This window comes from Asanoa sp. WMMD1127, assembly GCF_029626225.1.
Taxonomy (GTDB): domain Bacteria; phylum Actinomycetota; class Actinomycetes; order Mycobacteriales; family Micromonosporaceae; genus Asanoa.
Map to the genome: position 1 here is coordinate 7,322,492 of NZ_JARUBP010000001.1, position 57,671 is coordinate 7,380,162.

At 73.8% G+C, this 57,671-nt stretch carries 48 protein-coding genes and 1 pseudogene (2 of these 49 running past the window's edge); 21 read left to right on the forward strand and 28 right to left on the reverse strand.

What is annotated here, in order from left to right; all coding sequences use genetic code 11:
* The 6 genes from O7635_RS34970 to O7635_RS34995 all read right to left on the reverse strand — a co-directional run.
* Positions 1–1,057 carry the 5' portion of a UDP-N-acetylmuramoyl-L-alanyl-D-glutamate--2,6-diaminopimelate ligase gene (locus O7635_RS34970; protein ID WP_278085649.1) on the reverse strand. It extends 509 nt beyond the left edge of the window, so only the first 1,057 of its 1,566 coding nucleotides appear in the window; its start codon is at positions 1,055–1,057; its stop codon lies off the left edge, out of view.
* A gap of 12 nt (positions 1,058–1,069) precedes the next feature.
* Positions 1,070–3,430 carry a penicillin-binding transpeptidase domain-containing protein gene (locus O7635_RS34975; protein ID WP_278084771.1) on the reverse strand — a complete coding sequence of 787 codons (2,361 nt, stop codon included), beginning with the start codon at positions 3,428–3,430 and terminating at the stop codon, positions 1,070–1,072.
* 2 nt (positions 3,431–3,432) lie between these two features.
* Positions 3,433–3,984 carry a hypothetical protein gene (locus O7635_RS34980; protein WP_278084772.1) on the reverse strand — a complete coding sequence of 184 codons (552 nt, stop codon included), beginning with the start codon at positions 3,982–3,984 and terminating at the stop codon, positions 3,433–3,435.
* Positions 3,981–5,087 carry a 16S rRNA (cytosine(1402)-N(4))-methyltransferase RsmH gene (rsmH, locus tag O7635_RS34985; protein WP_347405323.1) on the reverse strand — a complete coding sequence of 369 codons (1,107 nt, stop codon included), beginning with the start codon at positions 5,085–5,087 and terminating at the stop codon, positions 3,981–3,983. Before rsmH ends, O7635_RS34980 begins: the two co-directional genes overlap by 4 nt.
* A gap of 197 nt (positions 5,088–5,284) precedes the next feature.
* On the reverse strand, positions 5,285–5,716 hold the full coding sequence (mraZ, locus tag O7635_RS34990) for a division/cell wall cluster transcriptional repressor MraZ (protein ID WP_089251465.1): 432 nt from the start codon (positions 5,714–5,716) through the stop codon (positions 5,285–5,287).
* A gap of 368 nt (positions 5,717–6,084) precedes the next feature.
* The gene (locus tag O7635_RS34995) at positions 6,085–6,882 is read right to left on the reverse strand and encodes an NlpC/P60 family protein (RefSeq protein ID WP_278084773.1); all 798 of its coding nucleotides are present in this window, start codon (positions 6,880–6,882) and stop codon (positions 6,085–6,087) included.
* A 528-nt stretch (positions 6,883–7,410) separates the two neighbouring features.
* Here O7635_RS34995 and O7635_RS35000 point away from each other — a divergent pair.
* The 3 genes from O7635_RS35000 (at position 7,411) to O7635_RS35010 (ending at position 10,101) form a co-directional block, all read left to right on the forward strand.
* Positions 7,411–8,634, forward strand: a complete 1,224-nt coding sequence (locus tag O7635_RS35000) for a MurT ligase domain-containing protein (protein ID WP_278085650.1) — start codon at positions 7,411–7,413, stop codon at positions 8,632–8,634.
* Positions 8,624–9,334, forward strand: coding sequence for a glutamine amidotransferase (locus O7635_RS35005; protein ID WP_278084774.1), 711 nt, complete (start codon positions 8,624–8,626; stop codon positions 9,332–9,334). Before O7635_RS35000 ends, O7635_RS35005 begins: the two co-directional genes overlap by 11 nt.
* A gap of 74 nt (positions 9,335–9,408) precedes the next feature.
* Positions 9,409–10,101 carry a VTT domain-containing protein gene (locus O7635_RS35010; RefSeq protein ID WP_278085651.1) on the forward strand — a complete coding sequence of 231 codons (693 nt, stop codon included), beginning with the start codon at positions 9,409–9,411 and terminating at the stop codon, positions 10,099–10,101.
* Here O7635_RS35010 and O7635_RS35015 read toward each other — a convergent pair.
* The 5 genes from O7635_RS35015 to O7635_RS35035 all read right to left on the reverse strand — a co-directional run bounded on the left by O7635_RS35015 (position 10,040) and on the right by O7635_RS35035 (position 16,891).
* A complete protein-coding gene (locus O7635_RS35015) occupies positions 10,040–10,666 on the reverse strand; it encodes a glyoxalase (RefSeq protein ID WP_278084775.1) in 627 nt (208 codons plus the stop codon). The two genes, O7635_RS35010 and O7635_RS35015, sit on opposite strands and share 62 nt — an antisense overlap.
* 129 nt (positions 10,667–10,795) lie before the next feature.
* Positions 10,796–13,657, reverse strand: coding sequence for a leucine--tRNA ligase (leuS, locus tag O7635_RS35020; protein WP_278084776.1), 2,862 nt, complete (start codon positions 13,655–13,657; stop codon positions 10,796–10,798).
* 182 nt (positions 13,658–13,839) lie between these two features.
* Positions 13,840–14,466 carry a GPP34 family phosphoprotein gene (locus O7635_RS35025; RefSeq protein ID WP_278084777.1) on the reverse strand — a complete coding sequence of 209 codons (627 nt, stop codon included), beginning with the start codon at positions 14,464–14,466 and terminating at the stop codon, positions 13,840–13,842.
* A 28-nt stretch (positions 14,467–14,494) separates the two neighbouring features.
* On the reverse strand, positions 14,495–15,499 hold the full coding sequence (locus O7635_RS35030; protein ID WP_278084778.1) for an acetamidase/formamidase family protein: 1,005 nt from the start codon (positions 15,497–15,499) through the stop codon (positions 14,495–14,497).
* A gap of 36 nt (positions 15,500–15,535) precedes the next feature.
* Positions 15,536–16,891 (reverse strand): APC family permease, encoded by a 1,356-nt coding sequence (locus O7635_RS35035; protein WP_278085652.1) that lies wholly within the window; start codon positions 16,889–16,891, stop codon positions 15,536–15,538.
* Positions 16,892–17,250: 359 nt separating this feature from the next.
* On the opposite strand from O7635_RS35035, the gene O7635_RS35040 reads away from it, so the two are divergent.
* Genes O7635_RS35040 through O7635_RS35050 form a run of 3 tightly spaced genes read left to right on the forward strand, consistent with a single transcriptional unit; the run spans position 17,251 to position 22,044 of the window.
* The gene (locus O7635_RS35040; protein ID WP_278084779.1) at positions 17,251–18,297 is read left to right on the forward strand and encodes a MoxR family ATPase; all 1,047 of its coding nucleotides are present in this window, start codon (positions 17,251–17,253) and stop codon (positions 18,295–18,297) included.
* Position 18,298: 1 nt separating this feature from the next.
* A complete protein-coding gene (locus O7635_RS35045; RefSeq protein WP_278084780.1) occupies positions 18,299–19,606 on the forward strand; it encodes a DUF58 domain-containing protein in 1,308 nt (435 codons plus the stop codon).
* On the forward strand, positions 19,603–22,044 hold the full coding sequence (locus O7635_RS35050) for a DUF3488 and transglutaminase-like domain-containing protein (protein ID WP_278084781.1): 2,442 nt from the start codon (positions 19,603–19,605) through the stop codon (positions 22,042–22,044). The genes O7635_RS35045 and O7635_RS35050 overlap by 4 nt, the downstream gene beginning before the upstream one ends.
* Before the next feature lie 155 nt (positions 22,045–22,199).
* Here O7635_RS35050 and O7635_RS35055 read toward each other — a convergent pair whose 3' ends face one another.
* The 6 genes from O7635_RS35055 to O7635_RS35080 form a co-directional block, all read right to left on the reverse strand.
* Positions 22,200–22,814, reverse strand: a complete 615-nt coding sequence (locus tag O7635_RS35055) for a GNAT family N-acetyltransferase (RefSeq protein WP_278084782.1) — start codon at positions 22,812–22,814, stop codon at positions 22,200–22,202.
* A gap of 103 nt (positions 22,815–22,917) precedes the next feature.
* Positions 22,918–23,301, reverse strand: coding sequence for a DUF3040 domain-containing protein (locus O7635_RS35060; protein ID WP_278084783.1), 384 nt, complete (start codon positions 23,299–23,301; stop codon positions 22,918–22,920).
* A gap of 78 nt (positions 23,302–23,379) precedes the next feature.
* The gene (dinB, locus tag O7635_RS35065) at positions 23,380–24,666 is read right to left on the reverse strand and encodes a DNA polymerase IV (protein WP_278084784.1); all 1,287 of its coding nucleotides are present in this window, start codon (positions 24,664–24,666) and stop codon (positions 23,380–23,382) included.
* A gap of 182 nt (positions 24,667–24,848) precedes the next feature.
* Positions 24,849–25,847, reverse strand: coding sequence for an IS481 family transposase (locus O7635_RS35070; RefSeq protein ID WP_278085578.1), 999 nt, complete (start codon positions 25,845–25,847; stop codon positions 24,849–24,851).
* 769 nt (positions 25,848–26,616) lie between these two features.
* Positions 26,617–27,768: a nucleotide pyrophosphatase/phosphodiesterase family protein gene (locus O7635_RS35075; RefSeq protein ID WP_278084785.1), complete on the reverse strand. Its 1,152-nt coding sequence runs from the start codon at positions 27,766–27,768 to the stop codon at positions 26,617–26,619.
* Positions 27,765–28,499, reverse strand: a complete 735-nt coding sequence (locus O7635_RS35080) for a methyltransferase domain-containing protein (protein ID WP_278084786.1) — start codon at positions 28,497–28,499, stop codon at positions 27,765–27,767. Before O7635_RS35080 ends, O7635_RS35075 begins: the two co-directional genes overlap by 4 nt.
* Before the next feature lie 157 nt (positions 28,500–28,656).
* Between O7635_RS35080 and O7635_RS35085 the strand changes: the two genes are divergently transcribed.
* Both O7635_RS35085 and O7635_RS35090 read left to right on the forward strand, forming a co-directional pair.
* A complete protein-coding gene (locus tag O7635_RS35085) occupies positions 28,657–29,304 on the forward strand; it encodes an ester cyclase (protein WP_278084787.1) in 648 nt (215 codons plus the stop codon).
* Between the two features lie 4 nt (positions 29,305–29,308).
* Positions 29,309–29,953 carry a TetR/AcrR family transcriptional regulator gene (locus O7635_RS35090; RefSeq protein WP_278084788.1) on the forward strand — a complete coding sequence of 215 codons (645 nt, stop codon included), beginning with the start codon at positions 29,309–29,311 and terminating at the stop codon, positions 29,951–29,953.
* Positions 29,954–31,144: 1,191 nt separating this feature from the next.
* Here the strand turns inward: O7635_RS35090 and O7635_RS35095 are convergent.
* From O7635_RS35095 to O7635_RS35110, 4 genes and pseudogenes are all read right to left on the reverse strand, one after another.
* Positions 31,145–34,507: an error-prone DNA polymerase gene (locus O7635_RS35095; RefSeq protein ID WP_278084789.1), complete on the reverse strand. Its 3,363-nt coding sequence runs from the start codon at positions 34,505–34,507 to the stop codon at positions 31,145–31,147.
* A 59-nt stretch (positions 34,508–34,566) separates the two neighbouring features.
* The gene (locus O7635_RS35100; protein ID WP_278084790.1) at positions 34,567–36,297 is read right to left on the reverse strand and encodes a DNA polymerase Y family protein; all 1,731 of its coding nucleotides are present in this window, start codon (positions 36,295–36,297) and stop codon (positions 34,567–34,569) included.
* A 422-nt stretch (positions 36,298–36,719) separates the two neighbouring features.
* Positions 36,720–37,361, reverse strand: a pseudogene (locus O7635_RS35105) (hypothetical protein); the annotation flags it as partial.
* Between the two features lie 54 nt (positions 37,362–37,415).
* Positions 37,416–37,859 (reverse strand): SAV_6107 family HEPN domain-containing protein, encoded by a 444-nt coding sequence (locus tag O7635_RS35110; RefSeq protein WP_278084791.1) that lies wholly within the window; start codon positions 37,857–37,859, stop codon positions 37,416–37,418.
* A gap of 447 nt (positions 37,860–38,306) precedes the next feature.
* On the opposite strand from O7635_RS35110, the gene O7635_RS35115 reads away from it, so the two are divergent.
* The 6 genes from O7635_RS35115 to crtI all read left to right on the forward strand — a co-directional run bounded on the left by O7635_RS35115 (position 38,307) and on the right by crtI (position 43,565).
* Entirely contained in the window at positions 38,307–38,798 is a 492-nt protein-coding gene (locus O7635_RS35115; protein ID WP_278084792.1) for a YbaK/EbsC family protein, read from the forward strand.
* A 159-nt stretch (positions 38,799–38,957) separates the two neighbouring features.
* The gene (locus O7635_RS35120; RefSeq protein ID WP_278084793.1) at positions 38,958–39,653 is read left to right on the forward strand and encodes a monooxygenase; all 696 of its coding nucleotides are present in this window, start codon (positions 38,958–38,960) and stop codon (positions 39,651–39,653) included.
* Positions 39,650–40,204: a GNAT family N-acetyltransferase gene (locus O7635_RS35125; protein WP_278084794.1), complete on the forward strand. Its 555-nt coding sequence runs from the start codon at positions 39,650–39,652 to the stop codon at positions 40,202–40,204. The genes O7635_RS35120 and O7635_RS35125 overlap by 4 nt, the downstream gene beginning before the upstream one ends.
* Positions 40,201–40,971, forward strand: coding sequence for a carotenoid biosynthesis protein (locus O7635_RS35130; RefSeq protein ID WP_278084795.1), 771 nt, complete (start codon positions 40,201–40,203; stop codon positions 40,969–40,971). Before O7635_RS35125 ends, O7635_RS35130 begins: the two co-directional genes overlap by 4 nt.
* On the forward strand, positions 40,968–42,095 hold the full coding sequence (locus tag O7635_RS35135) for a glycosyltransferase family 2 protein (RefSeq protein ID WP_278084796.1): 1,128 nt from the start codon (positions 40,968–40,970) through the stop codon (positions 42,093–42,095). The genes O7635_RS35130 and O7635_RS35135 overlap by 4 nt, the downstream gene beginning before the upstream one ends.
* Before the next feature lie 21 nt (positions 42,096–42,116).
* Positions 42,117–43,565, forward strand: a complete 1,449-nt coding sequence (gene crtI / locus O7635_RS35140) for a phytoene desaturase family protein (protein ID WP_278084797.1) — start codon at positions 42,117–42,119, stop codon at positions 43,563–43,565.
* A 239-nt stretch (positions 43,566–43,804) separates the two neighbouring features.
* Here crtI and O7635_RS35145 read toward each other — a convergent pair whose 3' ends face one another.
* The gene (locus O7635_RS35145; RefSeq protein ID WP_278084798.1) at positions 43,805–44,482 is read right to left on the reverse strand and encodes a CDP-alcohol phosphatidyltransferase family protein; all 678 of its coding nucleotides are present in this window, start codon (positions 44,480–44,482) and stop codon (positions 43,805–43,807) included.
* A 29-nt stretch (positions 44,483–44,511) separates the two neighbouring features.
* On the reverse strand, positions 44,512–45,429 hold the full coding sequence (metF, locus tag O7635_RS35150; RefSeq protein WP_278084799.1) for a methylenetetrahydrofolate reductase [NAD(P)H]: 918 nt from the start codon (positions 45,427–45,429) through the stop codon (positions 44,512–44,514).
* A gap of 243 nt (positions 45,430–45,672) precedes the next feature.
* On the opposite strand from metF, the gene O7635_RS35155 reads away from it, so the two are divergent.
* The 3 genes from O7635_RS35155 to mptB all read left to right on the forward strand — a co-directional run bounded on the left by O7635_RS35155 (position 45,673) and on the right by mptB (position 50,173).
* Entirely contained in the window at positions 45,673–47,058 is a 1,386-nt protein-coding gene (locus O7635_RS35155) for a helix-turn-helix domain-containing protein (protein WP_278084800.1), read from the forward strand.
* A gap of 338 nt (positions 47,059–47,396) precedes the next feature.
* Positions 47,397–48,380 (forward strand): polyprenyl synthetase family protein, encoded by a 984-nt coding sequence (locus tag O7635_RS35160; RefSeq protein ID WP_278085653.1) that lies wholly within the window; start codon positions 47,397–47,399, stop codon positions 48,378–48,380.
* Positions 48,381–48,589: 209 nt separating this feature from the next.
* Positions 48,590–50,173 carry a polyprenol phosphomannose-dependent alpha 1,6 mannosyltransferase MptB gene (gene mptB, locus O7635_RS35165; protein ID WP_278084801.1) on the forward strand — a complete coding sequence of 528 codons (1,584 nt, stop codon included), beginning with the start codon at positions 48,590–48,592 and terminating at the stop codon, positions 50,171–50,173.
* Positions 50,174–50,383: 210 nt separating this feature from the next.
* Here the strand turns inward: mptB and O7635_RS35170 are convergent, their stop codons facing one another.
* The 3 genes from O7635_RS35170 to O7635_RS35180 are packed head-to-tail and all read right to left on the reverse strand — an operon-like array spanning position 50,384 to position 51,404.
* Positions 50,384–50,740, reverse strand: a complete 357-nt coding sequence (locus O7635_RS35170; RefSeq protein WP_278084802.1) for a lycopene cyclase domain-containing protein — start codon at positions 50,738–50,740, stop codon at positions 50,384–50,386.
* On the reverse strand, positions 50,737–51,060 hold the full coding sequence (locus O7635_RS35175) for a lycopene cyclase domain-containing protein (protein ID WP_278084803.1): 324 nt from the start codon (positions 51,058–51,060) through the stop codon (positions 50,737–50,739). The genes O7635_RS35170 and O7635_RS35175 overlap by 4 nt, the downstream gene beginning before the upstream one ends.
* Before the next feature lie 2 nt (positions 51,061–51,062).
* Positions 51,063–51,404: an Rv2175c family DNA-binding protein gene (locus tag O7635_RS35180; RefSeq protein ID WP_278084804.1), complete on the reverse strand. Its 342-nt coding sequence runs from the start codon at positions 51,402–51,404 to the stop codon at positions 51,063–51,065.
* A 92-nt stretch (positions 51,405–51,496) separates the two neighbouring features.
* On the opposite strand from O7635_RS35180, the gene O7635_RS35185 reads away from it, so the two are divergent.
* The 3 genes from O7635_RS35185 (at position 51,497) to O7635_RS35195 (ending at position 55,084) form a co-directional block, all read left to right on the forward strand.
* Positions 51,497–52,180 (forward strand): hypothetical protein, encoded by a 684-nt coding sequence (locus O7635_RS35185; RefSeq protein WP_278084805.1) that lies wholly within the window; start codon positions 51,497–51,499, stop codon positions 52,178–52,180.
* Positions 52,181–52,253: 73 nt separating this feature from the next.
* Entirely contained in the window at positions 52,254–54,236 is a 1,983-nt protein-coding gene (pknB, locus tag O7635_RS35190; RefSeq protein ID WP_278084806.1) for a Stk1 family PASTA domain-containing Ser/Thr kinase, read from the forward strand.
* Entirely contained in the window at positions 54,227–55,084 is an 858-nt protein-coding gene (locus O7635_RS35195; protein ID WP_278085654.1) for a deoxyribonuclease IV, read from the forward strand. Before pknB ends, O7635_RS35195 begins: the two co-directional genes overlap by 10 nt.
* A 55-nt stretch (positions 55,085–55,139) precedes the next feature.
* Here the strand turns inward: O7635_RS35195 and O7635_RS35200 are convergent, their stop codons facing one another.
* Positions 55,140–56,360, reverse strand: coding sequence for an MFS transporter (locus tag O7635_RS35200; protein ID WP_278084807.1), 1,221 nt, complete (start codon positions 56,358–56,360; stop codon positions 55,140–55,142).
* Between the two features lie 59 nt (positions 56,361–56,419).
* On the opposite strand from O7635_RS35200, the gene O7635_RS35205 reads away from it, so the two are divergent.
* Positions 56,420–57,400 carry a helix-turn-helix domain-containing protein gene (locus O7635_RS35205; protein ID WP_278084808.1) on the forward strand — a complete coding sequence of 327 codons (981 nt, stop codon included), beginning with the start codon at positions 56,420–56,422 and terminating at the stop codon, positions 57,398–57,400.
* Here the strand turns inward: O7635_RS35205 and O7635_RS35210 are convergent.
* Positions 57,387–57,671, reverse strand: partial view of a GGDEF domain-containing protein gene (locus O7635_RS35210; protein WP_278084809.1) — the 3' portion only. It continues 1,260 nt past the right edge of the window; only the last 285 of its 1,545 coding nucleotides appear in the window; the start codon falls outside the window, past its right edge; its stop codon occupies positions 57,387–57,389. The two genes, O7635_RS35205 and O7635_RS35210, sit on opposite strands and share 14 nt — an antisense overlap.

Genomic DNA, 57,671 nt, shown 5'->3' on the forward strand with positions numbered 1-57,671 from the left:
GCACGCCCGGGCAGGCGGCCACGCCGGCCGCCGCGGTGGCCGGGTCGACGCCGACCGCGGCCAGCGAGGCGATCGCGAGCAGCGCGTTGGCCACGTTGTGCAGGCCGGGCAGGGCGACGCCGGCGTCGACGGCGCCGGCCGGGCCGTGCGCCGTGAAGGCCTGGCCGTAGCCGGCGTCGGCGACCCCGTCGGCCCACCAGGTCGCGGCGCGGTCGCCGGCGGCCGAGTAGGTGACGGTGGCGGGCTTGCGCAGCGGCGTCAGGGCCGGGTCGTCGAAGTTGAGGATCTCGACCCGGCAGCGCCCGTCGAAGAGCCGGGCCTTGGCGGCGAAGTAGTCGTCGCGGTCGGCGTGGAAGTCGAGGTGGTCCTGGCCGAAGTTGGTGTAGCCGCCGACCGCGAAGCGCACGCCGCCGACGCGGCCCATCGCCAGGGCGTGGCTCGACACCTCCATGACGACCGCGGTGACACCCTGCTCGCGGGCGACCGCCAGCAGGGCGTGCAGGTCGGTGGCCTCCGGGGTGGTGCGCACGCTGTCGACGACGAGGTCGCCGAGGCGCGTCTCGACGGTGCCGATCAGCCCGGTCACGTGGCCGGCCGCGCGCAGCCCGGACTCGACCAGGTAGGCGGTCGACGTCTTGCCTGCGGTGCCGGTGAGGCCGATGACGGCCAGGTCCGCCGTGGGGTCGCCGTAGACGCGGGCGGCGACCGCGCCGAGCGCCTCGCGCGGGTCGTCGACCACGATCGCCGGCAGGCCCGCCGCCGCCGCGGCGGGGGCGCCGGCCGGGTCGGTCAGCACCGCGACCGCGCCGGCCGCGGCCACCGCCGGGACGAACTCGGCGCCGTGCCGGCGGGCGCCGGGCAGCGCGGCGTAGAGGTCGCCGGGGCGCACCTCGCCGCTGGCATGGGTGATCCCGGTCACCGCGACGTCGGTCGCGGCATCGATGCCGGCCCCGACCAGGGCCGCCAGGTCGGCGAGCCGGACGGGAGCGACGGCGCGGGGGCGCGGATTGCCGGGCACGGCGTCAGACCCTACCCGGTCCGTGCCCGGCTTCCGCATACCCACGCTGATCTACGGAAAGGCCGTGTACTTCGGCGCGGCCTTGGTGCTCGGCGGCACGCGGTAGTGCTGCAGCGTGTACTGCATCATCTCGCGGAACGCCGGCCCCGCGACGTCGCCGCCACCCCCGCCCGGGGTGTAGGCGAACACCGCGACCACGTAGCGGGGCGCCTCGGCCGGCGCCATGCCGATGAACGACGCCACGTCGCCAGGCGCGTACTGTCCGTCGACCACGCGCTTGCCGGTGCCCGTCTTGCCGGCCACCCGGTAACCCTTGATCCGGCCGGACACACCGGTCGCGTCCGGGATCGTGGTCACCGCCTCCATCAGCGTGCGGAGCTCGGCCGCGTGCTTGGGGCTGAGCACCTGCCGGGTCTCCGGGGCCGTCGGGGCCACGTGCCGCCCGTCCCCCGTGACGGTCTCCTTGATCAGGTGCGGCTGGATCCAGGCGCCGTCGTTGGCGATCGCGGCGTAGACGGCCGCCATCTGCAGCGGGGTCACGTCGACGCTGTGCCCGATCGGGATCGAGCCCGGCGAGGAGCCGTTCCACTCGTCCGGCGGCAGCACGCGCCCGCTCGCCTCACCCGGCATCCCCTCTCCCGTCGGCTTACCGAGGCCGAACTTGAGCTGGTAGTCGTAGACCTTCTGCGCACCGAGCTGGTCCGCGATCTTGATGGTCGTGACGTTCGACGAGTACGCCAGCGCGCCGGCCATCGACATCTTCGCGTTGTTGGCCGGGTGCGTGTCGGCGTAGGTCACGTCGGCCTTGCGGATCGTCGAGGGGATCCGCCAGACCGTCTTCGGCGTGATCACCCCTTCCTCGAGGCCCGCGCCGAAGATGATCGCCTTGTGCACCGAGCCCGGGTCGACGACGAACGAGGTCGCCGCGTCCTCCCGGTCGGTGGCCTTGAAGCCCTCCCAGTCGGCCGCGTTGTAGGTCGGCTGGCTCGCCTGGGCCAGCACCTCGCCGGTCTTGACGTCGAGCACCACGGCCGCGCCGACGGTGCCCTTCCGGGCGCGGATGTTCTCGCTGAGCGACCGCTGGATCTCGTACTGCAGGTCTCGGTCGATGGTCAGGGTCAGCGAGCTGCCGGGCTTGGCCGGTACGACCTCGTTGTAGCCGCCGGGGATCGGGGTGTCGAGGTTGCCGTTGCCGGCCTCGAACCGGTGCTTGCCGTTGGTGCCGCGCAGCACGTCGTCGTAGCGCATCTCCAGCCCTTCCAGGCCGGTCATGTCCTCGCCGGTGAAGCCGATCAGGTTGGCGGCCAGGTCGGCGCCCGGGATCTCCCGGCGCTCGTCGCGGCCGATGCCGATGCCGGCGATGTTGAGCGCCATCACCTGCTGGGCCTGCTCGATCGGCACACCGCGGGCCAGCCACGAGAAGTTCGACCAGACGCCGGTGGGCAGCTTGCGCTTGGCCATCCGCTTCTCGAGGTCGGAGCGGGCCACCCCGAGCAGCGGCGAGAGCTTCGTGGCGGCCTCGGCCGGGTTCTTGACCATCTCCGGGTCGGCGTAGATGTAGCGGGCCTCGACGCTGTGCGTCAGGGGCACGCCCGAGCGGTCGTAGATGCCGCCCCGGGAGGCGAACAGGGTCACGCTGCGCAGGCGGTCCTCGATGCCGCCGTCGGCGTACGCGGGGGTCGGCATGATCTGCAGGGTGACCAGCCGGATGCCGATGCAGGCGAACATGGCCAGCGCGAGGAACGCGCCCAGGCGCAGGCGCCGGTTGGGGTCGGCCAGCTTGGGTCGCGCCCGCGGCTTGCGGCGCAGGGGCGGCCGGGGCGCGGTCGCCCCGCCCTTCGCCGGACCGCCGGTGCGGCCGGTCGTCGTCCGGGTCGCCTTCTTCGCCGGGCCGCCGGCCGAGCCGGCCCGCCCGGCGCCCGTCGTGCCACGGCCCGCGGCCCCGGTGCGGCCCCCCGCCGCGGTGCCGGCGCCACGGCCCGTCGCCTTCGCCGGACGCCCGCCGGCCGCGGTCCCGGTCCGGGCGGCCGCACCGGCGGTCCGGCCCGCCGCGCCACCGGCCCGGCCCGCCGCGCCACCGGTCCGGCCCGCCGCCCCGCCGGTCCGGTCCGATGGCGCGGCCGTCCGGGCCGCCGGTGGGCGCGTGGTGGTGCGTGGCTCGTCGGCCCGGCCACCGTCCACGACCCGCAGCGTCGGCGGCTCCGCCGGCGCTTCCGGCGTGGCCCGGGGCGTCCGCGTCCGCGCCTGCTCGCGCACGGACCGCCCGCGCGGCGTGTAGGCCTGCGCCTCGAAGATCCCGCCCCGGCCGCTGCGGGCCGGGGCGGGACCGTCGTCGTCGGGCCGGCCGCCCCGTGGCGGGTTCCGGCGCGCCGCGGGCGGGTCGCGCCGGGGGTCCGGCGTCCGCGGCGGCACGCCTACCGCCCCGCGGTCTGGTCGCTCGTCACCGACGGCGCGCCGGCGCCCGGCTTCGGGATCCCGATGACCTTGCCGTCCTGCAGCCGGATGTAGGCCGGGTCGCCCCCGCCGACCATGCCGAGCTTGCGGGCCTGCGCGGTCAGGTTGCCCGGCGCCTTCGCCTGGGCGATCTCCCGCTGCAGCTCCTGCTGCTGGAGGTCGAGCGCGGCGCCCGACTCCTTCAGCCGCTCGATCCGGAACGCGTTCTCGGCGATCTTCGTGTTGACCACCAGGATGCCGAGCACGCCACCGACCACCAGCACCAGGATCAGCGCCACGAACGGCACGCGCGGCCCGGTCACCGGCGGCGGCGGAGCGACCTTGAGCCGTGGCCCCGCGGCCGCGGGCTGCTTCGGCTGCTCCTTCGGACGCAGGGCGGCACTGCCCTCCGTCGGGAACCGCCGCGCGGCGTCCCGGCCCCGCGGGTCCATCCGGTGTGCGCGGATGCCCCGCCCCACCTGGCGCTCCGTGGTCCGGCCCCCCGACCGCGGCGTGCGCGTCTGCTCTGTCATGTTCCCTCCCCCTCGTGCTCGTCGTCCTCGTGGGACTCCACGGCCGGCTGGCGGCGGTCGCCGCCTCCGGTCCGGCCCGCCGTTCGCGCGGCGGGTTGGTGCAGTGCCTTCACCCGGCGCGGCCGGTCGCGTGCGACCGCGTCGGGGTCGATCCGTTCCGCCGCCCGCAGCCGCACCGACGCGGCCCGCGGGTTCTGCGCCACCTCGTCGTCGGTGGCGGGTTCGCCCCGGGCGACCAGGCGCAGGGTCGGCCCGGTGCCGGGCAGCTCGACCGGCAGGTCGATCGGCGCGGACGAACGGGCCCGTTCCGCCATGGCCCGCTTCGTGATCCGGTCCTCCAGCGAGTGGTAGGACAGCACCACGATCCGGCCGCCCAGGGCGAGCGAGTCCAGCGCCGCCGGCACCGCCCGCTCGAGCGTCTCGAGCTCCCCGTTGACCTCGATCCGCAGTGCCTGGAAGGTACGCTTGGCCGGGTTGCCGCCGGTGCGCCGCGCGGGCGCCGGGATGCTGTCCCGGACCAGCTCGGCCAGCCGCGCCGACGAGGTGATCGGCTGCCGGGCCCGTTCCCGCACGATCGCCGCCGCGATCCGGCTCGCGAACCGCTCCTCGCCGTAGACCCGCAGCACCCGCGTGAGGTCCCCGGCGCTGTAGGTGTTGACGACGGACTCGGCCGTGGCGCCCCGCGTCTGGTCCATCCGCATGTCCAGCGGCGCGTCCTGGGCGTACGAGAAGCCCCGGTCCGGCACGTCGAGCTGCAGGGAGGAGACGCCGAGGTCCATCAGCACGCCGTCGACCGCCGGGATGCCCAGGTCGTCGAGGACCGCGGGCAGCTCGTCGTAGACGGCGTGGACCAGGCGGACGCGGTCGTCGAACCGGGCCAGCCGCTGCCGGGACGCCGCCAGCGCCTCGGTGTCACGGTCGAGCCCGACCAGCACGACGTCGGGATGCGCGGTGAGGATCGCCTCGGCGTGACCACCGAGACCGAGGGTGGCGTCGACGTGGACGCGCGGGCCCTGCCGGGCGGGACGGCGCAAAGCCGGAGCGAGCAGCTCGAGCGTCCGCTCGAGCAGCACCGGCACGTGGGTGCCGCGTGGCTCCTGCATCGGTTGTCCCCCCACTGACCCGCCGTCTTCCGCCAGGCCAGACGGCTGCAGCGCTCGCCGTGCCGCCAGATCCCCATCCGCCGCCATGCCTGGCACCGGGGAAGGGACGCCAGGGACGGGACGGGTGGAGATCTAGCGGTACGGCAGGCGTTCGGCGGCGGAACCCGGGTCTTCGCGGGACCCGGTGCCACGTCGCCCTACAGTCCGCCCGGCAGCACCCCCTCTTCGATGTCGGCGAAGTCGTCTTCGCTTTCCGCGAGGTAGGTGTCCCAGGCCTGCTTGTCCCAGATCTCCACCCGGGTGCTGGCGCCGATCACGACCAGCTCTCGGGACAGACCCGCGTATTCCCGCAGGTGTGCCGGGATGGTGACCCGACCTTGCTTGTCGGGCACCTCGTCGTGCGCGCTGGCGAAGAAGACCCGGCTGTAGGCCCGTGCGGCCTTGTGGGTCATCGGCTGCTCGCGCAACTGACCCGCGATCCGCTGGAACTCGGGCGTCGGGAAGACGTAGAGACAGCGCTCCTGCCCTTTGGTGATCACGACACCTCCCGCCAGCTCGTCCCGGAACTTCGCCGGCAGGATCAACCGGCCCTTTTCGTCCAGGCGGGGGGTATGCGTGCCGAGAAACATTCGGCCCACCCCCTCGCGCGGCGGGCGGATTCGCGGTCCACCCGAGGCCGGCGGACCCTCCCGGCCCCGCCATTGATCCCCACTCTACTCCACTTCCCTCCACCCGCAACCAGAATCCGGCTTCACATCCGGCCCGCTCCCGCGCAAAACCGCACGTCAAAGGGGGTGGGGCGCAGTGGAGGGCCGCGCCGTCCCACCCCTTGTCCAAATACCGACAAGCTCGGTGAGACGCGTAACGCTGTGCCCAATGGCCTCGTTAACACCGCCTGTTACGCGAAATCGGTGGTTCGCGGGGAAGCCGGGGAGAGAAGTGGAGGGCGCCGCGGCATGACCGCGACGCCCTCCGACACAGAGAGAGAAGGAGACCCTCAGACGATCCGGCGCACCACGTAGCTGCGCGTCCAGATCTTGTGCTTGCCGACCCGGGTGCCCGGATGCGGCGCGTCGTACATGTAGCCGCCGCCGGCGTAGACACCGGCGTGCGTGCCGTACGAGCCGCTGCGGACGATGATCAGGTCGCCCGGGCGGGCGGCCGACTTCGACACCGACCGGCCGTACCGCTGCTGGCTGTTCGCCTTGTGCGGCAGCTTCTTGCCGGCGGCCTTGCGGTAGACGTACATCGTGTAGCCGGAGCAGTCGAACGCCGACGGCCCCGAGGCGCCGTAGCGGTACGGCCGCCCGACGTGCCGCTTCGCCTCGGCGAGCACCTTGGCGCCGCTGGGCTTGACGGTGACGCGCATGGTCGGCGTCCAGTAGCGGGCGTAGCCGCCACCACCCTTGAAGACGATGCGGTACGAGGTGGTGGACAGCGGCTTGACGGAGAACCAGTTGTAGCCGTTGCCGTACAACCGCTTGGTGCCCCGAGCCTTCCAGGTCCGCGAGGAGGCGGACCACTGCTCGAGTGCCACCACCGTCCCCGCGCCGGCCGGTTTCCCGGTCTTCGGATTCTTGATTGTGATCCGCAACGTGGCGCTGCTGCCCCACGGAAGCGACGGCCGGCTGTTGCTTGCGGAGATCGCCGGCCGGGGAGCGGCCGCGCCGGCGGCCGAAGCCGGCGGCGTCGCGATCAGTTGGCCGGCGCACAGGCAGGCGGCGGCGGTGGTCGCGGCGATCCTGCCGGCCCGGGCGGCGGACCGCCCCGACCGGCGTGAACGAAGTTCGAGCACGAACGAGTTCCCTCCGGCACGCCTGCGAAGGGAGCCGCCGCGCGCACGGGCACGGCCGCTGCCGTGCCTGTCCGGCGCCCGGCGTCCGCCCCGGCCGCTGGCGGCGGCGTGGCGACGCGGGATCCCCCCTCCCCCGCTCTGGCTCGCCGTGGGTGAGGTGTCAGTGAGACGTCGCGGGGATGAGCGGGGTTCGGCGTGTCCCGACGCGGCGCGGCCGGTCGCGCAGCGCTGCGTGACCGGCCATCAGTTTGTAACCGATCGCGACGTATACGCAGGGATACGACTTGATTACCCACTGAAGTTGGCACGCTCCGTCTCGCCCTTCTCGACAATGTGTGTCCGATTCATCACCGACAGTGGGTTACTGTCCGATCCGCAGTCCGTAATAACGATCAGTGACGATGGGCACACAACTCGTTCGAGGCTGCTCGGACAAAACGGGCTATATTTCCTCGGCCCGTGGTCTGCGCGCGACCGGCCGCGTGCTATGTCCTGTCCGGTAACCTCGCTCGCGTGACGGACGCGAAAATGCCCCTGCGGGCAAAGGTGGCCAGCTCGGTGTCGCGCACCGCGGCGGCGCTGTCCCGCGCCGCCGGCCGCGGCGACGGGTCGGTGATCGGCGGCTGGATCGGCCTCAAGATCGACCCGGAACTGCTCGCCCATCTGGCCGCCGGCCGCAAGGTCGCGCTGGTGTCGGGCACCAACGGCAAGACCACGACCACCAAGCTCACCGTGGCCGCCCTCGAAGGGCTCGGCCGGGTCGCCACCAACGCGTTCGGCGCCAACATGCCGACCGGGCACACCTCCGCCCTGGCCAAGGCCGGCGCCACGCCGTTCGCGGTGCTCGAGGTCGACGAGCACTACCTGGCCCGCGTCCTGGACGAGACCCAGCCGCGCGCGGTGGCCCTGCTCAACCTCTCCCGCGACCAGCTCGACCGGGCGAAGGAGGTGGCGATGATGGCGCAGATGTGGCGGACGGCGCTGGCCGCGCACCCCGGCGTCCACATCATCGCCAACGCCGACGACCCCATGGTCACCTGGGCCGCGCTCGGCTCACCGGCGGTGACCTGGTTCAGCGCGGGCCAGCGCTGGCACGACGACTCCTGGGTGTGCCCCGAGTGCGGCGGCGCCATCGAGCGGGCCCACGGCGACTGGCGCTGCAGCAACTGCCCGCTGCGCCGGCCCAAGCCCGACTGGGTGGTCGAGGACGACGGCGTGGTCGACCCGACCGGCGCCTGGCACCAGGTGCGGCTCCAGCTGCCCGGCACGGTCAACATCGGCAACGCGGCCACCGCGCTCGCCGTCGCCGCCCAGTTCGGCGTGCGGCCCGCCGACGCGGTCAAGCGGCTCGGCGCGGTCACCTCGGTCGCCGGCCGCTACGCCCAGGTCGAGCGCGACGGCCGGCTGATCCGGCTGCTGCTGGCCAAGAACCCGGCCAGCTGGCTCGAGGCGTTCGACATGGCCGAGGCCGCGCCGACGCTGCTCTCGATCAACGCGCGGGACCCCGACGGGCTCGACACGTCGTGGCTGTTCGACGTCGACTTCTCGCCGCTGCGCGACGGGCGCCAGGTGCTGATCACCGGCGACCGGGCGTACGACCTGGCGGTCCGCCTCCAGGTCAACGGCGTGCCGTTCGCGCACGTCACCTCGTTCGCCGACGCCATCGCCGCCGTGCCGCCCGGCCGGCTCGAAGTGATCGCCAACTACACCGCCTTCCAGGACATCCGAGCGGAGCTGGACCGTGTCAACTGAAGCCCTGCGCATCGTCTGGATCTACCCCGACCTGCTGTCGACGTACGGCGACCGGGGCAACATGCTGATCCTCGCCCACCGCGCGCAGGCCCGCCGCATCCCCGTCGAGACCATCGAGGTCCGCTCCGACCAGCGGATGCCAGACTCCGCCGACCTCTACCTGATCGGCGGCGGCGAGGACGGCCCGCAGGCCCTGGCGGCCCAGCGCCTCAACGCCGACGGCGGCCTGCACCGCGCGGTCGCCCGGGGCTCGGTGGTGTTCGCGGTCTGCGCCGGCTACCAGCTGCTCGGCACGTCGTTCTTCGCCAAGGGCGCCTCGTACCCCGGGCTGTCGCTGATGGACCTGCAGTCCGACCGCGGCCCGACCCGCGCGGTCGGCGAGCTGCACGGCGTGATCGACCCGCGGCTCGGGCTGCCGCCGCTGTCGGGCTTCGAAAACCACGGCGGCCGCACCCACCTCGGCCCCGGCGTCTCGCCGCTGGCCCAGGTGACCACCGGCGTCGGCAACGACGGCGCCAGCGAGGGGGCGTGGCGGGGCAACCTGCTCGGCACCTACTCCCACGGGCCGGCCCTGTCGCGCAACCCGGCCATGGCCGATCTGCTGCTGCGCTGGGCGACCGGCGCGGCCTACCTGCCGCCGCTCGACGACGCCTGGGCCGACCGCCTGCGCCACGAGCGCCAGGCCGCCGTCGCGCCGTGACCACCGAGCCGGAGCCGCGGCGGGCGCTCGCCGCGCCGCCGGCCCGGCCCGCCCTCCCGGCGGGCCGGTCGCGCCTGGCGCTGCCCGCGGGCCTGCGCCGCCGCTGGCACCGCCACCCGGTGCTCCGGTTCGCGCTCCTGGTCGCGCTGCTCGGCAGCTTCGGCCTGCTGCTGCTGCTCGCCCCGCCGGACCTGCAGGCCATCCCCGATGCCGTCGACCGGCTCGGCCCGTTCGCTCCGCTCGCCGCCGTCGGGGTCGGCGCGGCGCTGCTGATCGTGCTGGTGCCCCGCACCCTGATCACCGTCGCCTGGGGCGCCCTGTTCGGCCCGCTGGGCGGCGCCGGCTACACGCTGGCGGCCGCGCTCCTGGCGGCCCTGCTGGGCTTCGGGGTGGGCCGCTGGCTGGGCCGCGACTTCGTCGCCGAACGCGTCCGCGGCCGCCTCGCCCGCCTCGACGGCTGGTTCTCCCGCCAGTCCCTGTTCGGCGTGATCACCGTCCGCCTCCTGCCTATCGGCGGCTTCGGCCTGGTCAGCTACGGCTACGGCACCACCGGCGCCCGCCTGCTCCCCTACCTGGCCGGCAGCGTCATCGCCTCGGCCCCGTCCGCTTTCGGCTACGCCGCCATCGGCTCGGCGGTGGTCTCCCCGGGCTCGATCAACTGGTTCGCCGTGGCCCCGGCCACCTTCGGCCTCTTCGCCACCGCCATCATCCTGTGGCGCTGGCGCCGCTCCGCGCGGCCTCCCACGCGAACCCGTCCGGATCGCTGAACGCCCCGGCGTCCCCGCCGATCACGATCCGATGCGCCCCACTGCCCTCGGCCGCGACACCCGCGTTCTTCGCGAGCGCCTTGCGCTTGTTGAGCGTCAGCTTCACCGGCCCACTGTCGAACTCGACGTACCGCCCACCGAAGCTCTTGGAAACGGTCAGCCCGCGCTCGGCATAGAACCGCTTGCTGGCGCCCACGTCCTCGCACCCGAGCTGAAGCACGACCGCCTCCACCTCGCGGGTGGCCGGCCCGCTGTTCTTCTTCGACGAGGACGCGATCGTCCAGATCGTGCCGTCCGGCGCCTGCACGACCGCCCCATAACCCCAGAGCGACTTCTCGGCCGCCTTGACCACCTTGGCGCCGGTCGCGACAGCACTGTCGACGAACCCGTCCACGGTCGCGGGCTGCGAAACGATCAGGGACATGGTGAACCCCCGAAACCCGCTGGTTGCCGCGTCCGAGACCCGCGTCCGCACCCGGCTGCCAAGCCCGAAGGCCGCGTCGTAGAACCGATCGGCGGCCGCGGTGTCGGCCACCTCGATGGTGATGAACTCGATGGAAGTCATGCGAGAAACGCTAGGTCACCCCAGCCCACCAACGCTTCTCGAAACCTGACCGGATGCGGCCGGGCACCCTGACCCACCGACCGGGACCGTGATCGCGGTCGGTGGGTGGGTCCGGGACATCGGAACCGGTCAGACGACGACGCTGACCATCCGCCCCTTGACGACGATGACCTTCTTGGGCGCCTTGCCGTTCAGCGCCTCGGCCACCGAGGACAGCGCCGCCTCGCGAACGGAGTCCTCGCCGGCGTCGGCCGCCACGGACACCCGCCCACGGACCTTGCCGTTGACCTGGACCGGATACGTGACCTCCTCCGCCACCAGCAGCGACGGGTCCGCGACCGGGAAGTCCACATAGGCCAGCGACGAGGTGTGTCCCAGCCGCTGCCACAGCTCCTCGGCCACGTGCGGGGCGAACGGCGCCGTCATCAGCACCAGTGGCTCCACGGCCTCGCGCGGGGGCGGCCCGCCCAGCGCCGTCAGGGCGTTGGTCAGCTCGATCAGCTTGGCCACGCCGGTGTTGAAGCGCAGCTCGTCCAGGTCGCCGCGGACCCCGTCGATGATGCGGTGCAGCACCCGCCGCGTGGCCTCGTCGGCCGGCGCCTCGCTGACCCGGGTCACGCCGGTCTCCTCGTCGACCACCAGGCGCCAGACCCGCTGCAGGAACCGCTGTGCGCCGATCACGGCGCGGGTCTCCCACGGACGGGACACGTCAAGCGGACCCATCGCCATCTCGTAGACCCGGAACGTGTCGGCCCCGTAGGCCTCGCACATCTCGTCGGGCGTCACCACGTTCTTCAGCGACTTGCCCATCTTGCCGTACTCGCGCCGGACCTCGTCGCCCTCCCAGAACCAGCGGCCGTCGCGCTCCTCCACCTCCTCGGCGGGCACCACCATGCCGCGCTCGTCGCGGAACGCGTACGCCTGGATGTAGCCCTGGTTGAACAGGCGGCGGTAGGGCTCGAACGACGAGACGTGGCCCAGGTCGAACAGGACCTTGTGCCAGAAGCGCGCGTACAGCAGGTGCAGGACGGCGTGCTCGACGCCGCCGACGTACAGGTCGACGCCGCCCGGGTCGCCGTCGTGCCGCGGGCCCATCCAGTAGGCCTCGTTCTCCGGGTCGACGGCCTGCTTGTCGTTGTGCGGGTCCAGATAGCGCAGCGAGTACCAGCACGAGCCGGCCCAGTTGGGCATCGTGTTGGTGTCGCGGACGTAGCGCTTGGGGCCGTCGCCCAGGTCCAGCTCGACGTCGACCCACTCGCGGGCCCGGGACAGCGGGGTCTCCGGGTTGCTGTCGGCGTCGTCGGGGTCGAAGGTGCGCGGCGCGAAGTCGTCGACCTCGGGCAGCGAGACGGGCAGCATCGAGTCGGGCAGGGCGACCGGCATCCCGGTCTCGTCGTAGACGATCGGGAACGGCTCGCCCCAGTAGCGCTGCCGGCTGAACAGCCAGTCCCGCAGCCGGTAGGTGGTGGCGCCCTGGCCCGCGCCGTGCGCCTCCAGCCAGGCGATCATCGTCGCCTTGGCCTCGGTGACGCCCAGGCCGTCCAGCACCAGGCCGCGGTCGGGCGCGGCGGAGTTGATCGCCGGACCGTCCCCGGTGTACGCCTTGCCGTCGAAGCCGTCGGCCGGCCGCACCGTGCGGATGATCGGCAGCTCGAAGACCTCCGCGAACTCCCAGTCGCGCTCGTCCTGGCCGGGCACCGCCATGATCGCGCCGGTGCCGTAGCCGGCCAGCACGTAGTCGGCGATGAACACCGGGACGCGGGCGCCGTTGACCGGGTTGACCGCGTAGGTGCCGGTGAAGACGCCGGTCTTGTCGCGCGCCTCGGCGGCCCGCTCGACCTCGGTCTTGCGGGCGGCCGCCCGGCGGTATTCGGCCACCGCGACGACCGGGGTCTCGTGCCCCCCGGTCCAGGCGTCGTGGGTGCCCTCGGGCCAGTGCGCCGCGGTCAGCGTGTCGACGATCGGGTGCTCCGGCGCGACCACCATGTAGGTGGCGCCGAACAGCGTGTCGGGCCGCGTGGTGAAGACGGTGATCTCACCCTCGGCGCCGGCCGCGGTCTCGAACGGGAAGTCGACGTGCGCGCCGGTGGAGCGGCCGATCCAGTTGCGCTGCATCAGCTTGACCGGCTCCGGCCAGTCCAGCACGTCCAGGTCGTCGACCAGGCGATCGGCGTACGCGGTGATCCGCATCATCCACTGCTTCAGCCGCCGCTTGAACACCGGATAGTTGCCGCGCTCGCTGCGGCCGTCGGGCGTGACCTCCTCGTTGGCCAGCACGGTGCCCAGCCCGGGACACCAGTTGACCGGCGCCTCCGAGACGTACGCCAGCCGGTGCTCGTCCAGCAGCGCGCGGCGCTCGACCCCGGACAGCTCCGCCCACGGCTTGTCACCGGGCGTCGGCCGGGTGCCCGCGGCGTACTCGGCGATCAGGTCCTCGATCGGGCGCGCCTTGCCGGCGGCGGTGTCGTACCACGAGTTGAAGATCTGCAGGAAGATCCACTGGGTCCAGCGGAAGAACTCGGGCTCGCTGGTCGCGATCCGCCGGCGCTCGTCGTAGCCCATGCCCAGCCGGCGCAGCTGCGCCCAGAACCGGACCATGTTGCGCTCGGTGGTGATCCGCGGGTGGGTGCCGGTCTGCACGGCGTACTGCTCAGCGGGCAGGCCGAACGCGTCGAAGCCCATCGGGTGCAGCACGTTGAAGCCGGTCATCCGCTTGTAGCGGGTGAACACGTCGGTGCCGATGTAGCCCAGCGGGTGGCCGACGTGCAGCCCGTCGCCGGACGGGTACGGGAACATGTCGTGCACGTACATCTTCGGGGCGCCGGCGCGGGGGTGCTCCGGATCGGCCAGCTCGCCGACGGGGTTGGGCGCGCGGAAGGTGCCGCGGGCCTCCCAGTAGTCCTGCCATTTGCGCTCGACGTCGCCGGCCAGCGCGGCCGTGTATCGGAACGGGGGAACGTCCTGGTCGGGACGCTCGGCTGCCTCGCTCATCTTCGCCACCTCGGTATTTTCGTAGTCAGGGCCTGGGGTGCGTCCTTCGGGGTTGCGCTCACCGGAATGAGGGCATAAAAAAGCCCCTCACGCAGGAGGGGTAGCCGTGCCGTCGCGTCAGCGCGTCAGCACGGCTCGGTAAGGAGCAGGAAGGCCCTGGCCATGGGGGCAGTGTACCGCGCTCACCGATAGATCGCGAACGCCGCGCTGGCCACCAGGGTGCCCACGGCATCGACGATCTCGCGTACGGGGTCCGACAGCTTGGCCCGGATCTCGCGCAACCGCTGGTCGAGCCCGGCCAGCGGCATCGTGGTGAACACGTGCTCGTGCAGCAGCACCGCGTGCACCAGCCCGCACAGCGCCGCCGTCGGCTCGTCGGGCTGCGAGCGACCGTGTGCCGCGTACCACAGCCGCACCGTGATCGCCCGGACCACCGCCTCGTCGGCCGGGTACCGGGTCACCGGGACCAGGCCGAGCCGGCGCTGGGCGACCTTGGTGACCACGCCCTCGGCCACCAGGTCGGTCCGGACGGCCTCGCCGGCGCCGAGGCGGAGCTGGGCCAGCGCGCCGGCCAGCGGTGGCGGCTGGGCGGCCAGCCTGATCGCGGCGAGCAGGCCGTCGTCGGTGTGGTCGCCGGTCGGCTCGACGCCGATCGCGCCCAGCCGGCCGCCGCTGACGGCGACCCGGCCGGCCAGCACGAGCTCGACCAGCCGGGCGCCGCCCACGCCGATGTCGAGGCTGTCCGGGTGGACAGCCGGCTTGCCGGCGTTGTCGAAGCCGAGCAGGAACAGCTCTTCACGCAGGCGCACCGCGTCCGTCCCTCCCCCTCGGCGGCGCTCAGCGGTAGCTGTCGGCGAGGGCGCGTAGTCGGGCGTGGGCGCCCTGATACATGTCGACGGAGGGAAGGTAGCGCTTGGCCACCTTGGCGACCATCGTGTAGTTGGCGTCGCACACGTTGCCCACCGGTGCCTCGCCCGCCTGGCTGATCAGTTGATACGAGTCGAGGACGTCCAGCTTGCCGGCGTCGGCCACCCAGGTCACGAGGTCGTGCTGGCTCATCCGGAACGCGTCCTCGAGCGGCCGGGCCGATCCCGCCGACATCAGGTGGTCGTCGGTCTCCAGCCGCGGCGTGGGGGTGGCCACGCCCTTGACGAGCTCGACCGCGACCACGGTGTCCATCGCGGACTCGACGGCGACGCCGCTGACCTCGCCCTGGCCCTGCCGGGCATGCCCGTCACCGAGGGCGAACAGCGCGCCCGGCACGTTGACGCCGAAGTAGACGGTGGTGCCGGCGCGCAGCTCGGGCGTGTCCATGTTGCCGCCGTGCACGTCGGGCACGATCGTCATCCGGGCCTCGAACGCGCCCGGCGCCAGGCCCACCGTGCCGTGCATCGGGTCCAGCGGCAGGTCGACGGTGAAGTCGCTGTTGCGGGCGGTGTAGCGGACGAGCTTGTTGACCTTGTCCACTTCGTACACCCAGACCCGCTCCTCCAACGGGTCGTGCAGCATCGCCGTGGTGTGCGTTGCGGTGAGCGCGCCGAAGTGCGGGAAGGTGGACGAGACGGCCCAGTCGCGGGCCGGGGCGATCGACACGAAGTGCAGGGCGAGCGTGTCGCCGGGCTCCGCGCCCTCCACGAAGAACGGCCCGGTGACCGGGTTGAGGTAGGGGAACTCGCAGACCTGCGAGGGCAGGTCGCCGACGCCGCGGACCACACCGCCGAAACAGTCCTCGGTGTACGTGTCCAGGATGTCGCCGGGCTTGATGCGGGCCACCGGCTCGCGGCCGCCGAACGTGTAGCTCAGTTCGGCGGCCGTCGGCCGGTAGCGGAGAACGTCGGTCACGCTTCCGCCTTCCGTGGGGCTGTTCGAGTGTGGATCCTAGGGGGCCGCGGTGACGTTGTCGTCGGGGTCGACCGTCTTCTCCTCGGACATGCCGGCGAGCACCGGCGTCCGCTTGGTGGCGACGAGGAAGGCCACGACGACGACGCCGATCAGCACCCAGATCCCGCCGATCAGCTGGGCGAAGATCTTCTGGTTGACCACGACGTAGATCAGCATGGCCAGGCCCAGCGCCGGCAGGATCGCGTGGCGGACCCAGTCGCGGCTGCCGTTGCGGACCACGTACCACCAGAACACCGTCACGTGCAGCACGATGAACGCGACCAGGGCGCCGAAGTTGACCAACCGGCCGAGGTCGGCGATCGCGTCGGCCTCGCGGGTGAACCACAGCGTCAGGCCGAGCACCAGCGACAGGCCGGCGACCAGGAAGACCGCGTTGGTCGGCACCGCGTGCTTCGGCGAGACCCGGGCCAGGAACGAGGGCAGCTGCCGGTCGCGGGCCATCGCGAAGAGCAGCCGGGAGGTGGCGCCCTGCGCGACCATGGCGTTGGCGATGCCCCAGGCGAGGGCGGTGGCGAGCGAGGTCAAGACGTACATCCAGTGGCCGCTGGCCGCCTCGGCCGCCTGGGCGAACTCGTCGCCGGCGACGGGGCCGCCGTTGAGCAGCGCGTTCGGGTCGGGCACGAGCATCGAGCCGAGCCAGGTCTGGAGGACGAACAGCACGCCGGCCACGATCAGGGCGCCGCCCATCGCACGCCCGATCTTGCGGGCCTCCTCGCGGTTCTCCTCGGCCAGCATCGAGATGCCGTCGAAGCCGAGGAAGGACAGCATCGCGACGCCGACCGCGGCGAAGATCAGGGACCAGCCGAACAGGTCACCGTTGAACAGCGCGGTGCCGGCGGAGAGCCCGTTGCCCTTGCCCTGCCCGAGCGCGATCAGGAAGACGACGACGACCAGCGCCAGCACGGCCAGTTCGGCGATCAGGAACCAGCGGGTGACGTTCGCCGTGATCTTGATGCCCAGGTAGTTGACGACCGTGTTGACGACGACGAAGACGACCAGCCAGACAGCGGTCGGAATGGCCGTCACGATCGCGTTCATCGAGAATGCGGCGACGACGTAGAGAAGGCTCGGCACGAGGATGTAGTCGAGCAGGATCGCCCAGCCCGCGACGAATCCGACCGGCGGCGCGATTCCGCGGCTCGCGTAGTTGTAGACGGATCCGGCCATCGGGAATGCCTTCACCATCTGCGCGTACGAGTTGGCCGTGAACAGCATGGCCACGAGCGCGACCAGATAGGTCAGCGCGACCATGCCGCCGGAGACCTGGAAAACCGAGCCGAAGATCGCGAATGGGGCGATCGGCACCATGAACACGAGGCCGTAGGCCAGCATGTCGGTGAAACGGAGCTCCCGCCGGAGCTCCTGGCGGTAACCGAAATTCTCGAGGGATGCCGCACCCTCGGTCGGTTGCGGACGCGCGTCCGCCGCAGGGGTAGCCATGGCGAATCACGATAGTGGTCGATGATCGTTTCTGAAAGGCATCGATCCCCGAATTCACCGCGGCGAAACCACCCATCCTGGACAGCGACCGCCGGCGGGTCGGCGCTGCCTGAAAATCCGGTTAGCCTGATGGGACGGGTGGGGTCGGCGGTGTCGCGGCGGCTTGCCGATTTCCCCTCGCTCCGGGTGAACCAAACCTCGGGCCCAGACGCTCTTGCATATGAAGCCGCAACATCCCGAGGAGGAGGCCCGTGACACAACAGACCTGGGACGAGCTGGGCGCGCCATTGCCCGGTCCCGAGTTCCGCGCCGCCAGTGACGCCATCGTGGCCAACATCGAGCAGGTCATCGAGGGCAAGACGGCCACGGTGCGGCTCGCGCTCGCCGTCCTTCTGGCCGAGGGTCACCTCCTGATCGAAGACGTGCCCGGCGTCGGCAAGACCAAGCTCGCCAAGGCGCTGGCCCGGTCGATCGACTGCTCCGTCCGCCGCATCCAGTTCACTCCTGACCTGCTGCCCAGCGATGTCACCGGCGTCAGCGTCTACAACCAGGAGAACCACGACTTCGAGTTCAAGCCCGGCGCGGTGTTCGCCAACCTGGTGGTCGGCGACGAGATCAACCGGGCGTCGCCGAAGACCCAGTCGGCGCTGCTCGAGTGCATGGAGGAGCGGCAGGTCACCGTCGACGGCACCACCTACGAGCTGCAGACGCCGTTCATGGTGATCGCGACGCAGAACCCGATCGAGATGGAGGGCACCTACCCGCTGCCCGAGGCCCAGCGCGACCGGTTCACCGCCCGCATCGCGATGGGCTACCCCGACCCGGGCGCCGAGCTGGCGATGCTCGACGCGCACGGCGCCCACGACCCGCTGCACGCCCTGCGGCCCGTCTCCGACGCGGCGACCGTACGCCGGCTGATCGCGACCGTGCGCGACGTGCACGTGGCCGACGCCGTGAAGCAATATGCGGTCGACCTGGTCACCGCCACCCGCGAAGCCCCCGACCTGCGGCTCGGCGCCTCCCCCCGGGCCGCCCTCCAGCTGCTGCGCACCGCGCGGGCCGTGGCGGCGCTGGAGTCCCGCGACTACGTGCTCCCCGACGACCTGCAGGCGCTGGCCGTGCCGGTGCTCGCGCACCGGATCATCCCGACCGCCGACGCCCAGCTCGCCCGCCGCACGACCGACGCCATCGTGGCCGACATCGTGCACCGGCTGCCGCTCCCCCACGACCGCAGCCGCAACCCATACGACACGCGCCCCCAGAGCACCGACGGACGCGGCGACTACCGGAGGATGTGACGTGCGCGAAGCGCTGCGCGGGCTGACCACGCGCGGTCGCTCGTTCCTGGCCGCGGGCGGCGCGGCCGCCCTGTCGGCCCTGATCCTGGGCGAGAAGGACCTGCTCCGGGTCGCCGTGCTGCTGGCGATCCTGCCGCTGCTGGCCGCGGCCTACGTCGGGCGCAGCCGCTACAAGCTGGCCTGCAGCCGGTCGCTCGAGCCACACCGCGTGCAGGTCGGCGCCAGCTCGCGGGTGATCCTGCGGCTGCAGAACCTGTCCCGGCTGCCGACCGGCACGCTGCTGCTCGAGGACCGGCTGCCGTACGCGCTGGGCAGCCGTCCCCGGGTCGTCCTGGAGCGCCTCGGCGCGCACCAGGCCAGCTCCGTCGCCTACACCGTCCGCGCCGACGTGCGCGGCCGCTACGAGGTCGGCCCGCTGGTGGTCCGGCTGACCGACCCGTTCGGGCTGTGCGAGCTGTCCCGGTCGTTCCCCTCGGTCGACCGGCTCACCGTGATCCCGCAGGTCGTGCCGCTGCCCTCGGTCCGCCTCGTCGGCGAGTTCGCCGGCACCGGCGACAGCCGGGCCCGCTCGGTCGCCGTGCACGGCGAGGACGACGCCGCCACCCGGGAATACCGGCGCGGTGACGACCTGCGCCGGGTCCACTGGAAGTCGACCGCCCGCGTCGGCGAGCTGATGGTGCGCCGCGAGGAGCAGCCCTGGGAGAGCCGCGCCACGGTCGTGCTCGACACGCGGCAGTACGGGCACCGCGGCGAGGGACCCACCTCCAGCTTCGAGTGGGCGGTCTCGGCCGCCGCCTCGATCGCCGTGCACCTGCGCGCCGCGGGCTACAAGCTGCGCCTGGTCACCGACGCCGGCGTCGACGTCGACGCGGGCGAGGCCGGCGGCGAGGGCACGCTCCTCGACCACCTGGCCGACGTCAAGCTGACCCCGCGCGGCGACGTGGGGCTGCTGGTCGAGCGGGTGCGCCGGCGGGCCGACGGCGGTCTGGTGATCGCCGTGCTCGGCGGGCTGGAGCCCGGCGAGACCGAGCTGCTGGCCGCGCTGCGGGGCAACAACGCGACCTGCATCGCGGTGCTGATCGACACGTCGACCTGGCTCAACCTGGCCCCCGAGGCCCGGGCGCAGGCCGACGCCGCCCGCGAGGCCGCCGCGCTGGGCCTGCTCAGCAGCGGCTGGCGGGTCGTCGGCGCGGCCCACGGCGACAAGCTGCCGGCGCTGTGGCCGCAGGCGGCGCGCGGATCGCAGGGCTTCGCCTACCGGGCCACCATGGCCGAGACGGTCGCCGGCACGTTGGGAGTGGCACGATGAGGAGTCGGCGGCACATGGGGCTCGTGGCGGCGATCGCCACGCTGATGGCCTCGGCGCCCCTGAGCACGATCTTCGAGCAGTGGACCTGGCTGATCCAGTGCACCATCGTGATCGCCCTGATCGCCGGCGGCGCGACGCTGGCCCGCACCGCGCGGGCGCCCGTCTGGGCCCAGTTCCTGGCCATGGTGGTCACCCTGCTGCTGGCCCTGACCTGGCTGTTCCCCAGCGGCGAGGAGATCGCCGGCATCGTGCCGTGGACCGGCACGCTCGAGCACTTCGGCGCGCTGCTCACCCAGAGCGCCGACGACATGCGCACGTTCGCGGTCCGGGTGCCCGACAGCGACCCCCTGCTTTTCGTCACCGCGCTCGGCATCGGCTCGGTGGCCGTGATGGTCGACCTGGCGGTGGTCGGCCTGCGCCGGCCGGCGCTGGCCGGGCTGCCGATGCTGGCCATCTACTCGGTGCCGGTGGCGGTCTACTCCGACAGCGTCTCGTTCCTGCCGTTCGTGGTCGGCGCGATGGGCTTCCTCTGGCTGCTGGTCGCCGACAAGGTCGACGGGGTGCGCCGGTTCGGCCGGCGGTTCACCGGCGACGGGCGCGACGTCGACGTCTGGGAGCCCTCGCCGCTGGCCGCGGCCGGGCGCCGCCTGGCGATCGTCGGTGTGCTGGCCGCGGTCGCGCTGCCGGTCGCCGTACCCGGGATGACCTCCGGTCTGCTGGCCCGCTTCAACAGCGGCGCGGGCGACGGGGTCGGGCTCGGCGACGGCTCCGGCCGGCCGGGCCGGATCAACCTGTTCGCCGCGCTGCAGGGCCAGCTCCGGCAGACCGAGCTCGTCACCTTCGCGCGCGTGACGACCACCGACCCGGACCCGTTCTACCTGCGGTTCGCGGTGGCCGACGACCTCACGTCGGAAGGCTTCCGGAGCCGGACGCCGCAGGGCCGCAGCCTGCGCCAGCTCGAGGACCCGCGGGAGGCGCCGCGGGCCGGGGTGAGCTACCAGCAGTATTCGGCCGAGGTGGAGATGTCCACCGACTACCAGATGCAGTTCGTGCCGCTCTACGGCCAGCCGATCGCCACCGAGGGCCTCGACAACCAGTGGCTCTACGACACCAACCAGCAGGTCGTCTTCTCCAACCGGCAGACCGCGCGCGACAAGGACTACCGGTTCGACTTCGTGCGCGGCAACTACACCGAGGAGGCGCTGCGCACGGCGGGCGAGCCCGACCCCAACAGCCTCGAGGTCAAGCGCTTCACCCAGGTCCCGCCGGTCCGGCAGGTGCAGACGCAGGTCAACTCGCTGATCACCGGCGAGGACACGACGTACGACAAGGTGATGGCCATCTACCGGTTCTTCTCGGCGGCCAACAACTTCCGTTACGACCTGCAGACCGAGGGCGGCACCTCCGGTGAGGACATCGTCAACTTCCTGACCAACCGCAAGGGCTACTGCCAGCAGTACGCGGCCACGATGGCCTGGATGGTCCGAGCGGCCGGCATCCCGGCCCGGGTGGCGTTCGGGTTCACCAACGGCACCTCCCGCGACGGCGACGCGATGGTGTTGACCAACTTCAACCTGCACGCCTGGACCGAGGTCTACTTCGGGCCGGAGTACGGCTGGGTGCCGTTCGACGCGACGCCGCGCACCGGGGTGCCCGGCGCGGTCCGCCCGGACTACGCCCCCGACCCGGACCAGCCCCAGTTGACGCCGTCGGCGACCCCGTCGGCCGGCCCGGGCGGCGCCGACGACGACGCCGCCGACGCCCGCGGCAAGGAAGACCCGGGCGGCAACGAGGCCCTGCCGGTCGCGCCGCCGCCGACGCTGCCGAAGTGGCCGTTCTACACGGGCGGCGGGATCCTGCTCGGGCTGCTGCTGCTCGGGACCCCGGCGTTCCGCCGGACGCTGCTGCGCCGGCGGCGCCAGGCCTCCACCGCGGCGGCCGCGGACTCCGATCTGCAGCCGGGCGCCGCGACGGTGCTGCCGACGAGCGAGGCGGCGGTACGCAGCCGGGCACACGCCCACGCGGCCTGGGACGAGCTGATGGACACCCTGGTCGACTTCCGGGTGCCGATCGACCGCACCGAGACACCCCGGGCGACCGCGGAACGGTTGGCCACGCACGAGCTACGCGGCGACACGGTCGGCGCGGTCGACGGCGTGCGGCTCCTGGGCCGGGCGGAGGAACGGGCCCGCTACGCCCGCAGCCCGCTGACCGGCCCCGGCCTCGGCGCGGCGGTCCGCGACGTGCGGCGTGGCCTGGCCGGCCGGGCAACGCGGCGCACGCGCCTGGTGGCGGCGGTCTTCCCGCCGTCGGTGCTGGGCCGCTGGCGGGGCGCGCTGGTCGACGCCTCGACCGGCGTCCTGACGGCGATGTCCCGGGTCCGCGAACGCCTGGGCCGGCTCAGCCCGCGGCGCCTGCTCACCAACCGGGCCCGCTAGCGGTTCTGTCCACACGGCCGCGCCACCCTGCTGGGTGGCGCGGCCGTTTCGCGTGCCGGCTGCCGCCCGCGTCCGGGCAGGCGCGGCGATCGCCCGCGTCGCTCGGCCGCCAGGCGATGGCCATGTCGAGGCAGCCGGCGCCACCCCGGCGGCGGTCAGGGGCGGTGGGCGATGGCGCGGGCGTCCGGCCAGGTGATGCGGAGCTTCGTCGGTCGGCCGTTGAGCCGGCCCGGGACGCCGCCGGGGTCGGAGATCCGGGCACGCTCCACGACCTGGCCACCGTGTGCGGCGTAGAAGGCCTGGGCCGCGGTGTTCTGTTCCTGCACCCAGAGGTAGAGGGCGGGTGTGGTGGCGCGGTCGGCGACGTGGCGGGCGGCGCGGGTGATCAGCGTCGATCCGAGGCCGCCGCGGCGCCGGGCGTCGGCGACGTGCAGGTTGTCGACCAGCGAACCCCAGCGCTCGTCGTGGTCGAGGTAGACGTGGACGAATCCGGCGAGCGGCGGCTGTCGGGTTCCGGACTGTGGGGCCGCGCCGGCCACGTCCGGGTGGCGCACGGGCGGTTCGTCGGTCTTTCCGGGCTCGGCCACGATGGTCAGTTGCCGGCGGTCGGGGTCGGCGAGCCGGTCGGTCCAGACGGCGAGGCGGTCGGCGAGGACGTCGCCGTCGAGGTACGCGTCGGTGTAGGCGCCGCGGTAGAACCGCCGCCAGCTGTCGGCGTGGAGGGCGGCGATGGCGGGGGCGTCGGTGTTCAGGGCGGGCCGGAAGCGCATGGGGACGGGCCTTCCGTGGACGCAAAAAGGCGTCGGACGCATGGTCCGACGCCACCAGAGAGTTGTACCGATGTGGCGGCCCGGGCGCCGCCGCAGCGGTTTGTCAGCGGTGTCCCTCGGGGCGCTGACGCCAGCGCTCCTCGAGACGGTCGAGTAGGCCCGATCGCCGCGCGCGCGTGCGGCGGCTGGCGGTGCCACCGACGACGTGCAGGTCGGGCTGCTGTCCCTTGCGGTGCGACTGCATGGCGAACGCCGCGGCACCCAGCATGATGACGAAACCCGCCACGCCGAGCAGCGGTGTCTTGTTCACCGTGCCGAAGACAACCAGGGCCAAGCCAGCGATGATCACGACGGCGGCCAAGATCAGACGACGCCGCGCGTGGAAACGCGGGTCGCTGGCGCGCACGGCCGAGGCGAACTTTGGGTCCTCGGCAAGCGACCGCTCGATCTGCTCGAACAGCCGCTGCTCGTGCTCTGAGAGCGGCACGGCACTCCTCCCCGGTCGCGAGGTCGACCCGGGCGGGCCGACAGACCGTGACAGTCAACCGACTGCTTACCCGCAAGTCTACGAGGGGCTTCGCGGGTCGGAAAGCGGGACGACCGACGGCCGGGGTCGAATTTCCATCCGTTCGCCCGTGAGGAGGCTGGCCGGCCGGACGACAGAGCGCCCGAAACGGGCAGCGGCCGCATCAGCCGCCGCTTCCGCCTCGCGCCACCCGCGCTCCGGCGCACCCAGCTCAGGCTGCCGCACCGCGCCCGCCGACCCGGTCAGGCCCTCCACCCGCACCCCCACCAACCGGACCCGGTCGCCGGGCCGAAGTGCCTGGTAGAGGGCCCAAGCGGTAGCGAAGATCTCCCGCGCCACATCGGTCGCGGTGCCCATGGTGCGCGAGCGGTTGACGGTGCGGAAATCGGCCAACCGCACCTTGATCGACACGGTCCGCCCGGCCTGCCCGGCCCGCCGCAGCCGCGCGCCGACCTTGGTCGACAACTCCAGCAGGGCCCGCTTGATCACTTCGACATCCGCGACGTCAGTGTCGAAAGTAACCTCAGCGCCGATCGATTTCTCCACGTGCTCGACCGAGACCCGCCGCGGATCACGCCCCCAACTGAGCTCGTGGAGGTGGGCCGCCGCCGCGTCACCCAACGCCGACCGCAACATCCCGACCGGCGCCTCGGCCACCGCGCCCACGGTCGCGAGCCCGAGCCGGCGCAGGGTCTCGGCCGCCTTCTCCCCCACGCCCCAGAGCGCGTCGACCGGCAAGGGGTGCAGAAAGTCGAGGACCTGGTCGCGCGGCACGACCACGACGCCGTCGGGCTTGGCCCGGGCCGACCCGAGCTTGGCCACGAACTTGGTCGAGGCGACCCCGACGGAGCAGCTGAGCCCCTCCTCGTCGGCCACCCGCTTCCGGATCAACCCGGCGATCGTGGCTGGCGACCCGAGCAGCCGCGCCGCCCCGGCCACGTCGAGAAACGCCTCGTCGACCGAGAGCGGCTCGACCAGCGGCGTGACGTCACTGAAGATCGCCATCACGGCCCGCGACGCCTCGCCGTAGGCCGCCCCGTCGACCGGCAGGAACACCGCACCGGGACAGAGCGCCCTGGCCCGCGCGGTCGGCATGGCGCTGCGTACGCCATATTCCCGCGCCTCGTAGCTCGCCGAGCTCACGACCCCGCGCGGCCCGATGCCGCCGACCACCACGGGCCGCCCGGCCAGGTCGGGCCGCTTGCGCACCTCGACGGACGCGAAGAACGCGTCCATGTCGACATGCAGGATCGAGCACCCGGTGTCATCGGCATCGGGCCCGAACCGCGCATCACCCCCACGCGGCACCACCGCACTGCGTCCCACGGGAGACAGGCTAACCAGGGGGTACGACGAAACCGGCCTCGACGCTTCCAGGGCCTCGCCGCCAACGGGCGTCCGGGGCCGTCTCCCGGGACGGACATCAGGAAACGCGTGGCTACATGCTTCGACATGTAGGACTTCGCAGCGCCCCCCTCGGTGGCCGCGCCCAGTGGCGACCGGACGGACTAGCTGTGCTGTCCAGGGAGGTTGGTCAACCTGGTGATGGGTGGTTGGCCGCCGATGGCGGTGTGGGGTCGGTGGTGATTGTAGTGATGCAGGAAGGCCGGTAAGGCCTTCCTGCGGGCCTGTTCGCTGGTGTAGAGCCGGGCCAGTGCCCAGCCGTCGGTCATGGTCCGGTGGAACCGTTCGACCTTCCCGTTGGTCTGTGGCCGGTAGGGGCGGGTTTTGCGCGGCTTGATGCCCAGTTGGGTGCAGGCCTGGCGCCAGGCGTGGGACTTGTAGGCCGATCCGTTGTCGGACAGGACTCGTTCGACGGTCACACCGCGGGCGGCGAACCAGGCCACCGCGTGGCGCAGGACGTCGATGGCGGTGGCTGCCTTCTCGTCGTCGCGGATCTCGGCGTAGGCGACGCGGGAGTGGTCATCGATGACGGTATGGACGAACGCGGTCCCGACCCTGGGTTCCCACTTGGCGTTGCGCACTCCGGTGCGCTGGGCGGTGGCCTGCCGGTTGCGGTCGCCCTGGCGGCGCCCGACGAAACGCCAACCGCCCCCGTCGGGGACGTTCCCGTATTTCTTCACATCGACGTGCAGCATCGCCCCGGGATGATCGTGTTCGTAACGGCGGACAGGTTCCCCGGTGACCCGGTCTATGTGGGTGAGCCGGTTGACCCGGCAGCGGACCAGAACCGCGTACACGGTCGAGGCCGCCATCGCCAGCCGGGCGGCGATCTGGACCGGTCCGAGACGGCGTTTCAATCGCAGGTGCACGATCGTGCGGACCAGCGGCTGCGGCGTGCGCGTCGGGCTGCGGTGCGGCCGGCTGGAGCGGTCCTGCATACCGGCCTCACCCGCGGCGTGGTACCGGTCAACCCACCGTTTCGCGGTCCGGTACGACACGTCGAACCGCCGCGCGGCCGCGGCGATCGTCCAGCCCTGCTCGACTACCAGCCGGGCCAGTTTCAGACGTGCTATCGGAGTCAGAGCTGCGTTAGCGTGTGCCACGAGGCCTCCAGTCAACGTGAAGCGGTTCTTCGACAGCTCCACTTCACGACCGGAGGCCTCACCCGTTCAAGACCTAGATCGTCTCGTCACACAACCTTGACCAACCTCCCTGGACAGCACAACTAGCCACCGTTCCAGCCAGGAGCGACCGCGATCAGGGGCCCGACGTCCCAGGGCCTGCCCGCAGCACGCGGCGGGAAAGCCCAGGCCCCGCCGCCACGCGCGGAAACGGCCCAGGCCCCGCCACGCGCGGGAACGGCCCCGGACCCCGCCGCCACGCGCGGAAACGGCCCAGGCCCCGCCACAACGCGCGGGAACGGCCCGGGCCCCGCCGCCGCTCCCGGGGCTGCCGCGATCGACAGGGCGACTCGCGGACGCTGCCGCGACCGGCGCGACCGGCTGGCGCGACCCGCTTGATGACGGGCAGCACGATGCGCGGTCGGCGGAACGGCGTCGCGCACCTGGCGGCCGCCCCCTCGGCCACGCGCCGTTCGCGATCTTTGTCGGCTTCCTCGGCTTTCTCGCCGGACCACGTCAGACGGTGCGGCCAGGACCGGCCTCAGCGGCAACGGCTTTGGACAAACGGCGTAATGCCCGCGGTTGACCGCCGCGCTGTGCCGCGGTTGACGCCGCTGCGGCCTGGCGTGATTGATCAAGGTTTGAGGCTGGGCTGCCGCGGAGGTGGCAGCGGAGCGAAGCGGAGCGGTCTCCGGCGGGAGCGGCGGTCCGGACCGCCGCGGACCCGGGACCGGATCCCGATCTTCGTTCGTCAGGAGCGGCCGCGGGAGATCAGCAGGGGGATCTCCATTTCGACCGCTGAGTAGGCGCCGTGGTAGGCGATCAGCATTGCCTTGATCGCGTGTTCGGAGGTGGGGGCGACGACCGCGTGGGTGCCGTGGCAGATCGCGACCACGTCGCCGATGCGGGGCAGGTTGCGGGCCGGGACCGGGCCGAACCAGCCCTGGGCGATGACCTCTTCGCGGTGGGCGACCCAGGCGGCGTCGCCGAGGATCTCGGTCCAGGTGGCGAGTACGTCCTCGGTGGCGCCGGGGAGCGTGTGCAGGTAGCGGACGCGGGGCTCGCCGGCGACGACGCGGACGCCGGCCTGGAGCCTGGGGTCGGCGTCGAAGTCGAAGCGGTGGTGCGGCGGGACGTCGAGCTGGCCGTGGTCGGCGGTGACCAGCAGCGCGGCGTCCGCGGGCAGGCCGTCGAGGACGCGGTCGAGCAGGCGGTCGACCTCGGTGGCGGCCTCGCGCCAGGGCTCGGAGTCGACGCCGAAGACGTGGCCGTAGCGGTCGAGGTCCGGGAAGTAGCCGTAGGACAGGGCCGGCGGTGACCCGGCCTGGCCGAGGCCGGCCAGCACGGCGGCGGCGAGCTCGTCGACGTCGGACGCCGGGTGGTAGGTGGCGCCGCGGTTGGCCGCCTGGGTCAGGCCGCTCGCGGCGAACTCCGGGCGGTTGGCGACGCCGACGGTGAGGCCGGCGGCGCGGGCGCGCTCGAACAGGGTCGGCACCGGCTGCCAGGTCGCGGGGTCCGGGTCGGTGCGCCAGTGGGTGTGCGTCAGCACGGTGTCGGTGCCGGGGATGGCGACGCGGAAGCCGAGTACGCCGTGGGTGCCGGGGCTGGCGCCGGTGCCCAGCGAGACCAGGCTCGTCGGGGTGGTCGACGGGAATCCGGTCGTGATCATGCGGGGTGCGCGGGCGGCCAGGTCGGCGAGCGTCGGCGCGAAGGGGGCGGCGGTCGGGATCTGGTGCCAGCCGAGACCGTCGATCAGGAGTACGGCGATCCGGCGCACGCCGTCGAGCTCCAGGCCCAGGGTGTCGGTGACGCCGGGCATGCCGAGTTGGGCCAGCGCGCTCGGCAGCACGTCCATCAGGCTGTCGGCGCCGTAGCGCGGGAGGACCTGGTCGAACTCGCTCATACCGGGCGGCGGGCCAGCAGGTGGAGCTGGGCGGCGATGTCGCGGTAGGGCGGCCTCGCGGCGGCGGCGAGCTCCAGGTCGAGCAGGGTCCGCGGGTCGTCGTCGGCCGCGGCGGCGGGGACGAGGTCGGCGAGGACGCGTACGCCGTGGATGTCCTCGACCGCGAGCCCGGCCCCGTGCAGCAGGTCGCTGGCGCCGTCGGCGTCGTAGCGGCGGCGCAGCGTGTCGCGCGGGCCCGTGCGGCCGTCGGGATCGGCGAGGAGCGCGGCCGCCGCTTCCAGGTGGCCGCCGGTCGCGCGGGCGAGGACGGCGGCGGCGCGGGAGGCGACCAGCACCGAGGCGGCGCCGCCGGGGCGCAGGGCGGCGGCGATCGCCGTGACCACTGCGCGGGGGTCGTCGACGACCTCGAGGACGGCGTGGCAGAGGACGAGGTCGACCGAGCCCGGGGTGATCAGGCCGGTGAGCGCGTCGCCGTCGCCCTGGACGGCGCGTACGCGGGGCGCGACGCCGGCCTCCACCGCGCGGCGGTTGAGCGCGGCCAGCGCGTCGGGGCTGGCGTCGACGACGGTGACGCGGTGGCCGGCCTCGGCCAGCGGCACCGCGAAGCCGCCGGTGCCGCCGCCGACGTCGAGGATGGTGAGCCCGCCGTCGGGGGCGCGGTCGAGCTCGCGGCGCAGTACCTGCCAGACGACCGCGGTGCGGGGGCCGGGACGGACCGTTGTTCGCTCCACGCGCCGAGCCTAACGGTCCCGCGCCGGTCGGGGTTCGGTGGAACCACGCCGCTGATCACTCCAGTTCCGTGCGTGTTCCGTTGCGTGGCGGTCGGGGTCGGCTGGATGGTTGTTCCAATCATTTGATGCTGATTCCATTGAAAGGGAGGTCCGTCTGATGACGCTCGCCGAGAAGCTGGCCCGTGGGGTGCTCGACGCGATGAACGCCGGCGACATCGCCTTGGTCGGGTCGTTGGTCGCCGAGGACTTCGTCGACCACGGCGCGCCGCCGTGGGCGCCGCAGGGGCGATCCGGCTATCTGGAGATCCTGGGGTTCGTGACGGGGGCGCTGCGGATCCGGTACGAGGTGCACGACATCGTGTCCGCCGACGACAAGGTGGCGATCCGGGCCACCGCGCACGGGATCAACGCGGTCGACACGACGGGGTTCGCGCCGACCGGCAAGGTGTACGCGATGCACACCATGCACCTCTATCGGGAGGCCGGAGGGCTGTTGGTGGAGCACTGGGGTGTCCGGGATGAGCTCGGGGTGCTGTGGCAGGTCGGCGCCCTTCCGCGGCCGGCGCCGGTCGGGTTCGGCCGGCCGGCCGAGGCCGGCGCGGGGGCCGAGCCGGGCGTGGGGGCCGAGCCCGGCGTGGGGGCCGAGCCGGCCGTGGGGGCCGAGCCGGCCGTGGGGGCCGAGCCGGCCGTGGGGGCCGAGCCGGCCGTGGGGGCCGAGCCGGCTGGGTTCGGCCGGCAGGTCGAGCCGGCCGCGAGCGCCGGACCGGCTGGGTTCGGCCGGTCGGCCGCGCCGCTGGGAGACTAGTGGGGTGACCACCCGGCGCTATCAGAGCGCGGTCCGTGCCGAGCAGTCCCGCGCCACCCGGCAGCGGGTGCTCGACGCGGCCCGCGCCCTGTTCGTGCGCCGCGGCTACACGGGCTCGACGGTCGAGGCGATCGCGGCGCGGGCGCAGGTAAGCGTGCAGACGGTCTACAACACCGTCGGCGGCAAGGCCGCCGTGCTCAAGGCCGTCTACGACGTGACGATCGCCGGCGACGCCGACCCGATCCCGATGATCGACCGGCCGACCGGCCGCGCGCTGCGCGCCACCCACGACGCCCGCGAATGCCTGATGTTGTACGCGCGGATGAGCCGCGAGATCTACGAGCGCATCGGCCCGCTGGTGCCCATCCTGCTCACCGAGGGCGCCGCCGGCGACCGCGAGGTCCGCACGTTCATCGACACGATCGAGAACGAGCGCGCGATCGGCACGAAGAACATCGCCCAGCACGTCGCCGACCGGTTCGGCCTGCGGCCGGACCTGTCGGTCGACGACGCCGCCGACGTGCTGTGGACCCTGACCGCCCCGGACGCCCTCCACCGGCTGGTCCGCCGGCGCCGATGGTCGCTCGACCGCTACGAGACCTGGCTCGGCCAGACCCTCGCCGACGCCCTCCTCGGCCCGGGCCGCTGACCGCGTCGCCGCCTCCGTCGGCCTCGACCACTGACCGCGACCCGCCCTACTCGGGGGGCCGGTCGCTGACCGCGTGCCGCCTCGCCCCGCCCCGCCCACCGACCGCGATCGCGACCCTCCTCGGACCCCAGCCGCCGGCCGTGTCGCCTTTCGCCGGTCCGGCCGCTGACCACGTTGCCTCGTGCTGGATCCGGATGGGCTTCATCGCCTCGACGCGTTCCTGGTCGCCGCCGGGCAAGGTCTGCGGCTTGGCGCGCTCGCCATGATCACGTGCACCGGGTCAGGTCTGCTGTCGGGCGTTTGCAAGATCGTGTGCGTCCGGTCTGGACGACACACCGGGCAGCGACCAGGCGAGCCGCACACGATCATGGCGGTGCAGCCCTGATCGCCGGTTGGGCTGCACTTGATCAAGCCGGCATCCGTGGATGCCCGCGTTGGGCGTGCGGGTCTGGCGGGATGCCTGAAGTTGGGCCGGATCGAAGGTGGCGCGGCAATCCGCCAGCGTTGCGGCCAGGGTCCGTGGCTTGTGTTTCTCCGTGGCATGGCGGGCCAGGTCCGCGGCCGGTGTCGCGCGGCCCGGCGGCCCGGCGATGCCGCCAGGTCCGCGGCCGGTGTCGGTAGTCGCGCCGCCCGGCGGCCCGGCGATGCCGCCGGGTCCGCGGTCGGTGTCGGTTGTGGCGACGACAGCGGCGAGTCGACACAAGCAGCACCGCGGTTCGAGCCGAGACGCCTCCCGCGCGGCGGCCCGGCGATGCCGCCGGGTCCACGGCTGGTGTCGGTTGTGGCGACGACAGCGGCGAGTCGACACAAGCAGCACCGCGGTTCGAGCCGAGACGCCTCCCGCGCGGCGGCCCGGCGATGCCGCCGGGTCCACGGCTGGTGTCGGTTGTGGCGACGACAGCGGCGAGTCGACACGAGCACCACCGCGGTTCGAGCCGAGACACATCGCGCGCAGCGGCCCGGCGATGCCGCCGGGTCCACGGCTGGTATCGGTTGTGGCGTCGCGCGCGGCGGGTGCCGCCGGGTCCGCGGCTCGTGGCAGGTCGCGGCGTGCCCGCAGCAACGACACGACGCCGCAGCGGGCTCGTGTCAATGCAGCCGCAGCGGGCTCGTGTCAGTGCAGCCGCAGCAGGCGCGACCACCCGGCCACGAGAGCGCCCCTCGCCCCCCGGGCGGCCGGGCTGGAGGTCCTCATCGGAAGTCGCGGGAGGCCGGTGTGACGGGTGGGGTGATGGCGTCGAGACGGTCCGCGCGTAGGTTGATCACCCCCTCGGCCATTTCCAGGCGGCCGCGGACGACCAGGGCCGCGCTGCGTCGGGCGACCCGCTGGTACCGCTGCCACAGGCCCTGTGAGCAGGTGACGTTGAGCATGCCGGTCTCGTCTTCGAGGTTGATGAACGTGACCCCGCCGGCGGTGGCCGGGCGTTGGCGGTGGGTGACGATGCCGCCGACGCGGACGCGTTGGCCGCTTTCGCAGCGGCCCAGGCGGGAGATCGGGATCGCGCCGATCGCCGCGAGCTGTGGGCGGATGAACTGGGCCGGATGGCTGTCGGGTGACAGGCCGGTGGCCCAGACGTCGGCGACGAGGCGGTCGACCTCGTCCATGCCGGGCAGGGCGGGCGCCTGGGTCGCGGCGGTCGTGCCGGGCAGCCGGCCGGGGCGTTCCTGGGCCGCGGCGCCGGCCGCCCAGAGCGCTTCGCGGCGGCTCAGGCCGAAGCAGGCGAAGGCGTCGGCGGTGGCCAGGGCCTCCATGTTGGCGGTGGTGAGGCCGACCCGGCGGGCCAGGTCGGACATGTCGCGGTAGGGGCCGTTGGCCACCCGCTCCTGCTCGATCTTCTCGGCGAGGTCGGACCCGATGGTGCGTACGCCGGACAGGCCGAGCCGGACCGCGGGGCCGCCCAGGCCCCACTGGTGCGGCGGCTCGCCCGGCGCACTGCCCCAGCGGGTGTCCCTGGTGGACTCCAGGAGCGCGTGGGCGTTGCTGGCGTTGATGTCGGGGCGGCGCACCTCGACGCCGTGGCGGCGGGCGTCGTCGGCCAGGGTCTGCGGTGAGTAGAAGCCCATCGGCTGGGCGTTGAGCAGCGCGGCCAGGAACGCGGCCGGGTGGTAGCGCTTGAGCCACGAGCTCGCGTAGACGAGGTAGGCGAAGCTCATGGCGTGGCTTTCCGGGAAGCCGTAGCTGGCGAACGCCGACAGCTTGAGGAAGATGTCGTCGGCCAGGGCGCCGGTGATGCCCCGCTCGGCCATGCCGCCGTAGAGCCGGTCGCGGATCCGGTCCATCTTCTCCGCCGAGCGCTTGGAGCCCATCGCCCGGCGGAGCTGGTCGGCCTCGGCCGCGTCGAAGCCGGCGACGTCGATGGCCAGCTGCATCAGCTGTTCCTGGAACAGCGGCACGCCGAGCGTCTTGTCGAGCGCCTTCGCCATCAGCGGATGATCGTGCCGCCACTGCTCCTGGCCGTTCTTGCGCCGGATGTAGGGATGCACCGAGCCGCCCTGGATCGGACCGGGCCGGATCAGCGCGACCTCGACCACCAGGTCGTAGAACTCGCGGGGCTTCAACCGGGGCAGCGTCGCCATCTGGGCCCGGCTCTCCACCTGGAACACTCCGACCGAGTCGGCCCGGCAGAGCATGTCGTAGATCTCGGGATCGTCGAGCGGCATCGTGCTGATGTCGAGATCATCTTCGATCATGTCGTACGCGTAGCGCAGCGCGGACAGCATGCCGAGCCCGAGCAGGTCGAACTTGACCAGGTCGATGGCGGCGCAGTCGTCCTTGTCCCACTGGAGCACGGTGCGCCCCGGCATCCGGCCCCACTCGACCGGGCAGACCTCGATGATCGGCCGGTCGCAGATCACCATGCCGCCGGAGTGGATGCCCAGGTGGCGGGGGAAGGTCTGCAGCTCGTTGGCGAAGTCGACGACATGGCCGGGGATGTCTTCGACGTCGACCTTGGCCACCGAGCCCCACCGGTCGATCTGCTTGCTCCACGCGTCCTGCTGGCCCGGCGAGAACCCGAACGCCTTGGCGATGTCGCGCACCGCCGACCGCGGCCGGTAGGAGATCACGTTGGCGACCTGGGCGGTGTGCCGCCGGCCGTATTTCGTGTAGACGTGCTGGATGACCTTTTCCCGCTGGTCGGACTCGATGTCGACGTCGATGTCGGGCGGCCCGTCGCGCTCCGGCGCCAGGAACCTCTCGAACAGCAGCCCGTGCTGCACGGCGTCGACGTTGGTGATCCACAGCGCGTAGCAGACCGCGGAGTTGGCGGCGCTCCCCCGGCCCTGGCAGTAGATGCGGTTGTCGCGGCAGAACTTGACGATGTCGTAGACGACCAGGAAGTAGCCGGGGAAGCCGAGCTGCTCGATCATGTCGAGCTCGTAGTCGAGCTGCCGGTAGGCGTCGGGGTGGGCCGCGCGAGGCCCGTAGCGGATCAGCGCCCCCTCCATGGTCAGCTTGCGGAGATGGTCCATCTCGGACTCGCCGGGATCGACCGGGTAGTCCGGCAGCCGCGGCGCCACCAGCTGGATGTCGAAGGCCAGGTCGCGCCCGTATTCGGCGGCCCGCGCCACGGCGCCCGGGTAGGCCGCGAACCGGTCGGCCATCTCGGCGCCCGTGCGCAGGTGGGCGGTCGCCGCGGCCGGCAGCCACGGGTCGATGTCGTCGAGGCTGCGCCGCGCGCGGACGGCCGCCACCGCCGTCGCGAGCCGTCGCCGCGCCGGTGTGGCGTAGTGGACGTTGTTGGTCGCGACGGTCGGCAGCCCGCGTTGGGCGGCCAGCGCGGCCAGCGCGTCGTTGCGGTCGCCGTCGCTCGGGTCGCCGTGGTCGGTCAGCTCGACCGCCACGTTGTCGGGCCCGAACAGCCTGGCCAGCCGGTCGAGCTCGCGCGCCGCCGCGTCGACCCCCTCGGTGAGCAGCGCCGCCGGGACCGTCCCCTTGCGGCACCCGGTGAGCACCAGCACGTGGTCGCGCAGCTGCTCGGCGACGTCTTCCAGCGAGCCGTAGGCCGGGCGGCCCTTCTCACCGCCGTCGAGCTGGGCCTGCCCGATGACCGCGGACAGCCGCGCGTAGCCCTCGGTGCCGTGGGCCAGCGCCAGCAGGTGCCGGCCGTGCGGGTCGGGCTCGCCAGAACGGATCACCGTGTCCCGGCCCGTGATCCCCTGGGACAGCGACAGCTCGGCGCCGAAGATGGTCGGCAGACCGAGCGCCCGCGCCGCCTCGGAGAAGCGCACCACGCCGTAGAAGCCGTCGTGGTCGGTCATCGCCAGCGCGGTCAGCCCGAGCCGGCGCGCCTCCTCGGCCAGCTCCTCGGGGTGGCTGGCCCCGTCGAGGAAGCTGAAGTTGGAGTGGCAGTGCAGCTCGGCGTAGGGCACCGTCGCCGTGGGCTGCTCCTGCGGCTCCGGCGGCGGCTCGTAGGGCTGGCGTTTCCGGGTCCACGCCGGCGAGTCGCCACCGTCGGCGTCGACCGCGAGCGGGTCGACGACGTGCAGGTGACGCCGGCCGGAGAGCGTCCCCTCCAGCTGCGACCACGGGATCCCCGGGTTGTTAAACCCCATCGGGCACGTCCGCGTCGTCATACCTATTACATCGAGATGACCTTGCCGGCCGGTTCACGCTAGTCATAGATCGCCTCCACGGACCATTGCCCGGCGGAGAGCGACAGCAGGAAGGCGCTGCCGTCGGCCAGGGCGACCTGGAAGCGGGCGCGGCGGCGGGCCTCGGTGGGCGCCCACCAGCGTTCGTCGACCGGCCACGGGCCGGCCCAGCCGACGATCTCGGCGGGCTGCCCCTTGCCGATCGTGAGCCGGGCCGGCGCGGCCGTGACCAGCAGCCGGGCGGACACCCCGACGGGTTCCCCGGCCGCGTCGCGGACCGTCGCGGGCAGCGGGGCCGGCAGGACCAGCGCGGGCGCCGGCGGCGGCAGCCGACCGGGCCAGGGCGCGGCGGGCCGGGCCGGGGTCGGCTCGTCGCCCCAGGGCACCAGCCGCACCTGGTCGGCCGGGGACCGGCCGCCGCCGAGCACCGCGGTGACCACGGACTCCGGCCCGAGGATGCCCTGGATCCGGTTGAACGAGCGGTGCGCGCGCTCCTTCTCCTCCCCCGTCTCGCCCCACAGCCCGGGCTGAAGGCCGGCGTGCGGCAGCACGCCCTCGGGCACGAGCCGGAGCCGGATGATGCCGGCGGTCGGCCGGGCCGGCGCGGTCCGGGCGCCCGGACGGGACGTGCCCGACAGCCACCCGTCGAGCTGCCAGCGCACCCGGTCGGCGATCGCCGCGGTGGTCAGCAGCCCGTCGTGCCGCCAGACCCGGTGCAGCTCCTGGCCGTGCGCGGTGACGGCGCCGATGGCGAGCCGCGTGCAGGCCAGCCCGTAGCCGGCCAGCCGCTCGTGCAGCCGCTCCGCCAGCGCCCGGGCGGCGAACGCGGCCACGTCGACGCGTTCCAGCGGATCGTCGCCGTAGTCTTCGCTGACCTCCAGATCCGGTGGCGGGCGGCGGACCGCGAGCGGCCGCTCGTCGCCGCCGGAGGCCAGCCGGTGCGCCAGCGCCGCGTCGAACCCGAACCGCGCCAGCACGTCGCCCCGGGCCAGCCCCGCGAAGGCGCCCAGGGTGCCGATGCCGAGCCGGCGCAGCAACTCGGTGAGCGCGGGCCGGGCCAGCGCCTCCACCGGTCGGGCCGCCAGGAACGCCACGGTGTCGCCGCTCGGGACGATCAGCCCCTCCCGGGCGGCCAGCCCCGCCGCGAACCCGCCGTCGGCCACCCCGACCTGGCTCTCCACGCCACACGCCTGCGCGACGTGCTCGACGATCCGCTCGGCCGCGGGCTCCTCGCCACCGAAGTAGCGGGCCGGCCCCCGCGCCGCGAACCCGCAGACGCCCGGCCGGACCACCTCGACCCCGGCCACCATCTCCTCGACCGCGGCCACGACCGGCTCGAACGCCCGCGCGTCGCGGGCCGGGTCGTGGTCGACCGCCACCAGCCCCGGGCACCGGCTCTGCGCCTCCCGCTTGCGCAACCCCCGCCGCACACCCTCGGCCCGGGCCGCCTCGGACGCCGCCACCACCCGGTTGGCGTGCAACACCGCGACCGGTCCGATGGCCGGCACCCCGTCGACGATCTCGGCCGCGATGACAGGCCAGTCCGGACACCACAACACAGCGGTACGCGCGACCGCGCCATCACCGCCCACCCGCTCGGAACCGCCCGCGTGCCCGGCGCCGCCCGCGTGCCCGGCGCCGCCCACCCGCTCGGAACCGCCCACCCGCTCGGAACCGCCCACCCGCTCCGAACCGCCCACCCGCTCGGAGCCGGCCGCCCGCTCGGAGCCGGCCGCGTGCCCGCCGGTCATCGGACGCCGCCCGCCACCAGCGTGAGCCGCGGCCGCTCCTCCGGCTCGTCGGCCGGCTCGGCGCCCGCGGGTCCGCCTCTCCGCTCCGGCGGATCCGACAGGCCGCCGAGCTCCCAGACGAGCGGCAACTGGTCCGGCTCGCCCGTTTCGGCGGACTCCGCGGCGCCCGCGGCCGGCTGCTCCCCCACCCTCGACCTGGAAGTGCCGGCCTCGGCCTGGCCACCACTGCCCGACGGACCGGCCGCGACCCGGTCGCCATCCGGCGAAGCCAGCGTGCCGGCCGCCGCGACGGCCGTCGCTGGGTCGGCGGTCGCTGGGTCGGTCGCCGCGGCGAAGGCTGCCGGGTCGCGGACCGCGTGCAGGGCCGGCAGGTTGATGGGCTCGAAGGGCGCGATGGCGACCGTGCCGGACAGGGGTCGGAAGCCCGGCATCCAGACGGTGATCTCGCGTGGCTGGGTGGCCGCGCCGCGGCCGCGGGCGACGATGGTGACCTCGCGGCGGCGGAGCCGGCCGCGACCGGCGGACAGGCCCTCCCAGCGGCCGCGGGTGACGCGCAGGGTGAGGTCGGCGCCGTCCCAGTGGCCGTAGGGCACCAGGACGCTGCCGCGTTGCCGGGCCCGCGCGGCCAGGCGGGCGGTGACCGAGTCGGAGACCGCGCCGGGGCCCGGGACCGCGAGCACGACGACGTCGACGCCGTCGATCAGGGCGGCGACCACCGTGGCCCACTCGGGGCCCGGGTTGGGCACCAGCGCCAGCCGGTCGAGGGCGACGCCGCCGTCGGCGGCCGCGACCGCGCCGAACGCCGGCACGCCCACCACCGCGCACCACGAACCGGCCCGGGACGCCTCGGCGATCAGGGCGTAGACCAGCGAGGTGCCCCCGCTGGGCGACCGCGGCCCGGTGCCCACCGCCACGGTGCTGCCCCGGCGCAGGCCCCGCCCGGGCAGCAGCCCGCGCAGCTCGGCCGGCACCGGCAGCGTGCGGTGCGCGTCGTCGGGGGCGGCGCTGGCCGGTCTCACCAGACCTGACAACGCCGCTGACCCCAGCGTCATCTGTCCCGCCATGCGCTCACCCCCGTCGTGCTGGTTGTGCTGGTTGTGCTAGTTGTGCTGGTGGCGCTAGGCGGCGAGGCCGTCGAGGGAGGGCTGGTGCGCGATGCCGAGCGCGACCTCGACCACGGCCACGAACTGCTCGGCGGCCCGGAGCAGGTCGTCGGCCTCACGGGCGGTGACCACCCGCGGGATGCCGGCCTCGGCGGCGGCGCGCTTGGTGGCGCCGGCGGCGAAGTAGGTCGCCCACTCGTCGAGCTCGGGCGCGACCATGACGAGCAGCGTCCAGACGCTGGTGACCCGGTTGCGCCGGGTCGGCGAAGGGCGGGCGCGGGCCGCGAGCATCGCCGCGGCCGCGCGTAGGGCGGCTAGGTGCGCGGCGGCGTAGCGCAGCCCGTCGGGGCGGGTCTGCGCCGCCTCGGCGAGCCCGTTGCGGGCGATCGCGAGCAGCTGGGCCGGCGTGCGGTGCGGCAGCACGTGGGCCGGCACCGTCGGCGCCTGGCTGGTCGTCATGAACTGTCTCCTCCGCGTATGCAGCAGCCTGTGCAGGACATGCCCCGCCGCGGAGGAAGACGCAGCGGTGGTGCTTAGTTGCCGGTCGGGCGTGACGCTTCCCCACACCACACCCGACCGGCAAGGTCGGCTGGTCCGTCGTCCGCCGCCCGGGGGTCGAGGGCGGCGGACGACGGTCCTGCCTGATGTGCGGCCCGCGAAGCCGCACCTCCCCGGAAGCCACGCCGCGAATCGCGCCTCCGGAGCGCCAGAACGAGTGTGCGAGCTAATCGAACACGCGTTCTAACTACAAGAAGAGTACACCTTGGGTACGACAAAAACGCAACGTGGCGCGCGCTGATGTCCACTGATGTTCCCGGCCGCCGCTCCGAACCGCGGAAACCCCCGCCGACCAGCGCCGACAGAAACCGAAGGCGCGGGCGCCCCCGGCATGAGAGCCTGTCCCGCATGCAGGAGCACCCCAACGTCCGCGCCGTGCAGGAGGCGCTCGACGCCGCCGGGGCCCGCGCCGCCGACGGCCGTCCCAGCCGGGTAAGGATCCTCCCGGACGCCGCGCCCACCGCCGCCGCGGCCGCGGCCCAGCTCGGGGTCGAGGTCGGCCAGATCGCCAACTCGCTCGTCTTCGACGCCGACGGCGCGCCGTTGCTGGTGCTGACCAGCGGCGCCCACCGGGTCGACACCGCCCGGATCGCCAAGGAGCACGGCATCGAGAAGGTGCGCCGGGCCAACCCCGACTTCGTCCGCACGCACACCGGCCAGGTCATCGGCGGCGTGGCGCCGATCCACCCCGGGCGCCCCGCGATGCGTACCCTCGTCGACACCGCTCTTTTCTCGTTCGCCGAGGTCTGGGCCGCCGGCGGCGTCGCGCACGCCGTCTTCCCGATCACCCCGGCCGAGCTCGAGCGACTAACCGGCGGCGCCGTCACCGACGTCGCCTGACGGCGCCCCACCCACCCGCCGCGGAAGCCGCCCACCCGGACTCGGCGAAAGCCGCCCCACCCACTCGCCGCGAAAGCCGCCCACCCGGACTCGGGGGAAGCCGCCCCACCCCACCCGCCGCGGAAGCCGCCCCACCCGCGCGGTGCAAGACTGGGCGGGATGGACACGGTCGTCACCCTGCACGTCTGGCGGATGCCCACGCGGTCCCTTCCCCAGGTGCTGGGCCGCATGGCGACCGACCGCGCCCGGCTCAGACGGCATCCCGGCGTGCGGTTCGCCAAGCTGCTCGGCACGGGCACCGGCACGGGCTTCGGCCCGACCGACGTCGACGTCACCCGATGGGCGGCTCTCCTTGTCCACGATCCGACAGCCACGCCGCCGCCGCAGATCGCCGCCTGGACCCACCTGAGCGACAGCCACGCCCGGGTCGACCTGGCCCCGATCAGCAGCCGCGGCACCTGGAGCGGCCGGGAGCCGTTTCCCGCGAACGGCACACGTACCGACGGAATGGTCCTGGCCCTGACCCGGGCCCGCCTGAAAGCGACCCGCGCGGCGACCTTCTGGCGCGCCATCCCGCCGGTCGCCGCGGCCTTGCACGACGCGCCCGGGCTGCTCGCCCGGTTCGGCATCGGCGAGGCGCCGATCGGTTGGCAGGGCACCGTCTCCGTGTGGCGAAGCGCGGCGGATCTGGTCGCCTTCGCGTACCGTCAGCCGGAGCATCGTGCCGCCATCGCGCGCACGGCGCGGGTCGGCTGGTACGCCGAGGAGCTTTTCGCCCGGTTCGCGGTGTCCGGCATCATGGGTGACCGCGGGGTGCTCGGCTGGGAACAGATGACAAGGAGCGATCCGGCATGAGGCTGGTGCCGTGGAAGCCCGACGACCTGGCACGTCGGCTCGACGACGTGGTGGCCGTCTACGGCGAGGCGATGGGCTACCGGCCTGAGCTGATGGAGGCGCGGCGGGGGATCATCGCGACGCACGTGCGCCGGTCCGGCTTCCGCGCGGTCGCGACGCTCACCACCGACGGCCACCTCGCCGGCTTCGGCTACGGCTACGTCTCGGGCGGCGGCCAGTGGTGGCACGACCAGGTGCGCTCCGCGCTCAGCGAGGAACAGCGCAAGCGCTGGCTGACCGACTGCTTCGAGGTCGTCGAGCTGCACGTCCGGCCGGCCGCGCAGGGCCACGGCCTGGGCGCCCGCCAGCTCAAGACGCTGCTCGCCATGGCGCCCGGCGCGACCACGCTGCTGTCCACACCGGAGGCCGACGAGCGCACGTCCCGCGCGTGGCGGCTCTACCGCAGCTTCGAGTTCGTCGACGTGCTCCGCCAGTTCCGCTTCCCCGGCGACGAGCGGGCCTTCGCGGTGCTCGGCCGCGACCTGCCGGTGCGCGCGCCATCCGGGGAATGACACCCAGACTGCCCTGGTACGGGCTGGGTCTGCTGATCCTCGCCCAGATCTGCTATCCGCTGACCGACGGCGGCGCCCGGGCGGCGGTCACGATCACCACGGTCGTGCTCGGCTACCTGCTGTCCGTCTCGCACGCGGCGCTCACCCGCGGCCTCCGCGTGGCCGGCGCCCTCGTGCTGGTCACCACCGGCGGCGGACTGCTGGTCGAGGCGGCGGGCGTGTCGACGGGGCTGCCGTTCGGCGACTACACGTACTCCGGTCAGCTCGGTCCTAAGCTCGTCGGCGTGCCGTGGATCATCCCGCTGGCCTGGACGTGGATGGCGTGGCCGGCCTGGCTCGCCGCGGTCCGGCTGGTCCGGCACCCGGCGGCGCGGATCGGGGTCGCCGGGGTCGGCCTCGCCGCGTGGGACCTCTTCCTCGACCCGCAGATGGTCGGCGAGGGTTACTGGACCTGGTCGGATCCGTCGCCGAGCCTGCCCGGGGTGCCGGACGTGCCGCTGCGCAACTACGCCGGCTGGCTGGTGGTGGCCGTGCTGATGATGGCCCTGTTCAGCGCGCTGGCCGGCCCGGCGGCGCGGTTCGCCGACGCCGACGCCCCGATGCACGCGCTCTACCTCTGGACCTACTTCTCCAGCATCCTGGCGCACGCCGCGTTCCTCGGCCTGCCCGCGTCGGCGGGTTGGGGCGCGCTGGCCATGGGGCTGGTCGCGCTGCCGCTGGCCGGCACGCTGGTCAGGATCAAGACCGTGCACGGGGTACGGGCGTGACGGCGCTCGCCTGGCTGCCGGCGCTGCTGGCCGGTGCGCTGACCTTGCACGCCGTGGTCAACGCCCGATTCCTCCGCCGGCCGTCCGCCGCGGATTTCCCGGACCGCGTGGCGGTGCTCCTGCCCGTGCGGGACGAGGCGGCCCGGGTCGGGCCCTGCCTGCGGGCGTTGCTGGACCAGCGTGGCGTGCCCGAGCTGTCGATCCTGGTCCTCGACGACGGGTCGACGGACGGCACCGCCGACGTTGTTCGGTCGATCGCCGGCGCCGACCCGCGGGTGCGGCTGCTGACCGGCGCACCGCTGCCGCCGGGGTGGCTGGGAAAGCCGCACGCCTGCCAGCAGTTGGCCGCCGCGGCCGGTCCCGACGCCTCGGTGCTGGTGTTCGTCGACGCGGACGTGGTGCTGGCGCCGTCGGCCGTCGCCTCGTGCGCCGCCCTGTTGCGGGCCGCAGGGGTCGGGCTGCTGTCGCCGTACCCCTGGATCGTGGCGGAGTCGTGGGGTGAGCGGCTCGTGCAGCCGTTGCTGCAGTGGTCGTGGCTGACGTTCCTGCCGTTGCGGGCGATGGAGCGGTCGGCGCGGCCGTCGCTCACCGCGGCCGGTGGGCAGCTGCTCGTGGTGGACCGCACGGCCTATGACGCGGCCGGCGGGCACGCGGCGGTCCGGTCGTCGGTGCTGGAGGACATCGCGCTGGCGCGGGCGGTGAAGCTCTCCGGCGGGCGGATCGCGCTGGCGGACGGGTCGCGGGTCGCGTCGTGCCGGATGTACGGGTCGTGGTCCGCGCTGGCCGCCGGCTATTCGAAGTCGTTGTGGGCGTCGTTCGGCTCGCCGGCCGGGGCGCTCTCGGTGGTCGTCTTCCTTTTCCTCGTGTACGTGGCGCCGGTGCTGCTCTTCGTCGCCGGGCTGGCGGTGTCGTCGGTCTCGCTGATCCTGGCCGGAGTCGCCGGTTATGCGCTCGGGGTGCTGGGCCGGGTGGCGACCGCGGCCGCGACCGGCGGGCGATGGTGGCCGGACGCGCTGGCCCAGCCGGTGTCGGTGGTGCTGTTCGGCGCTCTGGTGGCGCGGTCCTGCCGGCTGCGGAGGGCGGGCGCGCTGCGCTGGCGGGACCGGCCGGTGGTGCCGTCGTGACGGGGTGCGAGGCTGGTCACCGTGGCTGAGGTGGTGGTGATCGGCGCCGGCGTCGGCGGTCTGGCCTGCGCGGCCCGGCTCGCGGCGGCCGGGCACCGGGTGACGGTCCTCGAACGGTCCACAGTGGTCGGCGGCAAGCTCGGCCGGCGGGTGGTGGAACGGCCGGAGGGCACCTACCGGTTCGACACGGGGCCGAGCCTGCTGACGTTGCCGCAGGTGTTCGACGAGCTCTTCGGGGATCTCGGCGCTCCGCCGCCCGACCTGGTGCCGCTGGACCCGCTGGTGCGGCACGTGTTCGCCGACGGGACCGTGCTCGACTCGTGCGCCGACCCGGGCGAGTTCGCGGACCGGATCGGCGCCGCCCTGGGCGCGACGGCGGCCGCCGACTGGCGCCGGCTGTGGCGGCGGGCGGGACGGGTGTGGGACGCGTCGTGGCGCGACATCCTGCGGCGGCCGGTCGACTCGCCGGCGGCGCTGGCCGGGTTGGCGTGGCGGCTCGGCGACCTGGCCGCGGTGGCGCCGGGGCAGACGTTGCGTGGGCTGGGCCGGCGGACGCTGGGCGATCCGCGGCTGCGGATGCTGCTGGACCGGTACGCGACCTACACCGGCGCCGACCCCCGCCGGGCGCCGGCCGCGCTGGCCGCGGTGCCGTACGCGGAGCTGTCCTTCGGGGGTTGGTACGTCCCCGGCGGGCTGGGCACGCTCGCGGACGCGCTGCTGGAACGGTGTGCGGCGCTGGGGGTCACGGTGCGCACGGAGGCCGCGGTCTCGGGTGTGGTCGTCGCGGGTGGCCGGGTGACCGGTGTGCGGCTGGGCTCGTCGTTCGTGCCGGCCGACGTCGTGGTGTCCAATGTGGATGCAGCGACGCTCTACCGGGACCTGCTCCCGACGCCGCGCCGGCTGACCCGGCTCGCCGATCGGAGCCTGGCGGGTTTCGTGCTGCTGCTGGGGGTGGCGGGTGCGACGCCCGGCCTGGCACACCACACGGTGTTCTTCCCGGCCGACTACGACGCGGAGTTCGACGCGGTCTTCGGGGGCCGGCCCGCCACGGACCCGACGGTGTTCGTCACGGTGGCCGACGACCTGACCGTCCGACCGGCGGGCCACGAGGCCTGGTTCGTCCTGGTCAACGCGCCCCGCCACGGCGTGGGCTCGGGAGCGGTGGACTGGTCGCGGCCGGGGCTGGCGTCGGCGTACGCCGATCATGTCCTGTCCGTGCTCGCCGCCCGCGGGGTCGACGTCCGCGACCGGGTGCTGTTCCGGGAGGTGCTGACGCCGGCGACCCTGGAGCAGACGACCGGCGCCCCGGGGGGCGCGATCTACGGAACGGCCGGCGGCCTGCTCCGCCCGGCCAACCGCGGGCCGGTCGACGGCCTGTTCCTGGTCGGCGGCTCCACCCACCCGGGCGGCGGCCTCCCGATGGTCACCCTGTCGGCCCGCATCGTCGCCAACCAGATCGGCCCGGCTTAACCGCGCACGGGGCGGCTCGGCTTCTCTCCGCGGCGGGTAGGCCGAAGCGCGTTCATGCGCCGCGGTCCTTGGGCGGCGACCAACCACGCCCGCCGTCATCACCCTTACGGCCGCGCGTAGCGCTCCGAAGTTGGTTGTGTGTCGCGGAGGTGGCAGCGAAGCGGAGCGAGCGGTGTCTGGCGGGAGCGGCGGTCGTGCCCCCGGCGGACCCGAGTCCATCTTGGACTGTTCCGTCTCGGTCAGCGGAGGTGGCGGCGGACCGCGCGCAGGAGTTGGGCCAGGCCGAAGGCCGCCAGGAGGATCCAGACGGCGAGGAAGACGGTGAGGGTGCCCGGGGTCAGATCGCGGTCGAGGGCACCGGCGGCGGCTGCGGCGAGGAAGGCGACGGCGGTGACGCTGACGCGGCTCGGGCGTTCGCCGACCGTTACCGTGCCGATCTCGGTCATGCCGGCGGCGGTGGCGCGGGCGCGGACGTACTCGTGCAGCCAGGACAGCGCGCCCGCCGTGAAGACCAGGGGGGCCGGGGCGCCGGCCACCCAGAAGGCGGTCAGCCAGCAGATCTCGCTGACGCGGTCGGCGACCGAGTCGTAGACGTAGCCGAGGCGGGTGGTGCGGTCGCTGGCGACGGCCACGGCGCCGTCGACGCTGTCGGCGATCGCGGCCAGCAGCACCAGGGTCGCGGCTGTCAGCAGGCCCGACGGGGCCCGGGTGGCGGCGATCGGGGTGGCCGCCGACAGCGCCAGACCGGCGACCGTGACCGCGGTGGGGCTGACGCGCAGGCGGCCGAGGCGGGAGCCGATCTCGTAGGACAACCGGACCCAGCCACGGACGACGACGCCCGCCTGGCGCGGGTCGAAGCCGCCGTGCAGTGCCGCCCATCGGGACGCGTAGTCGTGCCAACCCAGCCGTGTGCCCACGTCAGCTCAACGTCGATCGGCGGTCGAGGTCACACCCGGGCGTCGGCCCGTAGGTGCTGCCAGACCTCGCGGGTCGCGGTCGACCGGTTGAGGGTGATGAAGTGGATGCCGGGCACGCCCTCGTCGAGCAGGCGCCGGCACATCTCGCTGGCCTGCTCGATGCCGAGCTTGCGGACGGCCTCCGGATCGTCGGCCACCCGCGCGAACTGCTCGGCCAGCGCCGGTGGGAACGGCGCGCCGGACAGCTGCTCGGAGCGGGCGATCGTGCTCATCCGGGTCACCGGCATCACGCCGGGCAGGATCGGGGTGTCGCACCCGGCGGCGGCGACCCGGTCGCGTAGTCGCAGGTAGTCGTCGCCGTCGAAGAACATCTGGGTGATGGCGAAGTCGGCGCCGGCCCGGCACTTCTGGATGAAGTAGTCGGTGTCGCTGGCGATGTCGGGCGAGCGCGGGTGCTTGTAGGGGAACGCGGCGACGCCGACGCAGAAGTCACCGGACTCGCGGATGATCCGGACGAGATCCTCGGCGTAGTCGACGCCCGCCGGGTGCCGCACCCACTCACCGCCGGGGTTGCCGGGCGGGTCGCCGCGCACGGCGAGGATGTTGCGGATGCCGGCGCCGGCCAGGCGGCCGATCACGTTGCGCAGCTCGGCCACCGAGTGGTTGACGGCCGTGAGGTGGGCCATCGGCAGCAGCGTGGTCTCGGTCGCGACCCGCTCCGTGACCGCCACGGTGGTGTCGCGCGTGGTGCCGCCCGCGCCGTAGGTGATCGAGACGAAGGACGGCTGGAGCGACTCGAGCTCGCGGATCGCCCGCCACAGCTGCACCTCGCCCTCGGGAGTTTTGGGCGGGAAGAACTCGAACGAGAAGGTCGGTGCCCCATCGCGGATGAGGTCACCGATCGACGGTTGCGATCCGGGAAGGACCGAAGGAAGTCCGAGCGCCACGAAATGAGCGTACCGGCTGCGTGGTCCGTCGGGTCGCCGCGCCAAGGGCCTGTGGACAACTGGAGTACGCGCTGGTCACGGCGCTGGCGGCGGATGGTGGCGGGAAAACGTCGTACCCCAGGGGTACATATGTTCTACGCGTCGCGGGCCGCCCCCACGGTCGGTTGGCCGGCGCGTGGGGATGCCGGGCTCGGTGTCCGGGGGCCACAGGCGTGCACAGCGGCTTGCGTTCGGGGAGGGTCCATGATGTCGGCGTCGCCACCGCATCCGTTCGACGCGGCCGGTCCGCGTCCGTCCTTCGGTCCCTATCTGGCGCAGCTGCGGCTACGCCGGGGGTGGAGCCAGCTGCGGCTGGCCGAGCAGCTCTGCGCCGCGTCGGGCAGCCCGACGGTCACCCGACACGAGGTCAGCCGGTGGGAACGCGAAGATCGGCTGCCGGCCGACTTCTGGCTGGGCTGGCTCGCCGCCGTGCTCGACGTGCCGGTCGACGGCCTGGCCGAGGCGGCCGAGCGCAGCCGGGTGCGGCACCGGCTGAGCGCGCCGGGCCGCGCCGGTCCTGGGCAGCCGGACGGCGGCGTCCCCGTCGGGCTCGACCTGCTCGGCCTCGCACACACCTGGCTGGCCGGCGACGAGCCGCCACTGATCGGTCCGCCCCGCGCCGCTCCCCCGGTCGGGGCGGAGACCGGCGGGTCGACAACGGCCGAGCTGACCGCCCGGTTGACCGCCATGCGCCGGCTCGACGACGTCGCGGGTGGCGCCGACCTGCTGAGCGCGGTGCGCCGGCTCGCCACCGCCACCGCCGAGGCCACGACCGCTCCGGCCGGCACGGCGCCGAGCCGCCGGACCCTGCGCCTGCGAGCCGAGGTCGCGCAGCTCAAGGGCTGGACGCTGGCCGACGCCGGCGACCCGGCCGGTGCGCTGGCGGCCTACCGGTCGGCGCTCGCCGCGGCGGTGGGCGCGGGCGACCGGCCATTCGCGGGGCACGTCCTCGGCTCGGCCAGTCACCTGCTGGCCGGGTCCGGTCAACCAGCACCGGCGCTGCTGCTGGCCCGCACCGCCTATGCGGGCGCGCGCCGGGCCCTGTCGGCCTCCGGCCGGGCGTTGCTCCTGCACCGCATCGCGTTCGCGGCGGCGTCGGCCGGGCTGCGTGGCCCCGCCGAAGCCGCGCTCACCGCGGCCCAGCGGGCGAGCGAGCGCCTCACCGGCGCGCACGACCCGCCCTGGCTCTACTGGCTCGACGAGGGCGAGCTCGACGCGCTGGCCGGGCGCTGCCTCGTGGCGCTCGGCCGGCCGGCGCGGGCGCTGCCGCTGCTGTCCCGAGCGGCGGAGCGTTCCGGCCAGCCGCGCACCGCCGCCCTCGACAAGGCCTGGTTGGCCCGGGCCCGGCTCGACGCCGGAGAGGCCGAAGGCGCCGCGCTGACGGCCGGCGCCGCGGTGCTCGACACGATCCGTTCCGGTTCGACGCGAGCGGTCGACCTGCTCGGCGCCTTCGGCGACCGGCTCGCGCCGCATGGCCGGCTGCCCGCGGCGCGCGACTACGCCGAGCTGTTGGTGGCGGCGCGGCCCTACCTGCCGCGGCCGCTGGCCGGCGAGGCGGTCGCGCACCCCCGGGCGGCCGGCGATGGCTAGCGGGCGGGTCCGCGGCGCCGCGCGCCTGGCGCGGGTCGCCGCGCCGCCGTGGGCGGCGCCGGCGGCTCGGCGACGGCCAGGCGGCCGGGGGCGCGGTCCGCCGCCGGGCCGGCGGGTCCCGGTCACCGGCGGTTACGCCTCCGGTTGTCGTTACGGCGGAATGACCCTAGTTTCGGGGCGTGACCGAGCCGACGAGCCCATCCGACGCCGCCGGCCCGGGCCCGGCCGGCCCCAGCCGGCCGATCGCCGCCACGAGCGTGCCCGCCACCGACCGGGTCCACCTCCGGCAGCGGGTCGACCATTCGCTGGCCTGGTTCCTGGCCGACCGGCGGGCGTGGATGGCCAAGGTCGACAGCGCGCTCGCGCCGGTCGCCGACGCGATCGAGGGCTTCGTGCTGCGGGGTGGCAAGCGGCTGCGGCCGGCGTTCGGCTACTGGGGGTTCCGCGGCGCCGGCGGGCACGACTCCGACCAGGTGGTGACCGCGCTGGCGGCGCTGGAGCTGGTCCAGGCCAGCGCGCTGATCCATGACGACCTGATCGACCGCTCCGACACCCGGCGCGGCGAGCCCGCGGTGCACCGCCGCTTCGCGGGCCGGCACCGCGACCACGGCTGGTCCGGCGACGCCGACGGCTTCGGCGACTCCGCCGCCGTCCTGCTGGGTGACCTGTGCCTGGTCTGGTCCGACGAGCTGCTGCACGCCGGCGGCCTCGACCCCGAGGCGCTCTTCCGCGCCCGCCCGGTATTCGACGAGATGCGCACGGAGGTGACGATCGGCCAGTACCTCGACGTGCTCACCCAGGTCACCGGCAACACCTCGATCGAGCGCGCCGGCAAGGTCGCCCGCCTGAAGTCGGCGAAATACACGGTCGAACGCCCGCTCCTGCTCGGCGCCGCGCTCGCGGCCGCGCCGGAGCCGGTCGCCGCCGCCTACTCGAGCTACGGCCTGCCGCTGGGCGAGGCCTTCCAGCTCCGCGACGACATGCTGGGCGTCTTCGGCGATCCGGCGCTGACCGGCAAGCCGGCCGGCGACGACCTCCGCGAGGGCAAGCGCACCTTCCTGGTCGCGGCCGCCTTCGAAGCCGCCGACGAGCCGGGCCGCGCCGACCTCCAACAGCTGCTCGGCGCGCCCGACCTGGACGCGGCCGGCATCACCCGCCTCCGCGAGGTGATCGTCCTCAGCGGCGCCGCCGAACGCACCGAACGGCGCATCACCGCCCTCCTGGACCTGGCACTGTCGGCGATCGACGCGGCCCCGATCGAGGTCGAGGCCAGGGACGCCCTGATCGACCTGGCCCACGCGGCCACGACCCGCACGGACTGACCTCGCCAGGAAGGATCGCCGCGAGCGGAAATCCGGCGACGGCGCCGAAGGCACCCACCAGTCGCACCGCGGCCATGCGCTGGAACGGCGAGCCCGGGCAGGGTGGTCGGTGGTCGCGGGCCCGTCCGCGGCGGTGGCTCGTCGGCCGGCAGGCAGTCGCCGGGCGGCGGCGGGAAGCAGGCCCTGGCGAGCGTGGGATCATCGACGGCGTGCGTGGCCTGGACGGCCCGTGGGGTCTGCGCGTCGCCGGGCTTGTCGGGGTCGCTGTTGTCGCCGCTGGGGCATACGGAGCGGGGGCGTTGCCGGGGCGGGATCCCGGTGCGGGGCTGCGTGGTGCCGGGAGCCCGGACGCCGGGTACTGGTGGGGGTTGGCCGCCTGGGTGGTCGGTCTCACGATTCTGTCCGGCGCCTGGTGGCGGCTCGGGAACCGGCTCGCGCAGGTCAGCAGCCGTTGGTTGATCGTCACTGGCGCGCTGTGGGCCGTGCCGTTGCTGTTCGCGCCGCCGTTGGCCAGTCGGGACGTCTACTCCTACGCCTGCCAGGGGGAGATCTGGCGTGCCGGGCTCGATCCTTATGCGGTCGGCGCCGCTGACGGGGGGTGTCCCTGGGCGTACGCGGTGCCTAATCTCTGGCAGCACACGCCCGCGCCCTACGGGCCCGTCGGGATCGCGTTGTCGGGCGCGGCCGCGACGGTCGGCCGGGCCGTCGGTGGGCCGGCCGATCATCAGCTGCTCGCGGCGGTCAGCCTGCTCCGGGTCGTCGCGCTCATCGGTGGCGTGTTGATCGCCGCGTACGCCGGGCGGCTCGCCACCGCCGCCGGTGTCGATGCCGGCGCCGCGCGTTGGCTCGGGCTGCTCTCGCCGCTCGTCGCGGTCCATCTGGTCTCCGGCGCGCACAACGACGCCATCACCGCCGGGCTCGTCGTGGCCGCCCTCGCGGTCGCCGTCCCGGCCGCCGGACGGCGGGGCGCATCGGTCGCCCAGGCTGCCGGCGGGGACCACTCCCCACTACGCCGCGCGGGAGCGGGCATCGCCGCCGGGGCGTTCCTCGGCCTTGCCGTCGGGGTCAAGGTCACCGCCCTCATCGCCTTGCCGTTCGTGGTGCTCCTCGTCGCCGGACAACAGCTGCGCCGCAGCGAGCACGGCTGGCGGAACATCGCCGGGTCCGCCGCCGTCGTGACCGGCACGGCGGCATCGGTGTTCGCCGCCGCCAGCCTCGCCACCGGCCTCGACCTCGGCTGGATCGGGGCGCTCTCCGACACCGGCAGCCTGATCCAGTGGACCTCGCTGCCGACGGGCATCGGCATGGCCTTCGGCTACCTGTTCCGCGCAGCCGGCTGGCCCGGCGCGGTCGACCCCGCGATCGACATCGCCCGCATCTGCGGCGTCGCAGCGCTGGCGGCGATCGGCCTCGCACTCTGCTGGCGAGCGCTGCGAGCCACGCTGGGGCGTCCCAGCCAAGCTGACGCGCACGACCACGGTGCTGACGGAACCCGGAAGGTCATCGCGGCATGCGGGTGGGCATTGGCCGCGGCCACGATCCTGCTTCCGGTCTTCTACCCCTGGTACGCGCTCGCGCCCCTGGCCGTCCTCGCGTGCGCCACCCCACCCGGCCGAACCCGCACCGGCCTGGCCATCGCCGCCCTCGCGATCACCGCGCTCGTCCTGCCCAACGGCCTCGGCCTGGCGGTCCTCACGAAACTCCCCGGCGCCATCCTCGACGTCGTCATCGTCGTCGCCCTCGCCTACCGCTTCCGCGGCCGTCTCAGCCTCGACAAGCCGGCACAGACCTGACCCGCCGCCCGACCATAACCACGACCACGGCGCGCGACCACGACCACGGACGGCCACGGCACGGCACGGCGCGCGAACACGACCACGGCCACGGCGCTCGACCACGACCACGACCAAACGAGCCACGCCAGAACCGCCGACGATCCCGAGGCCGCACCTACAGCCCCTGCCTGACCCGGGCATGCCCGAAGCCAAACCGCAGGGCCATCGCTAGCGCTTGCGGAGCCACCGCAGCAGCCAGGACGTGCCGTCCCCCGCCGCCGGTTCCCGCTGCACCCCGCGCCGACCCCAGTACACCCACAGCGACAACGTCCCCAACACCAGCGCGAACCCGAAGAACAGATCCTCGACCGGCGCGTACACGAGACGAAGTCCGACGATCGCGGCCGGGTCGTAGCGGACGATGTCGCGGCCCGTCAGGATCCCGTTCGACAGGAGCTGGAAGAACACGATGATCGGGTACGTGGCCCAGAAGACGGTGCGGGTCACCAGGCGGGTACGCAGGACGAAGAGGTCCAGGATCACGGCGCAGACGACCCCGACCAGGGCCGCCGTCGTGTAGGTCATTCGTCGCCCGCCGGCAGGCGCAGCACGGCGCGGACGGCTTCGAAGCCGAGGATCGCGCACAGGGGTACGACCAGGAAGAACAGCAGCTCGTCGAGCGGCAGCCCGCCGGGCAGCAGCACGCCGGTGGTCTGGCGGGGGTCGAAGGACCAGTGGCCCGCGGCGATGGCGGCGATGTCCCAGGCGGCGAAGACGCCCATCACCGGCAGCACGGTCAGCAGGAGCCGCCGCCAGCGGCGCAGGACGTTGACCCGAAGGACCGGCTCCAGCCAGAGGGCGCCGGCCAGGCAGCCGACGAGGACCGCCAGGTAAGCGAACCGCAACGTCAGAAGCCGAGCGCCTGGGCCCGGCGCTTGACCTCGGTGGCCTGGTCGCCGCCGAGGGCCACCGCTGGGAAGCCGGGCAGCGTCTCGTCCTCGGAGTAGAGCCACCGCAGGCACTCTTCGTCGTTGTACCCAGCGTCGTGCAGCAACGTGATGACACCCGGCAGGTGCTTGAGCACGGTGCGGTTGGCCACCAGCTCGGCCGGCACCCGCAGGATGCCCTCACGGCGGACCGCCAGCAGCGAGCCGTCGCGGACCATCTGGTTCACCTTGCTGATCGACACGTCGAGGCGCTCCGCCACGTCGGGCAAGGGCAGCCACTGAGCGGGAACGGTTTCGGTCACCCGCTCACATTGCCACGCCGACGCGGCGCGACACCACCGAACCACCCGGTACGGGTTACCGAGCCCGCCGGACGATCATTTCGGAAGGACCTATGACCACCTGGCGGGGTGTGCGCAAAGAGGTCGTCGGCGCGTGGCGGTCGGTGCAGTACGACCTGTCCCGCGTCCGGCGGTCGCGTCGCACGGACGGCGAGGAGACCACCGAGCTGATCTTCCCGGAGCGCAGCCGGCCACCTCGGCGGCTGGCCGCCACGGGCGCGTTCGTCCTGGTCAGCCTGGCCGGGGCGGTCGGCACGTACGTCGCGGTCGTCAGCGGCCTCGGCGCCCTCCTCGAGCCGGCCGACCAGAACCGGCAGGAGGAGAAGCCCGCCGCGATCCTGGCGGAGGCCGACGGCACCGGACGCCGCCCGGCGCAGGCCCGCCCCGACGACCCGACGACCATCCGGATCGCCCGCCAGGGTGGCCCCCTCACCGTCGCCGGCCGCGAGGCCGCGGCCGGTCGCGCCGCTTCAGACGGCCAGCGGCGCGGCGACGACGGACCAGCCGCGAAGCCGGCGCTCCCCCGCGGCGTCCCGATGCCCGAAGAGTCGGAAGACCCCGACACACCGGCACCGACCGCCAGCGCGACGGAGTCTCCGACCCCGAGCCCGGCGCCGAGCGAAACCGCGTCCCCGACGCCCACCCCCGACGACGAGCACAGCGCCGAACCGTCCACCGACCCCACCGGTGAACGGCGCCACCGACACCACCGCCGCGACCAGGACGAAAACCCCTGAATGCGCGGTTACCGGTGAAGTTGCCGGCACGGCTGTGTCGCACCGACCGGAGAGGCACATAGACTCCCTGCCGATGGACATCCAGGTCGCTGACTCGCTCTTGGGCACGCTGGTCGACGGGCGTTACCGCATCCGTGGCCGCGTGGCCCGTGGCGGCATGGCGACCGTCTACACGGCGACCGACGAGCGCCTCGAGCGCACGGTCGCCCTGAAGATCATTCATCCGACCCAGGCGCGCGATCCCCAGTTCCTCGAGCGGTTCACCGACGAGGCCAAGACGATCGCCCGGCTGACCCACCCCAACGTGGTCGCCGTCTACGACCAGGGCCACCATTCGGGCCTGCCCTACCTGGTCATGGAGTACGTGCGCGGCCACACCCTGCGCGACGTGCTGGCCCAGCGGCGCCGGCTCAACCCGGGTGAGGCGCTGGCGATCCTCGAGCAGATGCTCGCCGCGATCTCCGCCGCCCACCGCGCCGGCCTCGTGCACCGCGACGTCAAGCCCGAGAACGTGCTCGTCGCCGAGGCGCCCAGCGGCGGCCCCGGCAACCTGGTCGACAGCGTGGTCAAGGTGGCCGACTTCGGCCTGGCCCGCGCGGTCGAGGCCAGCGCCACCGACGCCGACGGCGGCCAGCTGATGGCCACGGTCGCCTACGTCGCGCCGGAGCTCGTCACCGACGGTCGCGCCGATCCGCGCAGCGACGTCTACTCGGCCGGCATCGTGCTGTTCGAGATGCTCACCGGCCGGGTCCCCTACGACGGCGCGCAGCCGGTCGAGGTCGCCTGGCAGCACGTCGACCGGGACGTGCCGGCGCCCTCCTCGCTGGTGCCCGGCATCCCGCCGGTCGTCGACGAGCTGGTCGCCCGGGCCACCCGGCGCGACCCGCAGAGCCGGCCGACCGACGCCGGGGCCTTCCTGTCGCAGGTGCAGGTCGCCCGCGACGACCTGGGCACGGCCAACGCCAACACCGCGGTGCTGCGGCAGGTCTCCGACCGCACGGTGACGATCCCCCGGGTGGCCGGCGAGCCGGCGCGGCCGTCCTGGGCCCGCCTCCCCGGTCAGGCCGAGCCGCCGGCGACCGGCCGGCGCCGCGCGCCCGAGCCGGACGACTACGACGACTACGACGACGGCGGCGGTGGCCTGCGCGGCCGGATCGGCGAGCGCTACCGCATGGTGATGGCCAACCCCCGGGGCCGGATGGCGGTCGCCGCGGCGATCGTGGTGGTCGGCCTGGTCGCCGCGATCAGCGGCTGGTGGTGGGGCATGGGCCGCTACACGGTCGCGCCGCAGCTCGCGACGATGACCAAGGCGGCCGCGCAGGAGCAGGCGACGCGGGGCGGTTTCACGATCGCCTACGGGCCGGCCCAGTTCGACGAGCGCGTGGAGAAGGACGTCGTGCTCAGCCAGAGCCCCGCGGCCGCCGGCCGGATCCTCAAGGGCGGCACGATCACGCTGGTGCTCTCGCTCGGTCCGGAGCGCTACGAGGTGCCCGACGTGGTCGGCCTGACGCTCGACCTGGCCACCGCCCAGCTCGAGGAGGCGAAGCTCCAGATCGCCAAGGGCGCCGACCGCTACGACGACAACCTGCCCAAGGGCGTCGTGGTCGCGGTCGACCCGGAGCCGGGCACCGAGACCAAGCCCGGCGACAAGATCACCGTGTTCGTCAGCAAGGGCAAGGCGCCGCTGACGGTGCCGCGCGTCGTGGGCAAGAACGTCAACGAGGCGCGTACGGAGCTGGTGGGTCTCGGTCTCGAGCCGTTGATCTCCTACAAGCAGTCCGACCAGCCGCGCGACACGGTGATCAAGCAGACGCCGATCGACGGCGCCGGCGTGGAGCCGGGCGCCAAGATCGAGCTGCAGGTCAGCGAGGGTCCGCCGCAGCTGCTCGTGCCCCGGCTGATCGGCCTGCCCTGCCAGCAGGCGGTGCAGCAGCTCCAGGGCATGGGGCTGACGCCGAACCCGCAGATCAACCCCAACGGCACCGTGTTCGCCCAGCAGCCCAACGAGAACACGCCGGTGGCTCCGCAGAGCCAGGTCGTACTGTTCTGCCAGTGACCGATCGACCGCTGGGCTCGCACACGCCCACCGCCGGGGGCATCGCGAAGACCGCGCTGCCCTACCTCGACGCGGCCGGGTCCGGGGCGGCCCAGGTCTACGTGTCGAACTCGCGCGGCTGGGCGCTGCCGCCCGGTGACCCGGCGCAGGACGCGCTGTTCCGGGAGGGCTGCGAGGAGCGCGGCGTCCCGGTGTACGTGCACGCCTCGCTCCTGGTCAACCTCGGCTCACCGACCGCGGCCACCGTCGAACGCTCGGCCGCGACGCTGGCCCACGCGCTGGCCCGGGGCACGGCGATCGGCGCCCGCGCGGTCGTCTTCCACGCCGGGAGCGCGGTCGACCCGGCCCACTACGACGCGGCTCTCAAGCAGGTACGCGAGGCGCTGCTCCCGCTGCTCGACCGCGCGGACGGGCCGGAGCTGCTGGTCGAGCCGAGCGCCGGCGGCGGACGGTCACTGGCGTCCAAGGTCGAGCACCTGGCGGACTATTTCGAGACCGTCGACCGCCATCCCCGCCTCGGCGTCTGCTTCGACACCTGCCACGCCTGGGCCGCCGGTCACGACCTGGCCGCGCCGGGCGGCATGACCGCCACGCTGGACCTGCTCACGGAGACGGTCGGCCCGGGCCGGCTGCGCCTCGTGCACGCCAACGACTCCAAGGACACCTGCGGCTCCCTGCGCGACCGCCACGAGACCATCGGCCAGGGGACGATCGGCACGTCCGCATTCGCGGAGCTGCTCCGCCACCCGTCCACCGCCGGCCTCCCGGTGATCGTGGAGACCCCGTCCGGCAAGGCGCACGAGGGCCACGCCGCCGACATCGCCACCCTGCGCGACCTCCTGCCCTAGTTCCGGCCAAGCCGATCGAACGCCGCAGCGCCGGCTTCGCCAGCCCGCTCCGGAACTACGCGCCCACCGGCTCGGGCGTCGGGTCCGTGCGGGCGCCCGGCAGCGTGCGCACCGCGCGGGACGCCAACGGCGCCAGCGCCGCGACCGCGAACACCACCCCGCACACCAGCGCCACCCGCGCCCCACCCCAGGCCGCCGCGGCCGGCCCGACCAGCAGCTGGCCCAGCGGAATCGCGGCGAACGAGAGCAGGTCGTCGATCGACGACACCCGCCCGATCCGCTCCGAGCCGACGTGGCGCTGCACGGCACTCTCCCAGGTGATCCCGGACGCGGCGAAGCCGAGCCCGCCCACGAACGCCGCCGTCGCCAACCAGACCGGATCCAGACCGAGCCCCAGCGCCAGCAGCGAGCAGGCCCCGAGCGCCCCCGTCAGGCGCCCGAACCGCAGCGGATGGCGGGGAACGAAGCGGTACATCACCACGCTCATCGCCAGCAACCCCGCGGCCCGCACGCTGAGCACGACACCCCAGACCGCCTCGCCGGACCGCTGCTGGGTCAGCGTCGGCCCCAACACCTGCCACGGCCCGACGTTGACCAGGTTGATCACGGAGTACGCGAGCGCCACCGGCCACACCCACGGGATCGCGAAGAACGCCCGCCAGCCGGCGCCCAGGTCGCGCAGCAGCGAAGAAGCGGCAGCGGCCGGGGCCGGCGCGACGCGGGGCAGCCGCGACAGGAACGCCGCCGCCGCCACGAAGCTGACCGCGTCGACCGCGATCGCCCAACCCCCGCCCGCCGCCACCACCACGAGCCCGGCCACCGTCGGGCCCACGATCAACACGGCGGCCCGGGTGCCGGACAGCAGCGAGTTCGCCCGCTCGAGCTCAGCCGAACCGACCAGCGACGGCACGATCCCCCGCAGCGCCGGCGAGGTGAACGCCTCGAGGGCACCAGCCACCAGCGCCAGCCCGGCGACCAGCCACAGCCGGTAGAGGCCGCCGATCAGCACGAACGCGATCGCGCCCTGGGTCAGCCCGGCGCCCAGGTTGGCGACGATCAGCACGAGCCGGCGCGGCAGCCGGTCCGCGACCACGCCGCCGACCAGGAGCAGGGCCAGGTGCGGCACGAGCTGGCAGGCCAGCACGATGCCGAGGTCGCCGGGCCGGCCGCTGGCGTCCAGCATGGCGAAGGCGAGCGCGACCGGGGTCATCGCGCTGCCGGCGAGCGACACCAGCCGCCCGAGATAGAAGGCGCGGAACGCCGGGTTCAGGAGCACCCGGGGAGCATTCCGGCCGGCGGGCGCCGCCCGCTAACCTTGCGGCGAAAGGCGTAACGATGACTCTCCTGCGGCTCTCCCCCACCGCGCTGTCCCGCTGCCGGTTCGCGATCTCCCCGCTGGCCGAGACGCTGGGCGCGCTGATCACCCTGCACCGGCCCGCCCCGGAGCCCTGGGCCCGGCGATGGCACGACGAGCACCGGCCCGCGTACACGGAATGGCTGGCCCGGGACACCTTCGCGACCGGCCTCATGAGCCTCGTCGCGGCCACGAAATGGCTTCCGGACCTGGTGGCCGTCCCGCCGACCGGCGGCACCGGCACCCGCCTGCGTGACGAGCTCGCCGAGGTCGCCCGCTTCGGCGACGAGGAGACGAGAGCGACGATGACCCAGTCGCTGGCGGCGAGCTGGCAGGACCAGGACACGCGCTGGCTGGAGAGGCACGCCGATCTCGGCCCGCGCACGGCCGCCGTGCTCAACGACGGCTGGGCACGCTTCGTCGCTCCCGACTGGCCCCGCCGCCGCGCCCTGCTCGAACGCGACATCATGCACCGCGCGGGACTGCTCGCGGCGTACGGCTGGAAGGAAGCGGTCCGGACCATGACCCGCCGCTCGGAGTGGGTCGGCGACGACGCGATCCGGTTCAGCGACCAGGACTTCCCCGACCGCTGGATCAGCGACGAGGGGCTGGTGTTCGTCCCGAAGACCACCGGCGACGGCTCGTGGACCTGCGAACGCCCGCCCCGGTACGCGCTGGTCTACCCCGCCCGCGGCCCCGCCGCCGAGGTGACCGACCCGGCCGGCGACCCGCTCGCCGCGCTGCTGGGCCCCGGCCGCGCCCGGGTGCTCCGCGAGCTGCGCCAGGCGGCGACCAGCACCCAACTGGCGTACGCCCTGGAGATCTCGCTCGGCACGGTCAGCACCCACCTGGCCGTGCTCCGGGACGCCGGGGTGGTCACCGGTGGGCGCGCCGGGCGGTCCGTGGTCTACCGGCTCACCGAACGCGGCGCCGACCTGCTGGCCACCCTCAGCGCGGCTTGACGCGCAGCCCGGGCGGGGCCAGGGTCGGCCGGTACGCCGCCACCCGGTCCTTGCCGGCCGCCTTGGCCGCGTAGAGCGCCAGGTCCGCCTCCCGCAGCAGGTCGCCCGAGCCGCGGGTGGCCAGCGGGCCGGCGGTCACGCCGACGCTCGCGCTGACCCGCAGCTCGCCGTGCGTCGACGGGTACGGCGCCCGCAGCCGGGCACAGATCGTCGCGCCGACGGCCAGCGCGGCCCCCTCGTCGGTGTCCGGCAGCAGCACCGCGAACTCGTC

What these genes read in the sequence shown, in the direction of transcription:
- O7635_RS34980 (WP_278084772.1), bottom strand. Translation starts at nt 3,984, where the DNA reads ATGACAGAGCAGACGCGCACGCCGCGGTCGGGGGGCCGGACCACGGAG.
- rsmH (WP_347405323.1), bottom strand. Translation starts at nt 5,087, where the DNA reads ATGCAGGAGCCACGCGGCACCCACGTGCCGGTGCTGCTCGAGCGGACG.
- mraZ (WP_089251465.1), bottom strand. Translation starts at nt 5,716, where the DNA reads ATGTTTCTCGGCACGCATACCCCCCGCCTGGACGAAAAGGGCCGGTTG.
- O7635_RS35000 (WP_278085650.1), top strand. Translation starts at nt 7,411, where the DNA reads ATGCCCCTGCGGGCAAAGGTGGCCAGCTCGGTGTCGCGCACCGCGGCG.
- O7635_RS35015 (WP_278084775.1), bottom strand. Translation starts at nt 10,666, where the DNA reads ATGACTTCCATCGAGTTCATCACCATCGAGGTGGCCGACACCGCGGCC.
- leuS (WP_278084776.1), bottom strand. Translation starts at nt 13,657, where the DNA reads ATGAGCGAGGCAGCCGAGCGTCCCGACCAGGACGTTCCCCCGTTCCGA.
- O7635_RS35035 (WP_278085652.1), bottom strand. Translation starts at nt 16,891, where the DNA reads ATGCTGGCCTACGGCCTCGTGTTCATGGTGCCGATCGCCCCATTCGCG.
- O7635_RS35050 (WP_278084781.1), top strand. Translation starts at nt 19,603, where the DNA reads ATGAGGAGTCGGCGGCACATGGGGCTCGTGGCGGCGATCGCCACGCTG.
- O7635_RS35055 (WP_278084782.1), bottom strand. Translation starts at nt 22,814, where the DNA reads ATGCGCTTCCGGCCCGCCCTGAACACCGACGCCCCCGCCATCGCCGCC.
- O7635_RS35075 (WP_278084785.1), bottom strand. Translation starts at nt 27,768, where the DNA reads ATGAGCGAGTTCGACCAGGTCCTCCCGCGCTACGGCGCCGACAGCCTG.
- O7635_RS35085 (WP_278084787.1), top strand. Translation starts at nt 28,657, where the DNA reads ATGACGCTCGCCGAGAAGCTGGCCCGTGGGGTGCTCGACGCGATGAAC.
- O7635_RS35095 (WP_278084789.1), bottom strand. Translation starts at nt 34,507, where the DNA reads ATGGGGTTTAACAACCCGGGGATCCCGTGGTCGCAGCTGGAGGGGACG.
- O7635_RS35100 (WP_278084790.1), bottom strand. Translation starts at nt 36,297, where the DNA reads ATGACCGGCGGGCACGCGGCCGGCTCCGAGCGGGCGGCCGGCTCCGAG.
- O7635_RS35110 (WP_278084791.1), bottom strand. Translation starts at nt 37,859, where the DNA reads ATGACGACCAGCCAGGCGCCGACGGTGCCGGCCCACGTGCTGCCGCAC.
- O7635_RS35115 (WP_278084792.1), top strand. Translation starts at nt 38,307, where the DNA reads ATGCAGGAGCACCCCAACGTCCGCGCCGTGCAGGAGGCGCTCGACGCC.
- O7635_RS35120 (WP_278084793.1), top strand. Translation starts at nt 38,958, where the DNA reads ATGGACACGGTCGTCACCCTGCACGTCTGGCGGATGCCCACGCGGTCC.
- O7635_RS35125 (WP_278084794.1), top strand. Translation starts at nt 39,650, where the DNA reads ATGAGGCTGGTGCCGTGGAAGCCCGACGACCTGGCACGTCGGCTCGAC.
- O7635_RS35130 (WP_278084795.1), top strand. Translation starts at nt 40,201, where the DNA reads ATGACACCCAGACTGCCCTGGTACGGGCTGGGTCTGCTGATCCTCGCC.
- O7635_RS35155 (WP_278084800.1), top strand. Translation starts at nt 45,673, where the DNA reads ATGATGTCGGCGTCGCCACCGCATCCGTTCGACGCGGCCGGTCCGCGT.
- O7635_RS35160 (WP_278085653.1), top strand. Translation starts at nt 47,397, where the DNA reads ATGGCCAAGGTCGACAGCGCGCTCGCGCCGGTCGCCGACGCGATCGAG.
- O7635_RS35170 (WP_278084802.1), bottom strand. Translation starts at nt 50,740, where the DNA reads ATGACCTACACGACGGCGGCCCTGGTCGGGGTCGTCTGCGCCGTGATC.
- O7635_RS35185 (WP_278084805.1), top strand. Translation starts at nt 51,497, where the DNA reads ATGACCACCTGGCGGGGTGTGCGCAAAGAGGTCGTCGGCGCGTGGCGG.
- pknB (WP_278084806.1), top strand. Translation starts at nt 52,254, where the DNA reads ATGGACATCCAGGTCGCTGACTCGCTCTTGGGCACGCTGGTCGACGGG.
- O7635_RS35205 (WP_278084808.1), top strand. Translation starts at nt 56,420, where the DNA reads ATGACTCTCCTGCGGCTCTCCCCCACCGCGCTGTCCCGCTGCCGGTTC.